Origin of the sequence: Rhodococcus sp. 05-2255-3B1 (assembly GCF_002258545.1) — a bacterium.
In the GTDB taxonomy this organism is placed as follows: Bacteria; Actinomycetota; Actinomycetes; order Mycobacteriales; family Mycobacteriaceae; genus Rhodococcoides.
Genome location: NZ_NOZC01000035.1, coordinates 112849 through 170519 on the forward strand (window position 1 = coordinate 112849; position 57671 = coordinate 170519).

At 63.2% G+C, this 57671-nt stretch carries 52 protein-coding genes, 1 tRNA gene and 1 pseudogene (2 of these 54 only partly in view); 27 read left to right on the top strand and 27 right to left on the bottom strand.

Annotated features, from left to right (window positions below; all coding sequences use genetic code 11):
* Both CH249_RS19905 and treS read right to left on the bottom strand, forming a co-directional pair.
* Positions 1 to 500: the 5' portion of a hypothetical protein gene (locus CH249_RS19905; protein ID WP_094683588.1), read on the bottom strand. It extends 49 nt beyond the left edge of the window; 500 of the gene's 549 nt are visible here — the first part of the coding sequence; its start codon is at positions 498 to 500; its stop codon lies off the left edge, out of view.
* Between the two features lie 39 nt (positions 501 to 539).
* Positions 540 to 2720, bottom strand: a complete 2181-nt coding sequence (gene treS / locus CH249_RS19910) for a maltose alpha-D-glucosyltransferase (protein WP_094683589.1) — start codon at positions 2718 to 2720, stop codon at positions 540 to 542.
* A gap of 297 nt (positions 2721 to 3017) precedes the next feature.
* Between treS and CH249_RS19915 the strand changes: the two genes are divergently transcribed.
* From CH249_RS19915 to CH249_RS19940, 6 genes are all read left to right on the top strand, one after another.
* Complete coding sequence (locus tag CH249_RS19915) at positions 3018 to 3518, top strand: hypothetical protein (protein ID WP_045196877.1); 501 nt, start codon at positions 3018 to 3020, stop codon at positions 3516 to 3518.
* Positions 3519 to 3822: 304 nt separating this feature from the next.
* Positions 3823 to 5667, top strand: a complete 1845-nt coding sequence (gene dnaK, locus CH249_RS19920; RefSeq protein ID WP_032376212.1) for a molecular chaperone DnaK — start codon at positions 3823 to 3825, stop codon at positions 5665 to 5667.
* Positions 5664 to 6296: a nucleotide exchange factor GrpE gene (gene grpE, locus CH249_RS19925; RefSeq protein ID WP_032396072.1), complete on the top strand. Its 633-nt coding sequence runs from the start codon at positions 5664 to 5666 to the stop codon at positions 6294 to 6296. The genes dnaK and grpE overlap by 4 nt, the downstream gene beginning before the upstream one ends.
* A gap of 30 nt (positions 6297 to 6326) precedes the next feature.
* Complete coding sequence (gene dnaJ / locus CH249_RS19930) at positions 6327 to 7502, top strand: molecular chaperone DnaJ (RefSeq protein WP_045196873.1); 1176 nt, start codon at positions 6327 to 6329, stop codon at positions 7500 to 7502.
* Positions 7502 to 7918 carry a heat shock protein transcriptional repressor HspR gene (locus CH249_RS19935; protein WP_045196872.1) on the top strand — a complete coding sequence of 139 codons (417 nt, stop codon included), beginning with the start codon at positions 7502 to 7504 and terminating at the stop codon, positions 7916 to 7918. Before dnaJ ends, CH249_RS19935 begins: the two co-directional genes overlap by 1 nt.
* Positions 7919 to 8367: 449 nt before the next feature.
* Positions 8368 to 9129 (top strand): FAD-binding oxidoreductase, encoded by a 762-nt coding sequence (locus tag CH249_RS19940; protein ID WP_094648523.1) that lies wholly within the window; start codon positions 8368 to 8370, stop codon positions 9127 to 9129.
* A gap of 3 nt (positions 9130 to 9132) precedes the next feature.
* On the opposite strand, the gene CH249_RS19945 is transcribed toward CH249_RS19940, so the two are convergent.
* Both CH249_RS19945 and CH249_RS19950 read right to left on the bottom strand, forming a co-directional pair.
* A complete protein-coding gene (locus CH249_RS19945) occupies positions 9133 to 9534 on the bottom strand; it encodes a MarR family winged helix-turn-helix transcriptional regulator (protein WP_179272995.1) in 402 nt (133 codons plus the stop codon).
* Positions 9531 to 10946, bottom strand: coding sequence for an MFS transporter (locus CH249_RS19950; protein ID WP_094648530.1), 1416 nt, complete (start codon positions 10944 to 10946; stop codon positions 9531 to 9533). Before CH249_RS19950 ends, CH249_RS19945 begins: the two co-directional genes overlap by 4 nt.
* Before the next feature lie 154 nt (positions 10947 to 11100).
* On the opposite strand from CH249_RS19950, the gene CH249_RS19955 reads away from it, so the two are divergent.
* A complete protein-coding gene (locus CH249_RS19955) occupies positions 11101 to 11331 on the top strand; it encodes a hypothetical protein (protein ID WP_032396068.1) in 231 nt (76 codons plus the stop codon).
* Between the two features lies 1 nt (position 11332).
* On the opposite strand, the gene rsgA is transcribed toward CH249_RS19955, so the two are convergent.
* The 3 genes from rsgA to CH249_RS28045 form a co-directional block, all read right to left on the bottom strand.
* On the bottom strand, positions 11333 to 12349 hold the full coding sequence (gene rsgA / locus CH249_RS19960) for a ribosome small subunit-dependent GTPase A (protein WP_094683590.1): 1017 nt from the start codon (positions 12347 to 12349) through the stop codon (positions 11333 to 11335).
* A gap of 148 nt (positions 12350 to 12497) precedes the next feature.
* Positions 12498 to 13946, bottom strand: coding sequence for a trehalose-6-phosphate synthase (locus CH249_RS19965; protein WP_032396066.1), 1449 nt, complete (start codon positions 13944 to 13946; stop codon positions 12498 to 12500).
* Positions 13947 to 13997: 51 nt separating this feature from the next.
* Entirely contained in the window at positions 13998 to 14171 is a 174-nt protein-coding gene (locus tag CH249_RS28045) for a hypothetical protein (RefSeq protein ID WP_008710019.1), read from the bottom strand.
* A 105-nt stretch (positions 14172 to 14276) separates the two neighbouring features.
* Between CH249_RS28045 and CH249_RS19970 the strand changes: the two genes are divergently transcribed.
* From CH249_RS19970 to CH249_RS19985, 4 genes are all read left to right on the top strand, one after another.
* A complete protein-coding gene (locus CH249_RS19970) occupies positions 14277 to 16025 on the top strand; it encodes an ABC transporter ATP-binding protein (protein ID WP_179273046.1) in 1749 nt (582 codons plus the stop codon).
* A complete protein-coding gene (locus tag CH249_RS19975; RefSeq protein WP_094683591.1) occupies positions 16022 to 17770 on the top strand; it encodes an ABC transporter ATP-binding protein in 1749 nt (582 codons plus the stop codon). Before CH249_RS19970 ends, CH249_RS19975 begins: the two co-directional genes overlap by 4 nt.
* 69 nt (positions 17771 to 17839) lie before the next feature.
* Entirely contained in the window at positions 17840 to 18406 is a 567-nt protein-coding gene (locus CH249_RS19980) for a TetR/AcrR family transcriptional regulator (protein ID WP_094683592.1), read from the top strand.
* Between the two features lies 1 nt (position 18407).
* Complete coding sequence (locus CH249_RS19985; RefSeq protein WP_094683593.1) at positions 18408 to 18896, top strand: FBP domain-containing protein; 489 nt, start codon at positions 18408 to 18410, stop codon at positions 18894 to 18896.
* A gap of 143 nt (positions 18897 to 19039) precedes the next feature.
* On the opposite strand, the gene CH249_RS19990 is transcribed toward CH249_RS19985, so the two are convergent.
* Both CH249_RS19990 and CH249_RS19995 read right to left on the bottom strand, forming a co-directional pair.
* Complete coding sequence (locus tag CH249_RS19990) at positions 19040 to 19693, bottom strand: hypothetical protein (RefSeq protein ID WP_094683594.1); 654 nt, start codon at positions 19691 to 19693, stop codon at positions 19040 to 19042.
* Positions 19694 to 19723: 30 nt separating this feature from the next.
* Positions 19724 to 20251 (bottom strand): hypothetical protein, encoded by a 528-nt coding sequence (locus CH249_RS19995; RefSeq protein WP_045196860.1) that lies wholly within the window; start codon positions 20249 to 20251, stop codon positions 19724 to 19726.
* 92 nt (positions 20252 to 20343) lie between these two features.
* Here CH249_RS19995 and CH249_RS20000 point away from each other — a divergent pair, with 92 nt between their 5' ends.
* Both CH249_RS20000 and CH249_RS20005 read left to right on the top strand, forming a co-directional pair.
* Complete coding sequence (locus tag CH249_RS20000) at positions 20344 to 21153, top strand: alpha/beta fold hydrolase (RefSeq protein WP_094648515.1); 810 nt, start codon at positions 20344 to 20346, stop codon at positions 21151 to 21153.
* A 90-nt stretch (positions 21154 to 21243) separates the two neighbouring features.
* Positions 21244 to 21504 (top strand): MbtH family protein, encoded by a 261-nt coding sequence (locus CH249_RS20005; protein WP_008710007.1) that lies wholly within the window; start codon positions 21244 to 21246, stop codon positions 21502 to 21504.
* A 10-nt stretch (positions 21505 to 21514) separates the two neighbouring features.
* Here the strand turns inward: CH249_RS20005 and CH249_RS20010 are convergent, their stop codons facing one another.
* On the bottom strand, positions 21515 to 22978 hold the full coding sequence (locus tag CH249_RS20010) for a threonine/serine exporter ThrE family protein (RefSeq protein ID WP_032396059.1): 1464 nt from the start codon (positions 22976 to 22978) through the stop codon (positions 21515 to 21517).
* Positions 22979 to 23070: 92 nt separating this feature from the next.
* On the opposite strand from CH249_RS20010, the gene CH249_RS20015 reads away from it, so the two are divergent.
* Positions 23071 to 23142, top strand: a tRNA-Thr gene (locus CH249_RS20015).
* A gap of 183 nt (positions 23143 to 23325) precedes the next feature.
* Here the strand turns inward: CH249_RS20015 and CH249_RS28535 are convergent.
* Both CH249_RS28535 and CH249_RS20025 read right to left on the bottom strand, forming a co-directional pair.
* Positions 23326 to 23571 (bottom strand): transposase, encoded by a 246-nt coding sequence (locus tag CH249_RS28535; RefSeq protein ID WP_143545432.1) that lies wholly within the window; start codon positions 23569 to 23571, stop codon positions 23326 to 23328.
* Between the two features lie 343 nt (positions 23572 to 23914).
* Positions 23915 to 24736 (bottom strand): CoA ester lyase, encoded by an 822-nt coding sequence (locus CH249_RS20025; RefSeq protein WP_094648514.1) that lies wholly within the window; start codon positions 24734 to 24736, stop codon positions 23915 to 23917.
* A gap of 165 nt (positions 24737 to 24901) precedes the next feature.
* On the opposite strand from CH249_RS20025, the gene CH249_RS20030 reads away from it, so the two are divergent.
* On the top strand, positions 24902 to 25705 hold the full coding sequence (locus CH249_RS20030) for a hypothetical protein (RefSeq protein ID WP_143545164.1): 804 nt from the start codon (positions 24902 to 24904) through the stop codon (positions 25703 to 25705).
* Positions 25706 to 25760: 55 nt separating this feature from the next.
* Here CH249_RS20030 and CH249_RS20035 read toward each other — a convergent pair whose 3' ends face one another.
* Entirely contained in the window at positions 25761 to 26918 is a 1158-nt protein-coding gene (locus CH249_RS20035; protein ID WP_094648512.1) for an acyl-CoA dehydrogenase family protein, read from the bottom strand.
* A gap of 177 nt (positions 26919 to 27095) precedes the next feature.
* Between CH249_RS20035 and CH249_RS20040 the strand changes: the two genes are divergently transcribed.
* Positions 27096 to 27479 carry a YciI family protein gene (locus CH249_RS20040; RefSeq protein WP_179273047.1) on the top strand — a complete coding sequence of 128 codons (384 nt, stop codon included), beginning with the start codon at positions 27096 to 27098 and terminating at the stop codon, positions 27477 to 27479.
* 51 nt (positions 27480 to 27530) lie between these two features.
* The gene (locus CH249_RS20045; protein ID WP_179272991.1) at positions 27531 to 31043 is read left to right on the top strand and encodes an indolepyruvate ferredoxin oxidoreductase family protein; all 3513 of its coding nucleotides are present in this window, start codon (positions 27531 to 27533) and stop codon (positions 31041 to 31043) included.
* Between the two features lie 68 nt (positions 31044 to 31111).
* Here CH249_RS20045 and CH249_RS20050 read toward each other — a convergent pair whose 3' ends face one another.
* Both CH249_RS20050 and CH249_RS20055 read right to left on the bottom strand, forming a co-directional pair.
* Positions 31112 to 32503, bottom strand: coding sequence for an FAD-binding oxidoreductase (locus tag CH249_RS20050; protein WP_094683597.1), 1392 nt, complete (start codon positions 32501 to 32503; stop codon positions 31112 to 31114).
* Entirely contained in the window at positions 32500 to 34743 is a 2244-nt protein-coding gene (locus CH249_RS20055; RefSeq protein ID WP_094648509.1) for a CoA transferase, read from the bottom strand. The genes CH249_RS20050 and CH249_RS20055 overlap by 4 nt, the downstream gene beginning before the upstream one ends.
* Before the next feature lie 244 nt (positions 34744 to 34987).
* Between CH249_RS20055 and CH249_RS20060 the strand changes: the two genes are divergently transcribed.
* Positions 34988 to 36466 (top strand): aldehyde dehydrogenase, encoded by a 1479-nt coding sequence (locus CH249_RS20060; protein WP_094683598.1) that lies wholly within the window; start codon positions 34988 to 34990, stop codon positions 36464 to 36466.
* A 48-nt stretch (positions 36467 to 36514) separates the two neighbouring features.
* The gene (locus CH249_RS20065; protein ID WP_094683599.1) at positions 36515 to 37627 is read left to right on the top strand and encodes a CaiB/BaiF CoA-transferase family protein; all 1113 of its coding nucleotides are present in this window, start codon (positions 36515 to 36517) and stop codon (positions 37625 to 37627) included.
* Positions 37628 to 37707: 80 nt separating this feature from the next.
* Here CH249_RS20065 and CH249_RS20070 read toward each other — a convergent pair whose 3' ends face one another.
* Both CH249_RS20070 and CH249_RS20075 read right to left on the bottom strand, forming a co-directional pair.
* Positions 37708 to 38718 (bottom strand): alcohol dehydrogenase catalytic domain-containing protein, encoded by a 1011-nt coding sequence (locus CH249_RS20070; RefSeq protein WP_179272990.1) that lies wholly within the window; start codon positions 38716 to 38718, stop codon positions 37708 to 37710.
* Between the two features lie 54 nt (positions 38719 to 38772).
* Positions 38773 to 40509: a class I adenylate-forming enzyme family protein gene (locus tag CH249_RS20075; protein ID WP_256981297.1), complete on the bottom strand. Its 1737-nt coding sequence runs from the start codon at positions 40507 to 40509 to the stop codon at positions 38773 to 38775.
* A 217-nt stretch (positions 40510 to 40726) separates the two neighbouring features.
* Between CH249_RS20075 and CH249_RS20085 the strand changes: the two genes are divergently transcribed.
* The 3 genes from CH249_RS20085 to CH249_RS20095 are packed head-to-tail and all read left to right on the top strand — an operon-like array spanning position 40727 to position 44249.
* A complete protein-coding gene (locus tag CH249_RS20085) occupies positions 40727 to 42106 on the top strand; it encodes an MFS transporter (protein ID WP_094648503.1) in 1380 nt (459 codons plus the stop codon).
* Complete coding sequence (locus CH249_RS20090; RefSeq protein ID WP_179272989.1) at positions 42103 to 43368, top strand: MFS transporter; 1266 nt, start codon at positions 42103 to 42105, stop codon at positions 43366 to 43368. Before CH249_RS20085 ends, CH249_RS20090 begins: the two co-directional genes overlap by 4 nt.
* Positions 43365 to 44249, top strand: a complete 885-nt coding sequence (locus CH249_RS20095; protein WP_094648501.1) for an SMP-30/gluconolactonase/LRE family protein — start codon at positions 43365 to 43367, stop codon at positions 44247 to 44249. The genes CH249_RS20090 and CH249_RS20095 overlap by 4 nt, the downstream gene beginning before the upstream one ends.
* A 2-nt stretch (positions 44250 to 44251) precedes the next feature.
* On the opposite strand, the gene CH249_RS20100 is transcribed toward CH249_RS20095, so the two are convergent.
* Positions 44252 to 44938 carry a GntR family transcriptional regulator gene (locus CH249_RS20100; RefSeq protein WP_256981296.1) on the bottom strand — a complete coding sequence of 229 codons (687 nt, stop codon included), beginning with the start codon at positions 44936 to 44938 and terminating at the stop codon, positions 44252 to 44254.
* A gap of 219 nt (positions 44939 to 45157) precedes the next feature.
* Here CH249_RS20100 and CH249_RS20105 point away from each other — a divergent pair, with 219 nt between their 5' ends.
* From CH249_RS20105 to CH249_RS20115, 3 genes are read left to right on the top strand one after another with little or no spacing between them, the layout of a single operon-like run.
* Complete coding sequence (locus CH249_RS20105; protein ID WP_094683600.1) at positions 45158 to 46303, top strand: thiolase family protein; 1146 nt, start codon at positions 45158 to 45160, stop codon at positions 46301 to 46303.
* 1 nt (position 46304) lies between these two features.
* Positions 46305 to 46745, top strand: coding sequence for a Zn-ribbon domain-containing OB-fold protein (locus CH249_RS20110; RefSeq protein ID WP_256988386.1), 441 nt, complete (start codon positions 46305 to 46307; stop codon positions 46743 to 46745).
* Positions 46742 to 47632: an SMP-30/gluconolactonase/LRE family protein gene (locus CH249_RS20115; RefSeq protein WP_094648499.1), complete on the top strand. Its 891-nt coding sequence runs from the start codon at positions 46742 to 46744 to the stop codon at positions 47630 to 47632. The genes CH249_RS20110 and CH249_RS20115 overlap by 4 nt, the downstream gene beginning before the upstream one ends.
* On the opposite strand, the gene CH249_RS28540 is transcribed toward CH249_RS20115, so the two are convergent.
* Positions 47596 to 47934 (bottom strand): hypothetical protein, encoded by a 339-nt coding sequence (locus CH249_RS28540; RefSeq protein ID WP_256988387.1) that lies wholly within the window; start codon positions 47932 to 47934, stop codon positions 47596 to 47598. The two genes, CH249_RS20115 and CH249_RS28540, sit on opposite strands and share 37 nt — an antisense overlap.
* Here CH249_RS28540 and CH249_RS28545 point away from each other — a divergent pair.
* On the top strand, positions 47920 to 48372 hold the full coding sequence (locus tag CH249_RS28545; protein ID WP_256988388.1) for a carboxymuconolactone decarboxylase family protein: 453 nt from the start codon (positions 47920 to 47922) through the stop codon (positions 48370 to 48372). The two genes, CH249_RS28540 and CH249_RS28545, sit on opposite strands and share 15 nt — an antisense overlap.
* 105 nt (positions 48373 to 48477) lie before the next feature.
* On the opposite strand, the pseudogene CH249_RS20125 reads toward CH249_RS28545, so the two are convergent.
* From CH249_RS20125 to CH249_RS20135, 3 genes and pseudogenes are all read right to left on the bottom strand, one after another.
* Positions 48478 to 48627, bottom strand: a pseudogene (locus CH249_RS20125) (MerR family transcriptional regulator); the annotation flags it as partial.
* A 429-nt stretch (positions 48628 to 49056) separates the two neighbouring features.
* Positions 49057 to 50037 (bottom strand): DUF368 domain-containing protein, encoded by a 981-nt coding sequence (locus tag CH249_RS20130; protein WP_094683601.1) that lies wholly within the window; start codon positions 50035 to 50037, stop codon positions 49057 to 49059.
* A gap of 273 nt (positions 50038 to 50310) precedes the next feature.
* Positions 50311 to 51225 (bottom strand): aldo/keto reductase, encoded by a 915-nt coding sequence (locus CH249_RS20135; RefSeq protein ID WP_094648495.1) that lies wholly within the window; start codon positions 51223 to 51225, stop codon positions 50311 to 50313.
* Positions 51226 to 51391: 166 nt separating this feature from the next.
* On the opposite strand from CH249_RS20135, the gene cynS reads away from it, so the two are divergent.
* Positions 51392 to 51844 (top strand): cyanase, encoded by a 453-nt coding sequence (gene cynS, locus CH249_RS20140; protein WP_371828373.1) that lies wholly within the window; start codon positions 51392 to 51394, stop codon positions 51842 to 51844.
* Between the two features lie 14 nt (positions 51845 to 51858).
* Here the strand turns inward: cynS and CH249_RS20145 are convergent, their stop codons facing one another.
* The 5 genes from CH249_RS20145 to clpB form a co-directional block, all read right to left on the bottom strand.
* Positions 51859 to 53136 (bottom strand): triacylglycerol lipase, encoded by a 1278-nt coding sequence (locus CH249_RS20145; RefSeq protein WP_143544563.1) that lies wholly within the window; start codon positions 53134 to 53136, stop codon positions 51859 to 51861.
* A 63-nt stretch (positions 53137 to 53199) separates the two neighbouring features.
* Positions 53200 to 54900, bottom strand: coding sequence for an FAD-dependent oxidoreductase (locus CH249_RS20150; protein WP_032396041.1), 1701 nt, complete (start codon positions 54898 to 54900; stop codon positions 53200 to 53202).
* Positions 54878 to 55144 (bottom strand): ubiquitin carboxyl-terminal hydrolase 14, encoded by a 267-nt coding sequence (locus tag CH249_RS20155; RefSeq protein WP_082898839.1) that lies wholly within the window; start codon positions 55142 to 55144, stop codon positions 54878 to 54880. The genes CH249_RS20150 and CH249_RS20155 overlap by 23 nt, the downstream gene beginning before the upstream one ends.
* Complete coding sequence (gene trxA / locus CH249_RS20160) at positions 55141 to 55593, bottom strand: thioredoxin (RefSeq protein WP_045196849.1); 453 nt, start codon at positions 55591 to 55593, stop codon at positions 55141 to 55143. The genes CH249_RS20155 and trxA overlap by 4 nt, the downstream gene beginning before the upstream one ends.
* A 14-nt stretch (positions 55594 to 55607) precedes the next feature.
* Positions 55608 to 57671: the 3' portion of an ATP-dependent chaperone ClpB gene (gene clpB, locus CH249_RS20165; protein ID WP_094648490.1), read on the bottom strand. Its footprint extends 570 nt past the window's final position; the window shows 2064 of its 2634 coding nt (coding positions 571–2634); its start codon lies off the right edge, out of view; it ends in the stop codon at positions 55608 to 55610.

Below are 57671 nucleotides of genomic sequence, written 5' to 3' on the forward strand. Positions count from 1 at the left end.
GCGACGACGAACGGCCCCCAGTGCAGGACGCCACCGAGCAACGCGGGAGCGTCGGAGACGAACGTCGAGAACGTGATCGATGCACCGACGGTCAGGATTCCGACCGCGCCCATCAGGACCTTCGACGACGTCGCTGCATTGCGCAGTAGATTCAGTGCGACGAAACCGAGCAGCACGAGCACAGCCGCGGCGGCCCCGCTGGACAGCAGCGTGGCCGAGGCAGTGTTGCGGACGTCGGCCGCACTTGCTGTCGAATCTTGTTGCGCTACTGCATTTTCGACGCCGGAGAGCACAGGCTCCCAGTTCAGGGCGGCCGCGGCGGCCAACGCGAGAATCAGTGCCGCTGTCAGTGCCCACAGCGCATTCGCGACCTTCGGCAGTGCCGAGGAAGTGGGCTCCTGCCGTGGCCGCAGCGGTTCGACGGCGACATCGGGCCGCGGTGGTTGCGGACGGGGAGGGCGGGGCCTCCGCGATGTCGGGTCGTTCTGTTCTTCGGCCACGCGCAGGAGTCTATCCGTCGGCGGTGACGGGCTGCTGTCTCAGCGCAGCACCACCGGCACACCCTCGTACGGACGCAGGGTCATCGGGAAGCTGTTCAGCTCGTCCACGGTGGCGATCTCGTTGTCGTCGAAGACATCGACGGCGCATGTACCGGGCACCAGGTGCTTGGACTGGATGGTGGCACTGATCTCCTCGGACGAGAAGTTGAGTACCGTCGCTTGGATGGTTCCCTGGCTGAGCTCGTGCACCATGACCAGCAGGCCCTTGTGCGAGACCGTCGGAATGTCGATCTGCTGAGCGGTTGCGATTCCGAACCGCTTGCGCAACTCGATGATTCGCGCCAACTGGCGGGCGAACGACTGTGGGTCGGCCAGCTGCTCGGGGAGCGAGCCGTACAGGCTGCGCCCGCGGGGAATCCCCGACTCCGAGCGCACGGCCTCGGGGAAGTACCCCATCAGATCGTGTGCACCACGGTTGAGCCACCGAGTGTCACCTTCGCGGATGAGGTCGTCGACCTCGTCGGCGTCGATGGGCAGAATGCCGAGCAGATCCCAGCCCGACAGGGCGAACACGCCCGGCTGCAACGCGTTGTACATCGCCAACAGCAGGTGAGCCCGCTTGACGGTGTCGATGTCTCGCTCGTCCATGCGGTCCAGATCGCGGATGCCCAGCGATGCGGTGATCACGCTCGCTGTGGTGCAGGCGATTCCGTTGGTGGTGAACGTTCGGTTGTACGGTGCCCACCGTCCGGTGAGTCGATCGGTCAGCTCACCGCGAATACGGTCGCCCAGATCGCTGCCCTTGACCGCCTCGCCGCCGTAGGTGAACTCGTCCTCGGCGTGCAGGGTGGCGAAATGGATGAGCTCGAATGTCATCTCGTCGTGGTTCTGCAACGCGTGCACCAGAGACGCCGTGTCGACGCCGTGATCGCGGGCCAAAGTCATGGTGAGCCTGAGGAATTCGGTGTTCCCCATGACGAGGGCATGCTGATATGCCGGGCGGTTGATGAAGTCGTACGACAGATCGGCTCCGTTGGCACCCATGGCCTTGATGTCGTCGATGGTCAGGTTCAGCTCCTGGAAGGTGAACCCGCCCATCTTGCGCACCACGCTGGCGATCAGGTGGTTCGCTGCCTCGGACAGTGGATGGCCCTCGGACCAGCCCGGTCCCTCGGCTCGACGCTCCACACCGAGAAAACCGTTGGCGTCCAACCGCAATGCGCCTGCACCCAGATCGGCGATGGAATGGCATGCGTCGCCGATCACCAGTCGCATTCCGGCGAAGGAGGGATCGAGCCAGTTGATCGACGGCTGACCGGCCTTGAAGTAGTGCAGGTACACCCAGCGACGTTCTACGCCGTCGATACCGACGACGGGAGGTGTTGCGCTCCAGTTGGTTTCCTTCACGCCGAGCTCGTAGAAGATGACACGCTGCAGCTGACCGATGATGTATCCGGCGCGGGCGAGATTGGCCTCGGCCTCGGCGTCGATGTTCTGAGAGTCGGCACCGGCCCGCACTCGCGGCAGCAGATGCCAGTCCTGCGGTTCGATCTCGACCATGTGGTAGATGCCGGGGTAGTCGGCTACGGCCATCTCGGCAAGTCTGAAGTCCGCGCCCTTGCCGGTATGGCCGGGAACGATGTCGTCGATCACGATGCCGTCGTACGCCGAGGCCACCACGCACAGGCGTCGGAACTCTTCTTCCGATCCGAATGCGGGGTCGATCTGCATGCCGATCCGGTCGAAGTGTCCGTCGACCGAGGGGGTCGGACGCCAACCGTGGATACCGCCTGCCACCTTCACCGGGCCGGTATGCACTGCGGTGACACCGATTTCGGAGAACGCCTGCCACAGCTTCTCGTCGCCGAGAGTGCTCAGGAAACTCGTCTGTGGGGCGTTGATCACCGAGATGGGATACGCGGTGAACCACACCGGTGCGCGCTCGACGGCGGCGCGCGGATCGGGGTCGGCATACGGGTTCTGCCACATGCTGCCCTTGCCCGAGAGTTGCTCGGCGATCAACTTGGCATCGCGCAGCATCGACTGTTCGGTGAGCCAGTCCACGTACTCGGGGTTCGACGCCACCGGTTCGCTGTCGGGAGTGGGGCTGTTGCTTCGGTTGGCGCGACGCACCGAGGGTCGAAGTGGTTTCGGCCGAGCCGGATAGAACTTCTCGTCGTAGGTGATCTCGCTCGGTTCGTGCTGCACTTCGGGATCCATGTGCCTCCGTAGCCTCGCTTTTCCTCAACCCTACGTAGGGCGCGGCCGATCCGCAGGGTTGTGGTTCCCCTGATCGGTGAGCGGTGAAACCTGGCTCGCCGACCGGTGAAACCTACGCCGAACTACACGGATGTGATTCGTCAGGGGCCCTTTCCTTCGATATGCGAACGTCATCGAATCGAGACCGCCTGGTGTGGAATGTCTGATTCGGATAGGCCATAGTGAGTCAGGTACCAACTGACCCATCAGTCACATCAGACTCATGAGTCACATCCCCCTCAGCTACAGGAGTTGTTCATGCGACGTCTTGCCCGCACATCGATCCTGGCCTCGACGGCCGCTCTGGCCGCCGCCATCGGTGCGGTCGCCCTCGCACCGGCAGCATCGGCCGAACCGGCACCCGAACCCGTCGGCCCGCTCGGCTCGGTGGTGCTCGAAAGCCCGGACCTGGTGGTGACCATGGCCGCCGTCTGCGACACCACGGTCGAGGACGCACCCGAGGGCGGTGTCGTTGCACTGCAGGTCAAGGTCGACAACGTCGGCGCGGACGACGCCTCGAACGTCAACGTCAACTACGGCGCACTGCCGGGCGTGCAGGGTCAGAACACCGAGGCGACCATCGAGGCGGGCGAAGCGGCCACGTACACCGTGCCCTCGGTCGATCGTGAATGGATCGCTCGTCCCGCCGGTGCCGCGGCATTCGCCAGTGCACTCGATGCGAACTTCCTCGACAACATCACCGGTGGCCTGCTCAGCCACAGCTGCATTCCCGCACCGGCCGAGGAGCCTGCCGAGTAATTCCTTCCGCAACAGCTTTCTCCCCGCTGCGCCGCGACGATCCTTGCTGATCGTCGCGGCGTACTGCTGTGGAGGGGCTTCGCCCCATGTGAGTAGAAGTTCGTAGTAGGCACCGAATTTCCATGCACGTGCGGCGCAGCCGCTCCCTCGGGAACAAATTCGCCACACCCTCCGTTGTGCAGGTCAGCAGCCTTGAGTGGATGAGGCTCAAGTTGGAAGTTGACGCGACAGATCGCGTTATGCAAACTTGAGCGGAGTTCGCTCACCCAGGGACTGAATCCACGCAACAACAGGAGGAAACATTATGGCTCGTGCGGTCGGTATCGACCTCGGGACCACCAACTCGGTCGTGTCCGTCCTCGAGGGCGGCGAACCGGTTGTCGTCGCCAACTCCGAGGGATCACGCACCACCCCGTCGATCGTCGCTTTCGCCAAGAACGGTGAAGTGCTGGTCGGCCAGCCCGCGAAGAACCAGGCGGTCACCAACGTCGATCGCACGATTCGTTCCGTGAAGCGCCACGTCGGCACGGACTGGACCGTGGAGATCGACGGCAAGAAGTACACCCCTCAGGAGATCTCCGCGCGCACGCTGCAGAAGCTCAAGCGCGACGCCGAGGCATACCTGGGTGAGGAAATCACCGACGCGGTCATCACCGTTCCCGCGTACTTCGAGGACGCACAGCGTCAGGCCACGAAGGAAGCCGGCCAGATCGCCGGCCTCAACGTTCTGCGCATCGTCAACGAGCCCACCGCGGCAGCTCTCGCATACGGCCTGGACAAGGGCGACAGCGAGCAGACCATTCTCGTGTTCGACCTCGGTGGCGGCACGTTCGACGTCTCGCTCCTGGAAATCGGCGACGGCGTCGTCGAGGTCCGTGCGACGTCCGGCGACAACCACCTCGGTGGCGACGACTGGGACGAGCGCATCGTGACCTGGCTCGTCGACAAGTTCAAGGCTCAGAACGGCATCGATCTGACCAAGGACAAGATGGCGCTGCAGCGTCTGCGTGAGGCCGCCGAGAAGGCGAAGATCGAACTGTCCTCCGGGCAGAGCACCTCGATCAACCTCCCGTACATCACGGTCGACGGCGACAAGAACCCGCTGTTCCTCGACGAGCAGCTCAGCCGCTCGGAGTTCCAGAAGATCACCTCCGACCTGCTCGACCGCACCCGCGCGCCGTTCCAGGCAGTGGTCAAGGACTCCGGCATCGCCGTCAAGGACATCGACCACGTCGTGCTCGTCGGTGGTTCGACGCGTATGCCCGCAGTCTCCGAGCTGGTCAAGGAACTCTCCGGTGGACGCGAGCCCAACAAGGGCGTCAACCCGGACGAGGTCGTGGCCGTCGGTGCTGCACTGCAGGCCGGTGTGCTCAAGGGTGAGGTCAAGGACGTTCTGCTCCTCGACGTCACGCCGCTGTCCCTCGGTATCGAAACCAAGGGTGGCGTCATGACCAAGCTCATCGAGCGCAACACCACCATCCCGACGAAGCGTTCCGAGACCTTCACCACCGCTGACGACAATCAGCCCTCGGTGCAGATCCAGGTCTTCCAGGGTGAGCGCGAGATCGCCTCGCACAACAAGCTCCTCGGCTCCTTCGAGCTGACCGAGCTGCCCCCGGCTCCTCGCGGCGTCCCGCAGATCGAGGTCACGTTCGACATCGACGCCAACGGCATCGTGCACGTCACGGCCAAGGACAAGGGCACCGGCAAGGAGAACACGATCAAGATCCAGGACGGCTCCGGCCTGTCCAAGGAAGAGATCGACCGCATGGTCGCCGACGCGGAAGCTCACGCAGACGAGGACAAGGCTCGTCGCGAAGAGGCCGAGGTCCGCAACCAGGCCGAGTCCCTCGTCCACCAGACGGAGAAGTTCGTCAAGGACAACGAGGACAAGGTCGACGCCGAGCTCAAGGGACGCGTCGAAACCGCCATCGCCGACGCCAAGACAGCTCTCGCGGGCAGCGACATCTCGGCAGTCAAGACCGCCGTGGAGAAGCTCTCGACCGAGTCGCAGGCTCTCGGCACCGCCATCTACGAGGCTCAGGCCAAGGAGCAGGGCGGCGCAGAGGGTGGCGCGCAGGCCGCTGACGACGGTGTCGTCGACGCAGAGGTTGTCGACGAGCCCGCCGACGACACGGACAAGAAGTGACGTCGGAGAACACCGAGCAAGAACCGGTCACTTTCGTGGACAAGCGAAAGATCGATCCCGAGACCGGTGAAGTACGGGAAGGTGACGCAGTTCCGGAGCCCCTGGTGGGCACCGGGGCTGCGCCCCAGCCCGACTCGGTGGACGAAGGGACCGTCGACGGTGACGTCGTGGAAGACCCGCGTGACACTCAGGTCGCAGAACTCACCGCAGATCTGCAGCGCGTCTCGGCGGAGTACGCCAACTACCGGCGTCGCACCGACCGCGAGAAGCAGACCGGAGCGGAGAACGCCAAGGCGTCCGTCGTCTCGCAGCTTCTTCCGGTTCTCGACGACCTCGAGCGAGCTCGTCAGCACGGCGATCTCGAAACCGGACCGCTCAAGGCAGTGGCAGACAAGTTGGCAGGGGTGTTCTCGAACATCGGCCTGACCACTTTCGGAGCCGAGGGCGACGCCTTCGACCCGGCCATCCACGAGGCCGTCTCCCACGAGGGCGACGGCAGCAGTCCGGTCGTCGGGACGCTGATGCGTCCGGGCTACAAGCTCGGCGAGCGCGTCCTGCGGACCGCGATGGTCGGCGTCGTGGACAGTGCAGCGCAAGAATCGGATGCACCTGCGTCCGACGAGCAGTAGACAGAAAACAGCGAGAGGAGGAAACGCCCGGTGAGCCAGCGGGAGTGGATCGAGAAGGACTTCTACAAGGAGCTGGGCGTTTCCTCCAGCGCGACTGCAGAAGAGATCAAGAAGGCGTACCGAAAGTTGGCCAGGGACAATCATCCCGACGCCAATCCCGGCAACGCCTCGGCCGAGAACAAGTTCAAGGCGGTCAGCGAGGCGCATGCCGTCCTCGCCGACCCGGCCAAGCGCAAGGAATACGACGAAGCACGACGACTGTTCGCCTCGGGCGGATTCGGTAGCCGCGGTGGCGGTGGATTCTCGCCCGGTGCAGGCGGATTCGGCGGTGGAGGCCAGACCTTCGACGTCGGCGACATCTTCGGTCAGGGCGGCGGCGACGGCGGAATCGGCGACCTGTTCGGCGGCCTGTTCAATCGCGGCGGCGCGCAGCAGCGCACCCAGAGCAACCGGCCCCGACGCGGCAGCGACGTCGAGACCGAGACCTCGCTGCAGTTCCGTGAAGCGGCTCAGGGCGTCACGGTCCCTTTGAAGCTGACCAGCCCGTCCTCGTGCACCACCTGCCACGGCAGCGGCGCGAAGCCCGGAACCAGCCCGCGGGTGTGCCCCCGATGCAACGGCCAAGGCGTCGTCAACAGAAACCAAGGCGCGTTCGGCTTCAGTGAGCCGTGCGACGACTGCCGCGGAAGCGGATCCATCATCGACGACCCGTGCGCCGACTGCCGCGGAACCGGAGTGCAGAACCGCACCCGGACCATCACCGTGCGCGTCCCGGCCGGCATCAGTGACGGCCAGAAGGTGCGACTCGCCGGTCAGGGCGAAGCAGGCCTGCGCGGCGCGCCGTCGGGCGACCTGTTCGTGACCGTACGGGTCAAGCCCGACAAGGTGTTCGGCCGCACGGGCGACGACCTGACGGTGACCGTTCCGGTGAGCTACGGCGAACTGGTGCTGGGTACCACGTTGTCGGTGCCCACCCTCGACGGTCGCGTGGGAGTGAAGGTTCCACCAGGCACCGTCGACGGCCGAGTGCTGCGCGTGCGCGGTCGCGGTGTGCCGAAGAAGTCCGGTACCGGCGATCTGATGGTGACCGTCAAAGTTGCCGTCCCGCAAAAACTGGACGATGCTGCCACCGACGCTCTGAAGACTTATCTGGAAGCCGAGAAGGCCAGCGGATTCGACCCGCGGGCCGGGTGGGCAGGTGTGTGATGTCGGTCCCTCCCGAGGGTGGATCCGCGAAAGCCGGTGGCGGTCAAGCTGATCCCGACGCCCAGGTCTTCGTGATCTCGGTGGCGGCACAGCTGGCCGGCATGCACGCGCAGACGCTGCGCACCTACGATCGACTCGGTTTGGTCACCCCCCACCGCACCACCGGCGGTGGGCGCCGCTACTCGCCGCGTGATGTCGCGCTGCTCCGTGAAGTACAGCGACTCTCGCAGGACGAAGGCGTCAACCTCGCCGGTATCAAGCGCATCATCGAGCTGACCAATCAGGTCGAGGCATTGCAGGCACGGGTTTCGGAGTTGGCTCAGGATTTGGCCAACGTGCACGCCAGTTATCGCCGCGACCTGGTGCCGATCCAGCGCAACGCCCTCGTGGTCTGGAAGCCGCGCCACCAGCGTTAGATTCGCTTCACGTTTCTCCCGCGTCTGTTCGCAAAAGCGCGCGCCTTTGTCAGGTGCGCGCAGTTTCGGCCCCGTCTGTCCGCAAACGCGCGCGCTTTTGTCAGGTGCGCGCATTTTCGGCCCCGTTGGTCAGCAAACGCGCGCGCTTTTGTCGGGTGCGCGCAGTTTTGCCGGTGATTCGGTTGCCATTTCGCGCGCGTTCAGCGAGTGCGCGCGCGTTTGCGGTGGCGAGTGGTGCTGAGGGAGCGAACCTGGGCGGGGCTGGGCTGTGCGGGTCGGGCTCGGTTCACGGGGCTGCGTTGGGTGTCTCGGGCGCACCTCCTCGCAAACGCGCGCGCCTTTGTCGGGTGCGCGCATTTTCGTCGGTGATGTGGTCGCCATTTCGCGCGCGTTCAGCGAATGCGCGCGCGTTTGCGAGACCCCCGGCGTCGACCCCTATTCTGGTCGGCATGCAGGCGTGGAGTTCGACGGTCGTTCAGTATCACCGTCTTCGGAACGATCTCGCCGTGATCAGACTCGAGGGCGACGCGGTGCCGTTTCGGGCGGGCCAGTCGGTGTCGGTCACGGTTCCTCAGAACACTGCTCTGACGCGGCGGTACTCACCTGCGTTGCCGCCTTCTCGAGACGGCAAGCTGGAATTCCATATTCGAGCCGTGCCTGCCGGTTGGGTGAGCGGATCGATCGTCAACGAGACGCGGCCCGGTCATGTCTGGCAGATCAGCGATCCGCAGGGTGGTCTCCATGTCGATGATTCGGGGCGCGATGTGGTCATGATCGCGGGTGGCACCGGTCTCGCTCCGTTGCGGGCTATTCTGCTCGACCTCACACGTCGCGAGCAGCCGCCGAACGTGACGCTCTTCGTCGGCGGTAAGTCGCCTCGTGATCTGTATGCGGGCGACATGCTGTGGCTGATGGCGGCGGAGTTCCGGTGGTTGACGGTGGTACCCGTGGTCGATCAGTTGCACGAGCCGTGGGCGTCGGATCGATGGAACGACCGCATTCATGCCGAAATCGGTTCCAGCGCCTCGTTTTTCGAGCCGGAGCATTGCTGGGAGGGCAGTGTGGCCGACGTCGTCGCGACGCAGGGGCCGTTCCCGGATCGCCAGATCCTGGTTTGCGGCTCACCGGGTATGGAAGCAGCGACCGTGCGCGCGCTCGTCGAAATCGGCACCCCACTCGACACCATCCGCCGCTCGAGCACTGTCCTCTGAAAATCAGGGCAGTCGCAGAATCCGACGCAGATGCGCCAGGTCTTCGGCAGAGACTGTCGTGAATTCCGGCGGCGGAGCGTCGGCGATCGCTCGGGCCTTCTCGGCGAGGAGACGTCCGGTGTCGGTGAGTCCGATGATGCGGCGTCGGCGATCCTCGGGATCTTCGGTACGCAGAACCAGCTCGCGCTTCTCGAGTTCGCGGACGTTGAGCGAGACATACGGCGCGTCGGAGGCGAGGATCTCGGCCAGCTCGGTGATCGTCCGATCGCCGGTGAGCAACTTGGTCAGCAGCTTTGCTCGCAGGAAACTCATCCCGGTGGCGTCGGCGACGGCTCGTCGGGTGTCGTGCTTCTCGAGCATCAGTGCGCGCATCTCGCGCCAGACGTGTGCTGCATCGCCGGTCATACGAGCACCGGTTGGTCGATTCGATCGGCGGTTGCGCGTGCCCATCGGCCGGTTGTGACCACTGCGAGCGCGGTGACGATCACGCCTGCGCCTGCGATGACGAACCAGGCAGGGACCGCGGCGGCGGTGAAGCCGTCGGAGATCTCCCCGACGATGCTCGCCGTGACGATGGATCCGACGACGGCCACGCCCAGCGACTGGCCCACCTGCCTGCTCGTCGATGCGATGGCGGACGCCACTCCGGCCTGGCTGCGCGGCATTCCGGACACCGCGGTGTTGGTGATCGGGGCGTTGACCATGCCGAAGGATATTCCGAAGATCACGTACGCGACGGCCAGCCATGCGAACGACGTCGTCGGAGTCAGTCGGGTGAGCATCAGTGCCGAGGCCACGAAGCCGACTCCGGCGACGAGCAGCGGAATGCGCGCTCCGAGGGTGCCGACGATGCGACCGGAGATCGGCGCGAAGATCAAGGTCATCAACGCCATCGGCAGGGTGTAGAGACCGGCGTGCAGTGGTGAGTATCCGCGCACGTCCTGCAGGTAGAGGGTGTTGAGGAACAGGAATCCGCCGAGGGATGCGAACGCGCACACGGCGATCACCGTCGCTCCGCTGAAGGGTGCGCTCCTGAAGAACTTCAGTTGGATGAGCGGTTCCTCGATCCGCGACTCGACCAGCAGTAGTCCGACGAGAGAGCCGACGGCGACGGCGCCGGTGAACACGATCAGCGGGGATCCCCAACCCTTCGCGGGACCTTCGATGATGGTGAACACGAGGGACGCGAGGAACGCGAAGATGAGGAACTGGCCTGCAGGGTCGAATTTGCGTGAGTGTTCGGCTTTGGATTCCGGGACGAACTTCAGTGTCATCGCCAGCGCGAAGATTCCGATCGGAACGTTGATCCAGAAGATCGACTGCCAACCGGCACCGGTGACGAGGACTCCGCCGAGGGCGGGGCCGGCCGACATCGAGATGCCGACGACGGCACCCCACATGCCGATCGCTCCTGCGCGTTCTTTCGGATCGGTGAAGGTGTTGGTGATGATCGACATCGCGACGGGGTTCATCATCGAGCCACCGATTGCCTGGAGCATGCGGAAGGCGACGAGCCAGCCGAGCGACGGTGCGATGCTGCACAGCAGGGAGCCGAGGACGAACGTTCCGGTGCCGATCAGGAAGAAGCGCTTGCGGCCGTACTTGTCGGCCATCGAGCCGCCGAGCATCAACAGTGATGCCACGACCAGCGTGTATGCGTCGATGATCCATTGCAGACCCGAGACCGATGCGTTCAGATCCGCGCGCATCGACGGCAGCGCGACGTTGACGATCGTGTTGTCGGTGCTGACGAGGAACAGGCTCAGGCAGCAGATGCCGAGCACGAGATACCGGTGTCGTCGAGTCAACTCGGCCACGTTCACCTCCGCGATAATGCTTGTATATCTACAACTATTACATGAGTACTCCTAAATTGTTCGACGAGCAAGTGAGATGCGGGCCGGGCAGGCCCGATAGGGTGTGTGTCACAGACTTGCTCGAACCCGATTGCTCGCTGAATGGAGAACAACAGTGGCTTCCGAGATCGCACCAGGCGACCTGGTTCAGGCGTCCGGGCATGCCGGCCCGTGGAAGGTGCTCGAGATCCGTCAGGGTCTGGCGTTGCTCGAGCATCACGACGGTCATCGGTTGTCGGTACGCACTACCACGGTCGAGGTGGTGCGGAAGGCGTCGAACAGTGAAGGTTCGGCTCGGCAGGCCGAGACGGAGACCGACAGCCCCTCACTGTTCGACGAGAGCTGACCTACCGCCCTCTACCGTCGGCGGCGTACTTCTGGCGCAGCGACTTCGAGATCTGCTTGTACTCGCGTAGCTTCTCGCTGCGTGCTCGTGCATCGTGCCTGGAGGTGGCCCAGGCGTTCTCTCGCAACAGTTTTCGGTAGTTGCTTAACCGTCTCTCGGTGAGCTCGCCCGCGTCGACGGCGGCGAGTACCGCGCACCCGGGTTCGCGTTCGTGCGCGCAGTCAGCGAATCGACACGACGCGGCGAGTTCGTCGATGTCGGAGAAGGCGCTCGCCACAGCGTCTTCCGATCCTTGGACGCCCACCGAACGTAGTCCAGGCGTGTCGAGCAGCACCAGTTCTCTCTCCGGGATGGGCACCAATTCCCGATGCACCGTCGTGTGCCTGCCTTTGCTGTCGCCCTCGCGGGTCGCCCCGGTGGCGAGAACCGCACCGCCCAACAGAGCGTTGCCGAGTGTCGACTTGCCCGATCCCGACGGCCCGATCAGGGCGACCGTGCCGCGCAGATGTGCTGCCAGCGAATCGATTCCGCCGTCCGAGACTGCACTGGTGCTGCACACGGTGACGCCCGGCGCGGCGGACGACAACACTTCTTCGGCGACGCTTCCGCTGTCGGTCTTGGTTATCGCGAGGACGGGAACAGCGCCGCTGCCCCAGGCGAGGGTGATGTAGCGCTCGACGCGACCGAGGTCGAGGTCGGTGTCCGACGCGACCGTGACGACGACGGTATCGACGTTGGCTGCGAGAACCTGTGTGTCGGATGTGGTTCCGGCGGAGGCGCGTTCGACGGCCGTGCGGCGGGGCAGGATGGCGATCAGCCGGAACGATTCTCCGTCGAGTGCCACCCAATCCCCGGTGCAGACGGCACCGCCCGTACATCGAGCGATTCCGTTCTCGGTGGCGGCGTCGAATCCGCCGCGGTCGACGCGAACTACGCGGGCGAGAACTGCGTCCTGAGAATGCTTTTCGAACTCATCGAGCCAGTGCCGATCGAGGCCGTAGTGAAGAAGAGAGGACATGCGAGGGTTCCTTCGGAGAGGAGTGACGTGGGCTCGGGTGTGCGCTCGTCCAGGTGGCCACGATGCCCACCTCCTCACTGTTGGAATACATGGAAAGAAACCGTCGACGGCAAAGTTACAGCCGTCGACGGTTCGAAGGAAAGCGAATTTATCGGGTGAGGTTGGTGCCCTCCGCCGGCGCTGCGAGCGCGGTGAGGAACGAGCGCGCCCAGCGATCGACGTCGTGGGCGAGAACCTGCCTGCGCATGGCGCGCATGTGACGCTTCCCCGACTCCGGGTCCTGCTCGAGGGCTCCGATGATCGCGTCCTTCACGCTGTCGAGGTCGTGCGGGTTGCACAGGTATGCCTGTCGCAATTCGGCTGCGGCACCGGTGAATTCACTGAGCACCAGTGCGCCACCGAGATCGCTGCGGCAGGCCACGTACTCCTTGGCGACCAGGTTCATGCCGTCGCGCAGTGGAGTGACCAGCATGACGTCGGCGGCGACGAAGTAGGCCAGCAGGTCGTCGCGGGGGATGGGCCGGTGCAGGTAGTGCACCACGGGATGGCCCACCTGGCCGTACTCGCCGTTGATGCGGCCCACCTGCTGCTCGATCTCACCGCGCATGGCGACGTAGCTCTCGACGCGCTCACGGCTGGGCGTCGCCAACTGCACGATGACGTTCTCGGCCGGATCGACGCGGCCCTCTTCGAGCAGTTCGCGGAACGCGTTGAGCCGAACGTCGATTCCCTTGGTGTAGTCGAGGCGATCGACGCCGAGCATGATGCGCTTGGGGTTGCCCAGGTCCTTGCGCAGTTGCTTGGCCCGATCACGGACGGCCTTGGAGCGAGACTTGGTGTCGAGGTCACCGGAATCGATGGAGATCGGAAACGCGCCGACTCGCACGGTCCGGAAGCCGACCTGCACGACGCCCAACTTCGACCGCACTCCGACGGTTCCGCGGGACGTGGTTCCCCCGGCGAGGCGTCGGGCAAGGTAGAGGAAGTTCTGGGCACCGCCGGACAGGTGGAACCCGATGAGGTCCGCACCGAGCAGTCCTTCGACGATCTCGGTGCGCCACGGCATCTGCATGAACAGCTCGATCGGCGGGAACGGGATGTGCAGAAAGAATCCGATGGTCAGGTCGGGGCGCAGCATCCGCAGCATCTTCGGGACGAGCTGGAGCTGGTAGTCCTGAATCCAGACCGTCGCGCCCTGTGCCGCGGCCTCGGATGTCTTCTCGGCGAAGCGACGGTTCACCTCGACGTAGGCGTTCCACCAGTCGCGGTCGTACTCCGGCTTGACGATGACGTCGTGGTAGAGCGGCCACAGTGTCGCGTTGGAGAAGCCCTCGTAGTACTGGGTGTACTCCTTCTCGCTGATCGGCACCGGCCGCAGCTGCAGGTCGTCCTCGACGAACGGCTCGACGTCGACGTCCGAGACGCCGACCCACCCCACCCACGCGCCCTTGTTGGCACGCAGAATCGGTTCGAGAGCGGTGACCAACCCGCCAGGGCTTCGCTTCCATCGTGTGCTCCCGTCCGGGAGCTTTTCCAGATCGACCGGCAACCGGTTGGCTACGACGACAAAATCCGAACCCTGCGAGGCGTCAGCCACAACTGTCCAATCCGCTTGTAGATCCTTGGGTAAACAGTCCTGCGAAGAGCGTCAGTCGGTCTTCGCTACGGGATCTATACCCAACATCGACAGCAACATGCGGCACTCGTCGGCATCGGTCGCGTAGGCCGCGACGACGCGCTGAGCCTGGCTGGCCGTCTCGTATTCGAGTGGGACGATGTCTTCGTCGGCGATGTCGTTGTCGGTGGAGGTCTTGGCAGGCATGGTGTTCTCCGTACTCTCTGCTGGGCTTACATGGTGTTCGTTGGTCCCGACTCTATGTAAATGTGGCACCCCATCGCCAGTTCCCGATGCCCTAGGCTGCAGCAAATGACCGTTTCTGTGCCGCTCCGCCGTGCTCGGACAGTGGTGGAGGTGCCCTCTCCGGCCACCGGCTCCGCAATTCTGCGTCGCACCGTTCGACGGCATCGCACCCGCCTGATCGTCTCGTCGCTGCTGTTCGGGGTACATCAACTGTGCGAAACGATGGTCCCGGTGGCGATCGGACTGATCGTCTCGCGGGCCATCGACACCGGTGATGTGACCGCGATGGTGCTCTCGTTGGTCGGTCTGGCGGCCTTGTTCGTCACCCTGTCGTACGCGTGGCGGATCGGTGCCCGCATCATCGTGGTCGCCATCGAGCGGGAGGCGCACCTGGTGCGCGTGGAGGTCGCCGGTCGCGTCCTCGATCCGCGGGGTGTGCGTACCGAGTTGTCGGCGGGCGAGTTGCTGACGGTCTCGACGTCCGACGCCGAGAAGGAGTCCTGGATTCTCGATCTGATCGCACGGGTCTTCGCGTCCGCGGTGGCGGTCGTCGCGTCCGCCGTCGCGCTGATCGTGATCGACGTTCCGCTCGGTCTCGCCGTCGTCATCGGGACACCGGTCATCCTCATCGCGCTGCAGCGTCTCGCCCCGTTGCTCACCCGTGCGGCCACCGCGCAGCAGGCCGAGATCGCCGGGGTATCGGGGATGGCCACCGATCTGGTGAGCGGAGTGCGACCCCTGCGCGGGATCGGGGCCGAGAACGCCGCGACCGAGCGATTCGTGACGTCGAGCCGAACGGCATTGGCCGCAACGCTGAAGCTGGCCCGCGCCAACAACGTCTATCAGGGCCTCTCTGCGGCGGTCAACGCGCTACTGGCCGTCGGAATCGCCGGAACCGCAGGCTGGTTTGCGCTGCAGGGCCGGATTTCGGTCGGCGAGCTGATCACCGTCATCGGCTTGTCCCAGTTCGTCATCGAACCTCTCACCGGATTGTCGAAGATCCCCGGAGTGGTGGCGATGGTGCGCGGATCCGCTGATCGTCTTGCCCTCGTTCTCGGTGCGGAACACGTTCTACCGCAATCGGAGTCAACGGTTCCGGTAGGCACCGATCTTGCCGTCGACGACGTTCGGTTCCGATCGCTCGACGGCCTCGCCTTCCGGGCCGCACCTGGTGAGATGCTCGGAGTGGTCGCCTACCGGCCGCAGGACGGCGAAGCACTCGCCGTACTGCTGTCCGGCCAGATCTCCGAGTCCGATTACACCGGCTCTGTTCGAGTCGGCGGAATCCGGACGGGAGAGATCGACCTCCGACGCGCCCGCGAGACGGTCCTCGTCGAGCCGCACCTGACCGACCTGTTCGCAGGCACCGTCCGCAGCAACGTCACCGCGGGGCGCGAGCGGCCCGAGGCCGAACTCGACCGAGTATTGCAGGCATCCGCGGCCACCGACGTCGTGGAATTGCACGAGGCCGGACTGGACCACGCCGTCACCGACCGTGGAGCGAGCCTGTCCGGCGGCCAACGTCAGCGGGTCGCCTTGGCCCGGGCGCTGTCGGTCGACGCGCCGGTCCTGGTGTTGCACGACCCGACCACGGCTGTCGACGCCGTCACCGAACACGCCATCGCTCGCGGTATCGCCGAACTCCGGCACACCGAAAGTGCTTCGCAGACAACCATCCTCATCACCACCAGCCCTGCGCTGCTGTCGGTGACCCATCGCGTTCTCGTCGTCGACGGCGGACGCGTCGTCGCCGAGGGAACGCACCACGATCTCGCGTTCTCGGATGCGCAATACAAGGAGACGGTGCTGCGATGACCACCCCCGAACTCCTTCCGATCGCCACCGGAGCACGGTCCGGGAAGTGGCTGCTCGAACAGCTGAAACTACGACGGGCGCGTACTGCGGTGACGCTGCTCCTCGGTGCAATCGCCGCGGCGATGTCGCTGGTGCCGGTCTATGTCCTGGGGGTCTTGGTCGACCGCGTCCGCGATGGTGCCGACACCTCGACGATCATCGGGGTCGTTGTGGTGATCTCGGTGGCGGCAGTGATCGGTGGCATCGTCACCGGCTTCAGCGGCTACCTCATCAGTACCCTCGGTGAGGGAATCCTGGCCTCGTTGCGTGAAGCCGTCGTCCGTCGCGCCCTGCATCTGCCGGTGGCGACGTTGGAACGAGTGGGCAAGGGCGACTTGCTCTCTCGGGTAGGTGACGACATCGCGGTGATGGCGAAGTCGATCGGTGAAGTGATCCCGCAGCTCGTCGGGGCATTCCTGCTCGTCTGCCTGAGCATGATCACGATGCTCGGCATCGACTGGCGTCTCGGCCTCGCAGGCTTGGTCGCCTTGCCGATGTACATCCTTGCGCTGCGGTGGTACCTGCCGCGTTCGGCCCCCAAGTACGCGGCCGAACGCGTGGCGATGGGCGAACGTGCACAGTCGTTCGTCAGCAGCATGCAGGGCGCGAAAACCGTTCGCGCGTACGGACTCGAGTCGGCGCATCTGAAAGAGATCGATCGGGCGTCGGCAAAGGCACGAGACATCGGCGTCGACGTGTTTCGCCTGTTCACCCGGTTCGGATCGCGGAGCAATCGCGCCGAATGCGTCGGACTGTCGGTGATCCTGCTGGCCGGATTTCTGCTCGTGCGAGGCGATTACGTCACCGTCGGTGAGACGACCGCCGCGGCCTTGCTGTTCCACCGTCTGTTCAATCCGATCGGCACGTTGCTGTTCACGTTCGACGACATTCAGTCTGCCGGCGCGTCGTTGGCCCGCCTGGTCGGGGTCGTCGACATTCCCGACGAACGACCCGTCGGCGACGGTTCCGTGCCGTCCGACGCCACCTTGGACGTCACCGATCTGCGGCACGAGTACGAGACCGGCCACGAGGTGTTGCACGGCGTGAATCTGCGGGTCGACGCCGGCGAGACCGTCGCCCTCGTCGGATCCACCGGTGCCGGCAAGTCGACGATCGCAGCTATTGCAGCCGGTTCCATGGCATCGACGTCGGGGGCGGTCCGCGTCGGCGGCGCGACGCTGGACGCGCTGGGCAGCGAGGGCTTACGGCGACATGTCGCAATCGTGAGCCAGGAAGTGCATGTCTTCGCAGGCCGGTTGATCGACGACGTGCTGTTGGCCGCGCCGGATGCGGAACGCGCCGACGTCGAAGCCGCGTTGCGGACCGTCGGGGCGTGGGGGTGGGTCGAGGCGCTCGAGAACGGGCTGGACACCGCGGTCGGTGAGGGCGGGCACCAGTTGACCGCAGCACAATCGCAGCAATTGGCCTTGGCGCGTCTGGTTCTCGCTGACCCGGCCGTCGCCGTGCTGGACGAGGCCACCGCGGAAGCGGGCAGTTCCGGGGCTCGCGATCTCGAAGCTGCGGCCGAAGCCGCTACGAAGGGACGCAGCACGTTGATCGTCGCGCATCGTCTGACGCAGGCCGCAGCGGCCGACCGCGTGGTGGTTCTCGAACACGGAAAAATCTTGGAGCAGGGTCCGCATCACGAGCTGGTCGCTGCGGGTGGCCGCTACGCACAGCTGTGGGAGGCTTGGCAGGGCCGGTGATGGCTTTAGCCATTTGCCTATAGGTATTAGTTTCGGCTACGGTCTTCTCGTACAGAGGAGGAGGCCGGCATGGCCCGCGCAGGATTGACCGCGCAGCGCATCGTGGCAGCAGGAGCCGATCTGGCCGACGAGGTCGGCTTCGATCGCGTGACTGCCAGCGAGCTGGCGCGACGCTTCGACGTCAAGGTGGCGAGTCTGTATTCGCACCTGAAGAACTCGCACGAGTTGAACGTCGGTATCGCATTGCTGGCGTTGGAGGAACTGGCCGATCGGGTCTCGGAGGCTCTCGCGGGCCGAGCGGGCAAGGATGCTCTGGTTGCCGTCGCGAACGCATATCTCGACTACTCGCGGGAGCATCCCGGTCGCTATGCGGCGACGCAGTTTCCGCTCGATCACGAGACCGCGATCAACAGTGCCGGGATGCGTCATTCGGCGATGATGAAGGCGATCCTGCGGGGGTACGACCTGGGCGAAGAGGATCAGGTCCACGCAGTTCGATTGCTCGGCAGTGTCTTTCACGGCTATGCCAGCCTCGACGCGGCCGGCTCGTTCGCTCACAGTGCACCCGACTCGCAACAGTCGTGGACACGCATCCTCGACGGAATCGACACACTTCTACAGCACTGGAGGCAGTGACATGGAACGGATCTCCGAACGCGACATCAGGTCGTCGTTCGTCAACTCGTCCAAGGGCGACGCAGGAAGGCTCACCCTTCCCGAGATGTTCGACGCTGTGCCGTGGGACGATCTCGACTTCCTCGGCTGGACCGACCCCAAAATGGCAGGGCGCTGTTACATCGTTGTCCCGCAGAGTGATCGCCTCCGTGGAATTGCGTTGCGCTACAAGCCGGGCGGTCCCCGTACTGCCCAGATGTGCAGCATTTGCCTCACCACACATGCCAACGGCGGAGTGTCGCTGATGGCCGCAGCGAAGGCAGGCGAATCCGGCAGGCGCGGCAACACGGTGGGCACCTACATCTGCTCGGACCTCGCCTGCTCGCTCTACGCGCGCAAGAAGAAGACCCCGGCGCTGGGCCGTCAGTTCAAAGAGGACTTCGACGTCCCGACACGAACCGCGGCAGTCGAAGACAACATCGCCGCGTTTCTCGCTCGCGTCCTCAATTGATCAACTGAGGGTGGGACCGCGCGCCCCGATCGACGACTGCGCGCCCATACTCTGATGTGAGTAGGGGCGCGCAGTCGGCAAAAAGGGTGTGAGGTCCTGTCGGAGATAGGACCGGTCGACGTCATTCGCCGACAAGACCGAAGTCAGTCCTTGTTCTTCTCCGCGATGAACAGCTTCTCGATGCGCTCCGCCTCGTCCTTCTTTGCAGCGGCTTCGTCGGAACGCTCGGCGGCCTCGGCCAATTCGGCCTCGGACGGCGCTGCGGCCAGCTTCTCCTGCTTGTCGACCTGGGCCTGCTGAGCCTTCTTGCGATCCTCGGCGGCCTTCGCGGTGGCCGCGGCCTGCTCGTCGGCCTTCTTCTTTTCCGCAGCGGCCTTGCGCTCGGCTTCCTCTGCGGCTTCGCGTTTGCGTTGCTCGGCCTCTTGGCGGGCGTCACGTGCGGCTTCCTGGGCAGCGGCGTCGGCTACGCGGCGATCCTTCTCGGCGGTCTCGCGAGCCACCTTCAGTTCGTCGTCGGCCGCGGTCTTCTTGGCCCGAGCCTCGGCGTCGAGACGTGCTGCCTCGGCGCGGTTCTCGGTGCTGTCGACGAGGGTCTCGCCGCGGTCGGCGAGGCTCTTGTCTCCCAACAGGTTTCCGACGGCGCGGTCCAGCGATCCGAGCGTGTGCTCGTACACCAGACGCGCGGGTGCTTCTGCGTTCATCTTCTCGACGACGTTGGTCTCGATGAGCTGCAACGGAATTCGGGCGATCTTGTACTGGATGCGAAGGATGGTCAGTGGTATGGCTAAAACGCTCATGAAGCGAAACTCCTGGTTCGAGGTAGTGGTTCAGGCCTGGTTGCGGAGCTCTTCGGCCTTCTTGCGATCGGCTTCGGCCTGACGAAGTGCTTCCTGGTGCTTCTGTGCGGCCACCATCTCGTCGGAATCGGCTGCGGCCTGCTCGATGCGACGGTCCTCGTCGGCTTCGATCTGTTCGGCGGTCGCGTCGACCTCGGCTGCAGCGCGCTCCTGCGCCACTGCCTCACGCTTCTCCTGTTCGGCGGCGGCGAGCTGAGTCTGGCGAACCCGATCGGCGTTGGCTTCGGTGACCGCGGCGTTCTCTTCTGCGGCTTCCCGACGGCTCTCCGCTGCAGTGCGCACATCGGCCAGCTCCTCGGCGGCCTCGGTGGCCTGCGCCTCGGCGACCCGCTCCGTGGCATTGGCCTCCTTGCGCTCGCGGGCCTGCGCGGCCTGCAACTGGCCCTCGGCTGTCAACGAGTCGTTGCCGGTCACCGCACCCGCGACCTCTTTGGCCTTGCCCTTGATTCCGTCGAGCAGTCCCTTGCGTGCTTCGCCCGCTACGTTCTCGTCAGTCATGTAACACCAGGTACCCACTGGCTGTTCGAGTAACCCCACGTCGGTATCGGACGATACGATCCCCGACGGACGAATCAGCAGTAAGGAGACGTATGCCAATCGCCAAGATCAACGGCATCGACATCAATTACCAGGTCAAAGGCAGTGGAGACCTGGTCGTTCTCGTCATGGGCACCGGCAGCCCCGGTCGTGTGTGGGAGCTGCATCAGGTGCCGGCGCTCACAGCAGCGGGTTACCGGGTGTGCACGTTCGACAATCGCGGCATCGCTCCCTCGTCGGAGAGCACACACGGCATCACCATGAAGGACATGGTCGCCGACACCGCCGGTCTGATCGAGCTCGTCCGCAATGGTGACGAGAAGGCCTACGTCGTCGGAACGTCGATGGGGTCACGCGTCGCGCAGGAGCTCGCGCTGAGCCGGCCCGACCTGGTTCGCAAAGCGGTGTTCCTCGCCGGCCACGCGCGGGTCGACGAGTTCCAGAAAACACTTGCACAGGGTGAACGAGCCCTCTACGACAAGCGCGTGGAGCTTCCCGGCACCTACTCGGCCGCGGTGACCGCGGTGATGAACCTGTCGCCTGCGACGTTGCGCGATTCTCGCGGGGCGCGTGACTGGCTGGACCTGTTCGAGTTCTCTGCCTCCTCACCGTCCGCCGGAGTGCGCGCTCAGCTGGGAATGGACGACGATTTCGATCGAACTGCCGCCTATCGCGGGGTGGCAGTGCCGTGTCTGTCGGTCGGATTCGCCGACGATCGGATGATCCCGCCCTACTTGGGCAAGGAGTTGGCCGACGCCATCCCCGGTGCCCGGTACGTGGAGATCGCGGACGCCGGGCACTACGGATATCTCGAGCGTCCCGAGGCCGTCAACGCCGAACTGCTCGGCTTCTTGAAGGCCTGACGGCACCACGGCCCGACCTGCGTTGCTAGGGTCGTGTGGCACCTCACGGTGCAGACTTACCAACCAAACGTTCGCGACGAGTGAGGCGAGATGAGTACCAACCCGTTCGATGACGAAGACGGACGCTTCTTCGTGCTGGTCAACGACGAAGACCAGCATTCGCTGTGGCCGACGTTCTCCGAGGTCCCTCAGGGATGGCGTGTCGTCTTCGGTGAAGACACCCGCGCCGCGTGCCTGGAGTACGTCGAGAAGAACTGGACCGACATGCGTCCGCGCAGCCTGCGTGAGGCCATGGAGGCCGACGCTGCTGCACGCGCATCCGCTGAGGGAACCCCTAGCACCGAGGCCTGAGTTCCGCCTTCTACGAAGGACTCGTACCGCGCCGCCGACGAACTGTCGGTCGGCGCGGTTCTTCTGTGCGGCGAAGCGTCGGGCGCAGTAGTTCCTCGGTGCGCGCGAGAATGCGTGGTCGACGCAGGGTTCGGGCACCCCACTCACCGAGTGTCACACCCGCGGCCAAACCGCAGCCGACGCCGAACGCTGCGAACAACGAGCTGATGCCGAGCAGTAGCTGGTCGTTGAGGATCGCGTACAGACCGCGATACAACGCCAGGCCGGGGAGCAGTGGAGTGATGCCCGCGACGGCGACGATCAGCGGCGGAATCAGCGCACGACGTGCCAACAGACCACCTGCGAATCCGACGACGGTAGCGGCGATGGCCGAGGCGATGATCGGTCCCACGTTGAGAGTCTGCGAGAGCAGATACACCAGCGAGCCCGCGAAGCCGCCCATGAATGCAGCCGTCAGCGCACGACGTTCGGCGTAGCAGGCCAATGCATAGAACAGTGACGCTGCCGCGCCGGCGATCACCTTGGTGGGGACCTGCAGGATGTCCGGTGGGGCCAGATTGCTGATCTGCGGTAGATCGCTGCCGATCAGCGCAGCCAACCGCAGAGATGTCGCGACGCCGGCGATGATGCCGCCGGTCATCATCAGTACCTCGAAGAATCTGGACACCGCGGTGATCGGGGCGCCGGTGATCGCGTCCTGCACCGAGCCGACGAGCGAGAGACCCGAGAGCAGCACGATCACACCGGCCGCGATGATCTGCGACGGCGAGATGTCGATGTTCAGTTGGTCCTGGAAGTTGTAGAGGGTGATCGCCGGTGTCGCAGCCACGAAGCCTCCGACGACCTGCTGGAAGAAGAACGGCAGGCCCGCGCGGTTGAGTACGCGTCCGATGCGGTCGATCACCATCGTCGTCAGGAAGCTGACCACAGCAACCAGCGCGCCACCGCCGAGCAGCACACTGATGGCCGCGGCCATCCCAGACCACGCCAGAGTCGCAATCCACCGGTTGTACGGGTGCGGAGCCTTGGTGATCTCGTCGAGCCGCTCGAGCGCCGCACTAGGCGGCACCATCTTCACGCGCACGGCGCGGATGAGACGGTCGACCTCGGCCAGCCGCGTGAAATCCATCGACCGGTAATGCACGATGCGCATCGTCGACGCCGGGGGACGCGTCGGGCCGCGGTGCGCACTGAGGGTGATCGAGTTGTACGTGACGTCCACATCGCACCGAGCGAGGCCGTACGTCGCGGCGATGAACTGCACCTGAGTCGCCGTATCCATCGCTGCCGTGCCCGAGGCCAACAGAACTTCGCCGACGCGAACCGCGAGATCGAGGACCTCCGCAACCGACGCATCGTCGGTCAGATCGATCGGACGAAGGGGCGACGGTGCTGCGGTCGGTGTATCGATGGTGGCCCGACGCTCACCGGTGAGACGGCTCAGCGAAGCCGTCAGGTCTTGCAGGAAAGTCATGACCGTCTTTACACGTTGCTGGGGTGATCCACCGACAAGGTACCTGTTGACACTGAGCGTCCGATGAACGGATATGATTGCCTCGCTTCACTGCCTCCTTAGCTCAGCGGTAGAGCACTCGCCTTGTAAGCGAGCGGTCAACGGTTCAATCCCGTTAGGAGGCTCTTTCGGACGGCTCTGACCAGCGAAAACGGTTGGGGCCGTCTCTTTTTGGCCTGTTGTGGCCGCTCGTTTCTTGTGCGAGCTCGGTTCGTCCACCTGGGTTTATGTGTCGCTTGTGACCTGGGGATTTGCCGGGTCGTGGGCAGGATATGTTGCTCGATGTCACAAGCTGTCACAACTCGTTGCTAACTCATCGGTGAGCATTCGTGTGGACGCAGGTGGATGCGCTCGGACTGGGCGGGTGATGGCCGGGCTGAGAGTGAAGCTTCGTTAGTGCCCAGTTCACGGGCGACCTCGGCGATGGTGTGGCCGGAATCGATCACTCTACGGGCGGACTCGACCGTGCACTCGGTCGTGAACGACCTGCGTGTGCGGGACATGAGGCATCCTTCCAACGGAACCCTCGGTTTCGCTATCTCGGAGTCCACCATCCGGGGGAACCTCGGACGGATTGGGTGGGCCTCAGTGCTGTCTGAACGTCTCGAGCGAGGAAAGTAAGCCGGGATATTGCAGGAGGCAGGTAGCGGACGAGGCACTCCGTGTGCGCCGGTCAGGAGGATGGCTGCGCAGCGCTGGGGCGTCGGAGACGCCCACGACGTCGCTCACGATGGTGACAAACTGGTCGCACATGCGGTTTACGGCTACGGCCCTGGCGGATGAATCCGATGTGAGAGTCCGAAACATCAACGCGTACAATCACGGTCGCCGCCGCCGACTGAGAGTGATGCCAGCGCAGTCGTCTGCTGGATCTCACAGGTCATGGCGATGTTTTGGTCATCGTGTTCTTCCTGCTCGTGCGGCGATCGCTCGTGCGCGGTCCATCACCGGTTTGTCGACCATGCATCCATCCACGGTGAACACCGATCCGTTGCTCGGGTCGGCCGCTTCGCCGAGTATTCGACGTGCCCATGCCACCTCGGCATCGGTCGGAGCCATAGCGGAATGGGTCGCCTCGATTTGGCGTGGGTGGATGCACAGCTTGCCCGTGAATCCGAATTCCTGCGCGCGCGCGATGTCATGATCGAGGGCTGCATCGTCGCCGATGGAGGGTGTGACACCGTCGATCGGGCCTGGGAGTCCCGCGGCGGCGGAGGCGTATGCGAGGTCGCTTCGCGCTCGGTCGATCAGCGGTGATCGGTTCGGATCGACGCCGAGTTCGGCAGCGAGGTCGATAGCACCGAGTGCGAGTCGAGCGACGCCGGCTGTCTCGGCGATGGCACCCGCGTCCAGGACGCCTCGGGCGGTCTCGATCAGGGCAATGACCCGGTGTGTCGGAAGCGCTTTCGTCAGGGTGGTCACCGACTCGGCGGTCGACTTGGCCAAAACAACGGTGCACTCGAGCGCCATGACAGCGTCCATGTCGTCGCGAAAGTGCGGAGTCGACGCGTCGTTGATTCGAATAGCCACGTGGATCCCACCGGACGAGTAGCGGACGGTGTTGACTCTGGCCGACGCTTTGTCGGTGGATCCCACTGCATCTTCGAGGTCGAGAACGGTCAGATCCGCACCCGAGTGGACGGCCTTGTCGAAACGCTCCGGTTTGTCGCCGGGTACGAACAGGAGGGTGCGTGCGTCACTGATTGTCGAGTCGTTCATGCGTGGGGTCGGTTCCTCAGTCGGCGGTCACGGTTGATCCTATTCTATATACTATATTTTTATCAGTGGTAGGTGCCTAACCAACGAGGGATTGTGAACATGACGACGAGTGAAGCCCCGTCGGTTTTTCGGAAAGTGGTCGGTTCCTGGGAGCCGAAACCAGTCGTGATCGATGGCGTCCTCGGTCCCTGGCCGGCGGTGGCACTGGCGGCACTCCTGGGGTCTCCTTCGGTAGGAGAGGGCGACGTCCTCCCGCCGTTGTGGCACGAGGTCTATTTGCGACCGGCACTCACTGCCGCGGAACTCGGTCCCGACGGCCACCCTGCTCAGGACATGTTGGTTCCCGATATCGCCAATCGCCGCAGGATGTTCGGCGGCGGGCGCATCGCCGTGACAGGTTCGATCAGGATCGGCGACAGCGTTCGTCGCGTCAGCGAGATCGACTCGATGAAGATCCGCGAGGGGCGCTCCGGCTGGATGCTTCTGGTGACGGAACGGCATCAGCTGTTTGTCGACGGACAGCTGTGCGTGACCGACGAACGCGACATCGTGTACCGGTTGCCTGCCGGCGTCGAAGCAGGCACTGCCACTGTCCCGCGCAGCGTTCCTGCGCCGGAGGCGTCGATAGGTTTGTTGCCCGACGAGCGGTTGCTGTTCATGTTCAGCGCGCTCACCTACAACGTCCACCGCATTCATTACGACCGGACCTACACGACCGAGGTGGAAGGGCATCCCGAACTTGTAGTTCACGGTCCGCTGATCGCTCTGATGGGATTGGAAGTTGCCCGTCGCGACAGTGGAAGTCATGTCGTCTTCAGCAGCTATCGGCTCCTCGCGCCCGCATACTGCGGTCAGCGGATCGACTTCCAGATCGACGGACGCGAGGCCGGTTCCGTTACCGTCACGGCGTCCCAAGGTGGGCGGAAGTGTCTGTCCCTGAAAGTATTCGAGCACGAACCGCGTCCGTGACCCCCCACTTCTGCCGATCGTCGGCAGTCGTGGGGGGGGGGGGGTGAGGACGTGATCAGATCGCGAGTCCGCCACGCCTGACGAGCTGCTTTGCGATGACACCCTGCTGAATCTCGTTGGTTCCCTCTCCGACGATCATCAACGGCGCGTCCCGAAAGTATCGTTCGACGTCGTACTCGGTCGAGTAGCCGTATCCACCGTGAACGCGAACGGCGCCGAGCGCAATCTCCATGGCGGTTTCGGACGCGAACAGCTTGGCCATGCCGGCTTCCATGTCGCAGCGCTCGCCGGAGTCCACACGTTCGGCGGCATCGAAGAGGAGGCTGCGTGCGGCATACAATTTGGTTCCCATATCGGCCAAAAGGTTTCCGACCGACTGATGCTGCCAGATGGGCTTTCCGAAGCTTTCGCGTTCCTGCGCATATCGAAGCGCATCCTCGAACGCTGCGCGTGCCACGCCGGTTGCACGCGCTGCTACCTGCATCCGGCCAACCTCGAGACCTTTCATCATCTGGGCGAAGCCCTTGCCTTCTTCGCTGCCGAGGAGCGCGTCGGCAGGCACCCTGCAGTCGGTGAAGTTCACCTCGCAGCTCTCCACGCCCTTGTAGCCCAGCTTGGGAAGGTCCTTGGAGACGGTCAAGCCGGGAACCTTCTCGACCAGCAGAATGGAAACTCCTCGGTGCGCCGGTTCGGCCGACGGATCGGTCTTGCACAACAGGGCGATCAAGCCGGCGCGACGGGCATTGGTGATCCATGTCTTGCTTCCGTTGACGACGTAGCCGTCACCCTCGGGTCTGGCGACGGTACGCATCGCCTGCAGGTCCGATCCTCCGCTCGGCTCGGTGAGCGCCATCGTGGCTCGCAATTCCCCAGTTGCCATGCGCGGCAGATACTTCTGCTTCTGTTCCTCGGTCCCGAACTGCACGATCAGCTTGGCCACAACAGTGTGTCCACCCATTGCGCCCGCCAGGCTCATCCACCCTCTGGCGAGTTCCTCGGTGACCTGCACGTAGCAGGGCATCGACACTGTGCCGTAGCCGTACGGTTCGGGGATCGCGAGACCGAAGATACCGATCGCCTTCATCGTGTCGATGAGTTCTTCCGGGTACTCGTTGGCGTGCTCCAGGTCATGCGCAGTGGGCTTGACCTGCTTCTCGACGAAGTCCTTGACGGTCTTGACCAAGGCGGATTCCTCGGCATTCAACGTGAACATTGGTGACCCTTTCAACAGAAAATATAATTTGCTCAGACATCGAGACCCGCTGTCTGGCTGTGGTTCGACGGTCATTTGGACGGAGGAGGCGACTCATCTGCCTTGAAACCTCAGTACGATTCTATACAATGTCGTACAGTACCGTTGCGTTCTCGAGTCGACCAGAAGGAGATTTCCTTGACGCTGTTCATAGTCACGTACGCGCACCCCGACCCAGAGGGCTGGCGACAACATCTCGCTCCACATCTGGAGTGGATAGCCGAACAAGTCAGCGAGGGAACTCTTCTGGCGTCGGGGCCGACACCGCCGGACGATGATTCGTCCCGCACTGCCGCGTTGCTGTTTCGCAGCGAGGACGAAGAAGCCCTCGATCGATTGCTTCGGACCGACCCGTACGTGATACGCGGACAGGTGGCGAATTTGACGGTAGTGCCTTGGGATCCCATCTTCGGCGTCTTCAACGACCTGTCGACCAGGGCAGGAGAATCTGCGAACGCGATCATCGAAAGCGTCGTCGATCAGTTCGGTCCTGAACATACGACTCGACCCGGGTCGAAGTAACTTGCCCAGCGCTCTCGCGCTCCGACCCATACAAGATCAGGAACTTTGACAATGCCTACCGACACCATGCGCCAGTTCTCCCTCGACGATCGCTATCTTCGCCAGGAAGGAGGTATCTACCTCACCGGAATCCAAGCTCTCGTACGCACACTTCGCGACCGTGCACTACTCGACAGTCGGCGCGGCCTGGTGTCCTCGAGCTTCGTTTCCGGGTACGAGGGCTCACCTCTGGCCGGATACGACCTCGAGATCATGCGACGACAGAAGTTCCTCGCCGACTCGCGAGTGGTGCATCGACCGGCCGTGAACGAAGAGCTGGCGGCGACATCCGTCGCCGGAAGCCAACTTGCACGACAAGCCGGTACGTTGAAAGTCGACTCCGTCACCGGATATTGGTACGGGAAAGCGCCCGGGCTCGATCGCGCCAGCGATGCCATTCGCCACGCGAACTTGATCGGGACCGATTCGAAAGGCGGCGTGGTCGCGCTCGTCGGCGACGATCCGGCAGCGAAGTCGTCCACCTATCCCTGCTCGTCCGAATCTGCTCTTGCGGATCTGTACATCCCTACGCTGTATGCGGCTGATTCCCAGGACATGCTGGACCTCGCCGTGCACTCGGTGTTTCTCTCTCGGTTCACCGGCCTGTGGTCGGCGCTGAAAGTTGCCACTGCGGTGGCAGACGGTGCCAGTACTGCAGATGTACATCCGCTTCGACTCGACCCCACCTTCGGCGAACTCGGTGCGAGCACCCATGTCCCATCGGCCAAGCTCATGGGCACAAACCTCGCGGCTCTGGAAGAGAGTCAGATCTCGACCAGATTGCCCCGAGCAGTCGAGTACGCGCGTCTGAACGACCTCAATCGTGTCGTCGTGAAAGGTGCCTCGGACCGAATCGGCATCATTGCCAGCGGCAAAACGTACCTCGATGTGCGCGATGCACTGACAATACTCGGTCTCGACGATGGGGCTCTGAACAAGTTCGGTATTCGCATTCTAAAATTGGGCATGATCTACCCACTCGATCCTCGAGTGGTCAGCGAGTTCGCCGACGGTCTCGACGAAATAATCGTGGTGGAGGAGAAGCGGTCCTTCATCGAAACGGGCGTCAAAGAGATTCTCTACGGTCGCGTGAACGCGCCCGCCATCACCGGCAAGATCGATTCCTCCGGTCTCACCCTCTTCCCTGCCAATGGTGAACTCGATGTCGACTCGGTGACCACCGGACTCGCCCGAAGGCTCGGCAAACAGTACGAGATCGAGCCGGTATCGAAGTGGCGGGACAGACCACGGAACCGCAGGATCATGCTGCCGATCATGAACCGGACGCCGTACTTCTGTTCGGGGTGCCCACACAACTCGTCGACCAAAGTCAATGAAAACACCATTGTCGGTGGCGGAATCGGTTGTCATGCAATGGTTCTGGTCATGGACGAGAGCCAGGCGGGCGACGTTCTCGGAGTCACCCAGATGGGTGGCGAGGGTGCCCAATGGATAGGGATGGCACCCTTCCTGGAAGAGGATCACTTCGTTCAGAACGTCGGTGACGGTACCTTCATGCACTCGGGAAGCCTTGCGCTTCGCGCCGCTGTCGCATCCGGAGTGAATGTCACCTACAAGATTCTGTTCAACGCCACCGTCGCCATGACCGGAGGTCAGGACCCCACCGGTGGTATGCCGCTGGATCGTTTGGTCCAGTTGCTGAAGGCCGAGGGCGTGTCGAAAATCGTCGTGACAACCGAAGATCGACGCCGAGTGAAATCCTTCAAGCTACCCAAGGACGTCGGTGTTCGCGATCGAGACGATCTCGCCGAGGTCCAACGCGAATTGGCGACGGTCAGCGGTGTGTCCGTACTTATTCACGATCAGGAATGCGCTGCTGAAAAGCGCCGTAAGCGTAAGCGTGGGACCATCGACACCCCGGCGGAACGCGTCGTCATCAACGAACGGATCTGCGAGGGCTGCGGCGACTGCGGCGCGAAGTCCAACTGCCTGTCCGTTCGACCGATTGCCACCGAGTTCGGCCGCAAGACCGAGATTCACCAGTCGTCCTGCAATCTCGACTTCTCCTGCTTGGACGGTGATTGCCCATCGTTCGTCACCGTCGTTCCGGGTGTGGCCGAACAGAAAGCACCGGTGGCCGACCTCGATGCAGGCCACCTTCCTTCACCCGAGCGCAAAGAGAAAATCGACGAATTCGACATGCGCATTATGGGCGTCGGTGGAACGGGCGTCATCACCGTGGCCCAGATTCTGGCCACTGCAGCCGTGCTGGACGGGCTCGATGTGCGGAGCCTCGATCAGACGGGTTTGGCGCAGAAAGGTGGTGCGGTGATCTCGGACATCAAGATGTCGGCGACGGCGCACGAACGCTCCAACAAAGTCGGTGCGGAATCGTGCGACCTGTATCTGGTGTGCGATTCTCTTGTCGGAACCGAACCGGGAAATCTCAAAGTGGCGTCGCGGCTGCGAACATCGGCCGTGGTCTCCACCACCGAGATCCCCACCGGTAAGATGATCGTAGACACGTTGGTGTCGTTTCCGGAGCAGTCGACCATTCGGTCGACAATCGAGAATGCCTGTGCGCGAACGTTCTACCTCGATCCAGGCACACTCGCAATCGAGCTCTTCGACGACGAGCAGTACTCCAACATGATTGCTGTCGGTGCAGCATTTCAAGCAAGCACGATGCCGTTGAGCACCGAGGCCGTGGAACAGGCGATCACCCTCAACGGTGCATCGGTCGCGGTCAATCTGCAGGCGTTTCGGCGGGGACGGCAAGCCGTTGCCGATCCGGATGCTCTGCGCCGTGATCTCGATGCTCGCACGCACAGCGCGGCTTCGAGCATCCCGATGGCGTTGTCGAATTTCGCCCTCGAGGCGATCGGCTCGATCACGCAGGAACGAACGGGTCCACTGGTCGATCTTCTGGAGGCCCGTGTCGATGATCTCGTGGCATTCCAGAACCATGACTACGCAACTCGTTACTGCACAACGATTGCGCAGGTACGCACCCTGGAGAACGCGGCCGTGTCTGGCTCGGAAGATCTGACCCGGGCCGTCGCCCGCTACCTGTACAAGCTGATGGCGTACAAGGACGAGTACGAGGTGGCGCGCCTGGCACTGGATCCACAGTTCGATGCCGAGCTTGCTGCCGGTTTCGGGCGTGGCAACAAGGCCGCCATCAGGCTGCACCCGCCCGTTCTTCGTGCCCTGGGAATGAAGAACAAACTCTCTCTCGGACGCAACTTCCGCCCGGCACTGCGAACGCTCGTCGCACTGCGACGCGTCAGAGGAACCAAGCTCGATGTGTTCGGCTACGCACACGTTCGGCGGCTCGAACGTGAACTCGTTGTCGAGTACACCGACACCGTGCTCGAGCTTGCTCGTCATCTCACCCCAGAATCGTTGGCCACTGCGGTCGCGATCGCCGAGTTGCCGGACATGGTGCGCGGATATGAAAGCATCAAGACCGACAATGTCGCGCGTTACCGAAGCGCCCGCGCAGAACTGCTCACGTCGCTCTCAACTTCCGTCCCTGCTCTGGCCGCTCTCGCCGCCGGCTGAGATGTACTTTCCGGCATCGAGCCCGCTCGCTGTGAGCAGCAAGCGGGCTCGATGCCGAAGAGATCGGATCAGAAGACTTTGCCCGGATTGAAAAGTCCGAGGGGATCCATGGCGGTTTTGATCGCGCGATGAATGTCCATCACTGGGCCGGGCAGCTCCTGCGCCAAACCGTCCTTCTTCAACAGCCCGACGCCGTGTTCACCGGTTACGGTACCCCCGAGCTCGAGCGCTTCGGTGATGATGTCGGAGAACGCGGCTTCGGCGCGGGTCCTCCCGTGTTCGTCACCGTGCCGAACCAACAGCATCGGATGAAGGTTTCCGTCGCCCGCATGGGCGACGTTCGCGATGACGGTGTCATGTCGCTGTGCGATCGCTTCGATCCTCGCCAACATGTCGGGCAACGCCATTTTCGGGACGCACACATCCTCGGTCATCACACGCCCCAACCGTTCCATCGCTGGGTACGCGAGCCGCCGCGCCTCGAACAGCGCCTCGGCTTCGTTGGGATCGGTGGACACCGCTGCCCAGGTCGCACCGGACTTCTCGAAGCACTCGAGTATCGCCTGTGCCTCCTGGTCTCCTTCGACTCCGGGAGTGTCGCTGCGGCCCAACAGGATAGCGTTTGCCTCGGTGGACAATCCCATCTTCTTCCACTCGTCGACGGCGACCAGGCATTGGCGGTCGATCAGTTCGAGCGCCGCCGGCGTCAGCCCTGAAGTCGCAATGGCAGCGACTGCGCGTCCTGCGTCGACCAGTGAATCGAAGTACCCCGCAACGGTGCGAGAGGGAGGAGGAGCCGGCAACAGCCGGACCGTCACCTCGGTGATGATGCCGAGCGTCCCCTCCGACCCCACCAGCAAACCCACCAGGTCGTACCCGGCAACGCCTTTCGCTGTTCGTCTACCGACGCTGACCACATCACCTGTACCTGTGACCATTCGAAGACTGAGAACGTAGTCACGGGTGACTCCGTATTTGACGCAGCAGATCCCGCCGGCGTTGGTCGCGACATTACCGCCGATGTTCGACCAGGCGGCACTCGCCGGGTCCGGCGGGTACCACAGACCTTGCTCGAGACATGCTCGACGTAGATCGTTGTTGATGACTCCGGGACCCACTACGGCCAGTCGCTCGTCGACGTTGATCTCTTTGATGTCGTCGAGTTTGTCCAGGACCAGCACGATGCATCCCGGTGTGGCGTTCGCGCCACCGGACAAACCCGTTCCTCCCCCACGCGGCACGATGGAAATCGAGTACTGCAGACACACTTTCACCGCCTGCTGTACTTCGAGTTCGGTGTGCGGGCGAACCACTGCCAACGGTGTCACGAACGGTGCCCACTGTGCTTCGTCGTGCGCGTAGGCGTTCATCACGTCGGCATCGTCGATGACGCGGCCGGCCGGCAGGGTTGCCGTCAGCGCATCGATCGCTTCTACGTCTCGAGCAACGTCGACGCTCATCGAAGGACACCGACTGTGTCTTCGTCAGTCTCATATGCCTGCGGTGGTGGTGGCACCGGGCAACCGAACGCAGCGAAGGCCCACGGTGAGGCTCCGACGAACAGTGGATCGTGCCCATCTCCTCGGGTAGAGGTGATCAGGCTGATGTCACCCGCCTCGGCGCGGCAGAGGTTCTCCGCATCGCGGATGTACGCCGCACCCGGTACTCCGGATCGATGGAACATCAGTGTCCATGCACGAGTGGGGAGACGACGTGTGCGATCCTCGATCCATCGTCGCAGTAAATCCCGATTCGCCGTTCGTTCGGCATTGGTGACGAATTCGATGGGGGCCGCCGAGTTCCCGTGAGGTTCCAGCACGGATTGCAGTGCGGCCCACTCGTGATCGTTCCGCACGTCGAGCGCCACCCACCCATCCTTGGTCCGGTATGCCCCTGCGGGGGCGTACTCGGCTCGCTCGCTGAGATTCGTCGGTTCCTCGGCACCCGCGAGCGCCGAGGCCATGGCGACCTGCTCGGCGAACAGTGCGGTACCGAGCATGGTGTTGGACACCGTGGTGCCATTGCCGGTGCGGGCGCTGTGAACCAATCCCGCGATCATTGCCACCGCGTTCATCGTTGACGTCAATAGATCGAGAAAGCCGTTGTAGCGCAGCACTTCCGGCGTGGATCCGCGTCCGTTCGCCGCTGCGAATCCGCTGAGCGCTTGAATGTGGCCGTCCGTTGCCCGCCGCTCGGTGAATGGTCCCTCGGTGCCGTAGCCGGTAGAGCTGAAGGTGACGATCCGAGGATTCAAGGCCACGATGTCGGCCGGGGTCAGACCGAACCTCGCCATGACACCTGGCCTGAAATTCTCGGTGATGACATCGGATTCCCTTATGGCGCTTTCGAGTGCCGCCAGGCCGTCGGCCGTCTTGAGGTCGAGAACTCGTACTCGTTTGCCGAGATTGAGCGCAGCGTAGGTGGTGCGGCGCCCGTTTTGGTCGGGTTCGACCTGCTGAATCATGTCACCGGACGGGGACTCGATCTTGACCACATCTGCACCCAGGTACGCGAGCAGCGTGGCACCCCAAGGGCCCACGCCCGCAATGCCGAGATCGATGACCTTCACGCCGGCAAGAGGCCCCCCGGCCCCCGCCGAATCGAGTGGCTCGGAACTCGTGTGTCTGCCGGATTCAACCGGTGCCGTCGCGCAAGCGCTGCGAATCGGCGTCTTGACGGCCACGCCCACTGAGTCGGTCGTTGTGTGAAAAGGCTTCAGGCACTGTACTTGCGCAACATCGGGAATGTGAGAGAGCTGGGTATACGGAACCGAGATACCCCTTGCCCGCTGGACCGCCAGACCCACGTCGTGTGCACTCATCGTCCCTATGGCAGCGTTGATCGCGTCCCGGTATCGAGTTGCATCGTCACCGAAGCCGGCAATGTCCGACGGTGTCAGATCGGTCATGTCGATGTCGAGCCCAAGCTCGCCTTCGAGCAGATCGTAGGCGGGCATCGACACGGCGCCCAGATCGAACGAGATCGGACCATCAGCGGCTCGATACGGAACTTGCACCGGTCCCGTCTCTGCGTTGCAGTGAAATCCGGTCCACGCGTCGGGACAATGTTGTGCTGCCCACGTCAACGATTTGATCGACGCGATCGATCGGGTAGCGGACACGTCGACGACGGTTCTGACTCCGGTCCGCTCTCGCGCGAACAGCGCGGCGAGGATGGCCTGGGCGGCGAACGACGCCACCGCCAGCGAGGCGACATCTGCACGTACGCTGCGGGGGGAGTCCTCCACCGAACCCAAGTACCCGCACAGGCCGGTTGTCGCCTGTATTCCGTTCTCTCCCAGTCTCGTCGTTTCCCCGAATGCGCCATCGTGGATGTCGCACAGCACCAGATCCTCACGGCTGCGAAGCCACGCGAGCGATGTCGGATCCTGATGGGACTGCGGATGGTCGAACACAGCATCCGCAGTGGCCGTTGCCGCTGTGACAGCATTCTGGTACTCGACTTCCGACCGCGTCGTCACGATCTCCTTGCCCATCGAGCAGTGGCGGTGGGCCAATGACACATCTTCGTGACGTGGCTCGAATCGGCGAAGCCAATCTCCCTGCGGAGGTTCGATCTTCACCACTCTCGCTCCTAGATCCACCAGTATTCGACCGCAGAGCGAACTTGCGAGCCCCTCTCCGAGCTCGATGATTTCGAGCCCTTCCAGCAGGCAATTGTCGGCGTGCAATTCGTTCATTTATCGGCCCGGCCTTCCATCAGCGGCGTCCACGCGGAAACGGCATGTGCCAGTCGTGTGACCCGTACCGACAAATCGGTCCGTGAAGTCAACGACGGCACTGTGTCTTGAATCACTACTAGAATGATACAATCATATAGAATCTAGCCCTCGCAACCCTGGAAGTGCCAGCTCTAACCCCGCAGAGGGTGAGCGTGTTGTCTAGTTTCTATACAACTCCCGAAAATCCCACACAGGAGGAACCATGTCCGCAACGTTCGACTCGACTGTCGAGACGGATCGCACCGCATTCTTCATCGACGGCCAGTGGGCCTCGCCGGCGTCGGACCGGTCGCACGTCGCTATCGAGGCCGCTACCGGCGATGCCTTGGGAACGGCAAGTCTCGGAACAGAATCCGATATGGACGCAGCCGTCGGCGCGGCGCGAGCAGCCTTGGACAACGGTCCATGGGGTAGAACCAGCGCTGCAGAGCGGGCCGCTGCGATGAATCGATTTGCAGACGCACTCGATGCACGTGCCGATCAGATCAGCGCCCTCGTCAGCCGCGAGAATGGAATGCCGATCGCACTGTCCTCGGCGTTCAATGGCGCAGCGCCCGCGGGACTTCTGCGGATGTACGCCGGTTGGATCACCGACTTTCCGCTCGAGGAAGTTCGGGTGAGTGCAGCCGGTTCGACGATCGTCCGGCGTGAACCTGTTGGCGTCGTCGCCGCGATCACACCGTGGAATTATCCTCAGATCCTGGCCATGACAAAGATTGCCCCCGCGCTGGCAGCCGGCTGCACGGTCGTCCTGAAGCCTTCCCCGGAAACAGCACTGGACTCCTACCTCCTTGCCGACGCCGCAGTCGAAGCGGAGCTGCCACCCGGCGTTCTGAACATCGTGCTGGCAGGCAGAGAAGTCGGAAGCTATTTGGTATCGCATCCGGGAGTCGACAAGGTCGCCTTCACCGGCTCGACTGCCGCAGGCCGAGTCATCGGAGCTGAGTGCGGTCGGCTGATCCGCCGTGTGACGCTGGAACTCGGCGGTAAGTCGGCATCCATCGTCCTCGATGACGCCGACCTCGGCACCTTCGTGCAGGGCTTGGATGGTGCGTCGTTCATGAACAACAGCCAGACATGCACCACGCAGTCCAGAATCCTCGCTCCCCGATCCCGCTACGAAGAGGTCGTCGATGCCGTCGCCGGCTACGCGTCTGCAATGACCGTCGGCAACCCCCTCGACCCCGCTGTCACCTGTGGGCCGATGGCGAGTGAGTCGCAATTGGCTCGCGTGCGGCACTTCATCGACGTGGGAATCGCCAGCGACGCTCGTCTGATCACCGGTGGCGGGACACCTCGCGGCGATGGCCGCGGTTGGTTCGTGGAGCCGACCGTGTTCGCAGACGTGCAGAACTCCGACGAGCTGGCTCGGGAGGAAGTGTTCGGTCCTGTGCTGGCGATCATTCCCTACGATGGCGACGACGAGGCGGTGAAGATCGCCAACGACAGCAACTACGGGCTTGCGGGCTCGGTGTGGACCACGGACGAAAGCCGTGGCCTCGACGTGGCCCGACGAGTACGTACCGGAACGATCGGAATCAACTACTACAGCCTCGATCTGGGTGCTCCGTTCGGGGGAATGAAAGACAGCGGTATCGGACGGGAGCTCGGTCCCGAAGCGCTGAGCAACTACCTCGAATACAAGTCGATCTTCGCCAGTTCGGCGATGGTCGGTCAGTGATGACCGACTCGACGACAATCGGACAAAACGGATGAACGGACAACGCTGATGGGCACGCTCGATGGTGTGAAGATCGTGGAGTTGGCGGGCCTCGGCCCGGTTCCCTTCGCGGCCATGATGATGGCCGACATGGGCGCGGACATCGTCAGAATCGATCCCCCGACCCAACCTCCGTCGGGGGACACCGAGGACATCGCGTGGATGGGAGACAAAGAAACCCCAATCTGGCGCGGTAGATCGGCTGTTCAACTCGACCTCAAGACCACTGGCGATCGAGAGCGCGCGATGGAACTCATAGCGAACGCCGACGTGATCCTCGAAGGATTTCGTCCGGGCGTCATGGAACGGCTGGGTATAGGACCGGACGACTGCCATGCTCGCAACGAAGGCCTGATCTACGCCCGCATGACAGGCTGGGGACAGACAGGACCGATGAAGGATGCTGCAGGCCATGACGTGAACTACTTGGCCCTCAGCGGGGTTCTCCGGTACATCGCTCGCGAGGGCGAGCGTCCGCTCCCACCACTCAACCTATTGGCCGATTTCGGGGGCGGCGGAATGCTGTTGACCGTCGGGGTGCTGTCCGCGCTGATCGAACGAAACCGATCGGGCATGGGACAAACGATCGACGCCGCGATGCTGGACGGGTCGGCACTGCTGATGACCTCGATCATGGGGTGGATGAATCGCGGTTCATGGGTCGAACCACCCGGCACCAACGTCATCGATACAGGGGCACCGTTCTACGAGGTGTACACCACCAAGGACAACCGCCACATGGCCTTCGGTTCGGTCGAGCCCAAGTTCTATCGGGAATTGGTGCAAGTGTTGGACATAGACCCCGAGGTGCTCTCACCTCAATTCGATCGATCGCGTTGGCCCGCAATGAAGCTCGTTTTTGCCAATGCGGTTGCACAACGAACCCTCGAAGAATGGACCGAAGCCTTTCAAGGGCACCAGGCCTGTGCGACAGGAGTGTTCGACATGAAAGAAGCTGCGGCACATCCGCACAACGTCGCTCGTGGTACTTTCCTCGAGATCGACGGTGTACTGCAACCGGCACCCGCTCCCCGGTTCGATCGAACGCCGAGCACGGTACAGCCGCCACGAACCGATGAAACAGTGGACACGGTGCTGTCACGGTGGTCCGAACACCGATAACGCTTCGGTGCGGGTTGCTCCGGCGAAGCAACCCGCACCGAAGCGCTTACCGTGGGAAGTGCGCCTCGATACGACCGAGGTCAGAACGGAACGAGAACAGCGCGACCGACAACGTCGGAATTCCCGATTGCTCTGTGCGCCCCGTCGGTCTGCGCCAGTGCGAACGTTCGGGTCACAGGCCGCACCGCCCCGGCGGCTACCAGATCCAGTGCCCGACGGAAGCTCGCCGTAGTGGTAGATGCGGACCCCGTGACAACCGCTTCCTTGAAGAACACAAACGCGGGATACAGCGAAATCTTCTCTCGTTCCAGTTGCCCGGTGAACACATACCGACCACGCCGGCGCAATGACCTGAAGCAGCCGTCGAAAACGTTCGCGAGTCCGACGTTGTCCAGAACCACCTCGGCACCCGCACCGCCGGTGAGTTCGAGCACCTGTTCTGCGATACCGGCAGACGCGACCACCACGTCGTCGGCACCGTATGCCGTGAGTAGGTCGGATTTGGCGGGGGAGGAGGTCACTGCAATCACCCGGGCACCGAGATGCCGTGCGATCTGCATGGCGTGCAGGCCCAGTCCACCCCCCGCGCCGGTGATCACGACTGTTTCACCCGGCTGCACACGGGCGACGTCCTCGAGCGCCTGGACACAACTTCCGACCGCGCAGGCCGAGACCGCAGCCGCAGCCATATCGACGCCGTCCGGGACCTTCATCAGGACGTCCTGTTCCAGCGCGACGTATTCGGCGTACCCGCCGTAGACGAAATTTGCTTCGGAGCAGGCCAATTCGTCTCCGGAGCGGCATTCCCGACAGGTGCGGCACGTATGATGCTGCTTGCCGGCCACGAGATCACCGGCAGTGAAACCACGGACAGCGGCGCCGGTTGCAACCACCTCTCCCGCAATTTCGTGACCGAGAACTACTCCCGCGCCCACTTTCGTCAAGCCGGCGCGGTCGGCCACGTCATGGCCGCAGACTCCGCAGGCCAACACGCGCACGACCACCTGACCGGGCGTGGGAGTCGGGTCGGCCACCGTGCGATAACTCAGCACATCCGGACCACCGTTACCGGTCATGACGACAGCATGCATGTCATCTCTCCCTTCATTTCTTCTTGGAGGCATGTTCTCGCTGGGAGGCAGATGTCAGCGCGACTGGTCGGCGGTCTGTCGACTGTCGACATGGCGCTCTCCGATCAACCGTTTGCTCACCTTGCCGGTCGCCGTCAACGGCACCTCGCCGGGTGCCATCACCACGAAGAGCCCTGGCACCTTGTAGGACGAAACGCGTTCGCGCAACCAAGACCGCAACATCGATTCTGCGCCCTCCGAGTCTCCAGCTTTCCCGCTCAGAACGACTGCGCAGCAGAGGGTTTGTTCGCTGTCCGACTCCAGGGTCCAGCCGAACGCGTAGGCTTCGTCGACCCATGGGTGGCTCTCGACGAACCCCTCCACCTCGGCGGGGGAAATGGTGATCCCGTTGATCTTGAGGACTTCTTTCAGTCTCCCGGCGAAGTGCAGGCGACCATCGTTGTCGATCCAACCCAGATCACCGGTTCTGAACCACCCGTCCGCCGAGAACGACGAAGAATTGGCGACGTCGTCGTCGAGGTAGCCTGGCGTGACACATCCTGACAGTTGGATCTCGCCCAGTAGCTGCGAGTCACCCGGCACCACCTCCATGTCGGTCACGGGATCGATGCAGCGAATCTTGTGTGTGGAGTTGATCGTGCCCTGAGTGTGCAGAACGACATCCAGAGGATCGCCGGGCTCGGTGACGTTGCAGTTCCCGTACGACTCTGTGAGTCCGTACACGCTGGAAGCGCCTGTGACGCCCAGAGTTTCGACTGCAAGGCGCTTGTCCTCCGCACTGAACCCCACCGGCCCGGTCCGCAACGAAGAGATATCGAATTTGTTGTGAGCGTCCGCGGCGACGAGGGCCCTGGTCATCGGCCCCAGCCCGTAGTACACGGTACATTTGTGGTCTTCGATGAACTGTGCCGATGCCGCGGCATCGAACCGCTCCTCCAGACACAACGGCACTCCGTGTGTCAGCGCCACCGGCAGTGCATTGACACATCCGAACCCGAAGAACATCGGAGCCGCGAACCAGATCTTGTCTTCGGGCGTCAACGTCCACCGGCGGCCCATCTGATACGGATTGGCAACCAGGCCGTCATGATTGACGACGACAACTTTCGGCTCAGCACTGCTGCCGCTGGTGAACACGTACATCGATACATCACCGGGTGACACCAGCGTCGAATGTTCCGGAGTCAGGCGCGGGAGCTGCTCGAACCCGTCGGGCAACTCACCCTTCGTCCAGAAGAATGTTCCGAGCCAGCCGTGGGAAACATCGGCTTCGAGTAGGTCGGCATCGGCCAACATCCCGCGATAGTCGGTGCCGTAGAACTCGGGTGACGCCACGATCGCCGTCAACTTCGCCTTCCGACGCGCTGTCGCGAGCTCCGCGGTTTTGTACCAGGTGTTCAGTGGCGCAGCAACGAGCCCTGCATAATTCAAGGCCAGCATCGCCGCCGTCATCTTCCAGCCGTTGGGCATCAAGATGCCCACCGCCGAACCCCTCGGCAATCCCAAAGCGTGGAACGACGCGGCCAGGCTGCGGACGCTCTCGGCGAATTCGGCAGCGGTCATGGTTCGGTCCTTGGTCACCAACAGTGTGCGACCGGGGTACGCCCCCGCATACGCGTCAAGCACTGCAGGAAGGGTCGCCGACCTCGTGAGCTCGTACGGAGTCAGCGCCTCGCTGACGTGTCCGGTGTTCATAGTCGTCATCTTTCTGAAGAGATCGGTCAACGGATCACGCGCGGGAGGCGTCGTGCCGGGCCATCGGAAATCTGCGGGAAACTTCTTGGCTCCCATACTCAGCGATTCTATATAATAAAACCAGTTGCGAGGTCATTTTGGACATAAACCTCATCCAGTCCCGCTCAAAGCAGTGCTTGACAAGCATAGTGATACACACCACTATATAGAATCGTAGCTCCGAAGCGGCATTCACCTCCGGACCGCTGCCCTCCTCGACCTCGGCCAGCCGAGCATCATCTGCCACGAACCATCCTGCTCAAGGGGACCTCCTATGGGATCACAGCCACCGAATCCGCCCGCCACGACAGCAGACCGACGTCGACTGGTCGTAGCCGGGTTAGCAACAAGTACGATCGAGTTCTACGACTTCATGCTGTACGGAACCATGGCCGCGCTCGTGTTCAACCAGGTCTTCTTTCCGTCTTACAGCCCCGCGACAGGCACGCTCGCGGCATTCGCAACCTTCGCGGTCGGCTTTGTTGCGCGTCCGATCGGCAGCATTGTGCTCGGCCGGATCGGGGACCGTGTGGGCCGAAAGAAGACCGTCATGCTCACACTCCTGATGATGGGCGGTGCCACCGTCGCCATCGGTCTGATACCCAGTTTCGAGAGCATCGGCATCGCTGCACCACTGATCCTGGTGACGCTGCGGTTCATTCAGGGTTTTGCTCTCGGTGGCGAAGTGGCAGGTGTTGCTTTGCTTCTCGTCGAGCATTCGGGCAAGTCCACGCGCAACCTTCTTGGAAGCATCGTCCACATGGGCGCTCTCGGGCTCATCCTGTCATCGGTTGCAACCTCGTTCTTCTCCCACATATCCGGCGATGCATTTCTCGACTGGGGATGGCGCATACCGTTTCTTCTCAGTGCCGTTCTGTTCGGTCTGTCGTTCTGGCTCCGCCGGTCCATCAGCGACAGCCCACAGTTCATCGCGTCCAACACCGATTCGGTACAGCAGCCCCGCCTGAGCCTCTCCGCCACCTTCGTTCGATATTGGCAGCCAATACTGTTGGCCACAGGGATCACCGGAGCCGGTGGTGTCGTCTATTACACCGTCTTCACCTACAGCGTGGGATACGCAACGGGCTCACTGGGTTACGACAGAAACTCGATTCTCAATGCCCTGATCGTGGCTGCTCTGCTCTATACGATCGCCGTTCCCTTTGCGGGCTGGCTGGCCGACAGATCCAGCGCCCGCACTGTTGTCCTGTTCGGCCTGACGTTCTCGATCGTCTTCGTGTATCCATTCTTCCTGCTGTTCGAGGCCGGCCCGATCGGCGTGTTCGTCGCGATGTCGGTGTACCTCTGCTTCACTATGGCACCGGTCAATGCACCACAGTTCGCGTTGTATGCGGGACAGTTCCCAGCACTGTCGCGATACACCGGAACTGCGCTGTCTCAGGCTATTCCAGCCGCTGCTATCGCTGGAACCGCCCCATTCGTGGCGCAGTATTTGCTCGGAGTAACCGGATCGAATACCTCGGTTGCCTGGTACATCGCGTTTTTGTCGGTGATCGCCCTCGGATGCATATCGGTACTCGGGGGCCGCCCCTCGCATTTGGACGACGACCTCACCGCGTCGCCGGTGTCCGCGGCACGGGCAAACTCCAGGCGTGTTCGGATCGAATCCGGCGAAGCGGACGGTATCGCATGACGAATCGTGGACAACGGCAGACAATACTGGCGATCTGCTTTCTAGGGCTCGCGTTCGAGGGTTACGACCTGGTCGTGTACGGAACGGTCCTACCCCAGCTGATTGCATCCGACGAATGGAACATCGGCCCGACACAGGCCGGACTGATCGGCACCATGACCGTGATCGGGATGCTGATCGGATCCATCATCTCGGGCACTCTGTCCGACATGCTCGGGCGACGCAGGCTCACCATCGTCTCCTGCGTGTGGTTTTCGATCTGGATGCTTGCATCGTCCATCGCACCGAATGCGCAGGTCCTCGGCGGAATGCGATTCTTCGTAGGACTCGGAGTAGGGGCGTTCGTACCGTTGGTTGCCGCACTGGCCGTGCAGTGCGCGCCTGTAGGAAAAGGTAACCGCTACAGTGCGATCGCGTGGTCCGGCTACCCTGTCGGCGGTGTCATCGCCGCACTGATCGGCTATTTCGTTCTCGAACCCCTCGGTGCCCGATTCCTGTTCGCACTCGGAGGGTTGCCGTTGCTGACGATCGTTCCGCTGATGATTGCTCGCCTACCGAAAGGTGACGTAGCTCTCGGCGTGAGTCGCGAATTCGACTCCGGCGCAACCAAGCCCATATCGACGGTGGTGTCAGGCTTGTTCACCCGTACCGTCCGACTGCGTACCGCCTTGTTCGGCGCGGTCAGTGCAGCGGGTCTGATCCTGACCTATGGACTGAACACCTGGCTTCCGCAACTGATGCGCGCCAACGGGTACGAACTCGGTTCCGCCCTCACCTTTCTCATCGCACTGAACCTCGGCGCAGCGGTGATGCCACCCCTGCTCGCAAAACGTGCCGACATCTCCGGCCCGGGCATCGTGATAATCAGTGTTTTTCTGGCCGCGTCGGCCAGCATTCTGGCGTTGTCGATTCCCATGCCCATTCTGATCGTGTATTGCTTGGTGTTCATCGCTGGCGCGGGAACCCTTGGTGCACAACTCCTGTTGCCAGGATTCGTTGCCACCGACTACCCGCACTCCACACGCGTCGCAGCATTGTCCTGGATCTCGATCGCAGGCAGAATCGGCGCGTTGGGCGGTCCGACACTGATCGGATTTCTGATCGCCAGCGGCAGCAGCACATCCACGAGCTTCTTCGTATTCGCCGCGTTCGGAGTCGTGGGTGCATTCCTCACCGCCCTGCTGAGCCGCCGCAGGCAGCCCGCTGCCCGACAGGTCTCGGCAGTACCGGCGACAACCGACAAAAGGAGTAGCGCACAGTGAACACACCGACAACATCCACCACCGTCGTGAGCGGGTTCGCCTTCACCGAGTGTCCACGATGGCACGAAGACCGACTCTGGTTCGTCGACATGCATCTCGAACAAATCGTTGTCGCGGACGTGCGAACTGGTGTCCACACGGTCATCGAGGTGCCCGGATCACCCGGTGGGATCGACTGGCTCCCGGACGGTCGACTTCTGGTGGTGATGATGGAGCAACGGCAGATCCTTCGGCGCGAGAACGACGGCTGGGCTATCCACGCGGACCTGTCGGCCACCGTGCCGACCACGCTGAACGATATGGTGGTCGACGCTTCCGGACGCTGCTACGTCGGCGAAACAGGATTCGATCCCCACGACCATCTCTCCGGCCCCGACGACATCGCACGGGTATCGGCAGGCACCTTCGAATGTCCAGTCCTCAGTCGAGTGTTCGTGGTGGACCTGGACGGGAGCTACCGAGAAGCGGCGTCCGGAATCGCATTCTCGAACGGAATCGTCATCGATGATCGAACCCGACAGCTGTTCGTCGCCGAGTCGTTCGGTTCGCAACTGAGCAGGTTCGATATTGCGCCCGACGGGACTTTGATCGATAGGGTGCGTCTTCCGCTCGGGTTCGCTCCCGACGGCATCGGCCTGGACGGGTGGGGGTGTATCTGGGTGTCCGATGTCTTCGGCAATGCAGCCCAACGCGTCACCGCGGCCGGAACGTTACTCGAACGTGTTCCGACTCAACAGCTCTGCCTTGCTTGTGTGGTGGGCGGACCGAGCGGCAACGACTTGCTGTTGTGTAGTTCACCGACGCTCGACCGCACCGAATGCCTTGAGAAGCTCGAGTCACATATCGAGTCGACAACCATCGGGCCGCCCGAGACGGCATGAAGTCAGCTGCCGAGAATTCCCTTGTCGTCCAGAAATTTCTGGAGAACCACGCCCGAGCGCTCGATGTGGACGCGCATCGCGGCCGCTGCCCGCTCGGGGTCCCTGGTCTTCATCGCCTCGAGGATTTCGGTCCGCTCGTCGGTCGGTGGGTACAGTCCGGTCGTCTCGTAGAACCTGTTGGGGACGTAGGACAGAGCGACAGCGAGCAGCATGGCGATCTTCGGCGAGTCGGCACTGTGGTTGATGAGGCGATGGAAGTCGCTGTTGAGCCGTTGCACTGCGACCCCGTCGCTAGCGTCGACGGCGACCACGAGCTCGTCGTGTACCCGCGCGAGTTCGTTCACCTGCTCCCAGCTCAGACGCGTCGCGGCACGCCTGGCGAGCTCGGCGGCGAGATCCGCTTGCACGCCGAAGATGTCGTCGATGTCGGACCGGCGCAGCTCCAATACCCTGAAGCCCTTCCGTGGTTCGAGGCGAAGGAAACCTTGACCTCGCAGCGCCTGCAGCCCTTCTCTGACCGGCGTTTGACTGACACCCAAGTGCGCCGCCAGAGTCTCCGTTCGAATGTACCGGCCGGCCTCGAATTTCCCGGTCATGATCTCCTCGCGCACGAAGGCCTCGACCTCGGCGGAGAGTTGCTTCCTCCCACCCACCTGCGCTGCGGCGGGCGACACTTTCTCGCTGTTCACACTCGGCCTCCTCGGCGCTCCGGCGACACATTCTTCGGGCTTGCGCCATCGAAAGCGCGCTCAGGAGGCATTCTATACAAAAGGAGGGATCATCGCTCAAAGCTTCGCCGCAGGCTTCGAAAGGTTACGCTCCTGGGGATTATTATATATAATATTTTTACTGAGCTCCGTGATCACTTGGTCGGTCCGGTCGACTACGAGAGAAGAGATGCGAGAAAAATGACATCAGCCAACGGACCGAAGGGAACAAGCGCCATCGTTGGCGTCGGCACCACGCCCTTCGGCAAACTACCCGGATACTCCGCCGACGACCTCGGCAGCTGGGCTCTGTACGAAGCGCTCAGTGATGCAGCGTTGACGGTCAAGGACATCGATGGACTCATAGTGAACCGCGTGAGTTCATACGAGGCTGTCGCCGCCAATCTCGGCATCCAGCCCAGCTGGATGGCTCAACTCCCATCCGAGGGAAGGATGTCCGGCACGTCGATCGAGATGGCAGCCATGGCGATTTCTACCGGTCTGTGCAGGCGTGTTGCGTTGGTGTACGGCAACAACGGGCGGTCGGCAGGTGCCACCTACGGAGGCGTTGTCGGCGAAGCTTACGGAACGTCTGCGGATCTGACTGCCCCGTACGGCTTCACATCCCCCGGCGCGTTCTACTCCATGATGTACCAGCGTCACAAATACTTGTACGGCACCACCGACGATCAGCTGGCGACAGTGGCGATGACATTCCGTCACAATGCCTCACTGAACGAGAATGCCGTCATGCGGAGGCCGCTCAGTCTCGACGAGTACCACAATTCCCGCTATATCGTCGAACCCCTGCACGTCATGGACTATTGCCTCATCAACGACGGCGGCGTGGCCTTGATCATGTGCGCCGCAGACGAAGCCGCCGACTACCCGAACCCACCCGCTTATGTCCTGGGTTATGGACAGCAAGGGCAGCTGATCAATTCCGACTTCCCTCCCGGGGACAATTGGTGTGATGCCACCCGAGCCGTCGGGGAGCGCACCTACCGCATGGCGGATGTGAAGCGCACCGACGTGGATGCATTGATGGTGTACGACAACTTCAGCCCCAATGTGTTGTTCGCGCTCGAAGGGCTTGGATTCTGCGAACAGGGCGAAGGTGGCGATTACATCCAGGGCGGCCGAATCGGTATCGGAGGCGAGCTACCTCTCAACACCAGCGGCGGCCATCTCTCCGAAAGTTATATGCAGGGATGGGGACTCACGGTCGAGGCAGTGCGTCAAATACGGCGGACGTGCGGTGCGCGTCAATTGGAACGGACCTCGATCATCCAGTACGTCTGCCCCTCGCCGGTCGTTTCCTCGATAATCTACGGATCGGATTATTAGAATGAATTCTCCAACAGTGCCTTTCACTCCGGCATCCAAACTGCTGAAACCGTACTTCGAGGCTCTCGATCGGCACGAACTGATGACCACTCGTTGCTTCGGGTGCGGGGTGACCCAGTTTCCCCCTCGGGCGGCCTGTAGCAGTTGCGGGGCTTTCGGTTCATTCGAGTGGATCGAATCGACAGGGAGAGGAGCGATCTGGACTTTCGGTGTATTTCACAAAATGTACTTTCCGAATTTCGGTCCGCTGCCGTACAACGTGGCCGTGGTCGAGCTCGACGAAGGAACCAAACTCATCACCAACATCGTCGGATTGGACAACACGGAACTGACGATAGGCATGCATGTCCGCGCTGCATTCGTGGACATAGACGGCCACACGGCCGTCCGGTTCGAGCGCGACCAGGTTGGCACCGACCCCAAGGAAAGTAGGACCCGATGACGATGCAGGAAGCGCCAGCGTCGCTCGAACTTCCCGACGGCGCGATTGTGCTCGCAAGCGGTGTCGGATTCACCGAAGGACCGGTCAAGATCGACGACACCTCGATTGCGGTGACCAGCATCAATCGCGGTCACGTCTATCAGGTTCCCTTGGATGGATCCGGGCCCACACTGTTGTGCGAAACCGGAGGTGGTCCGAACGGACTCGCCCTTGGCCCCAGCGGTGAATTGTGGATCACCCAGAACGGCGGAACTGCGATGCCTTCGCGCTCGAAACTCCCGGCCGCGCCTTCGCTGCAGCGATGGGCAAACGGCACTCTGAGCGTCGAACTGTCGGGAACGGTGTCTGCGCCCAGCGACTGCGTTATCGGTCCTGATGGTCGACTGTGGTTCACCGACACCGCCGAGCATGCAATCGGCGAGGTCAAGCCCGGGCGGCTGCACGCATACGATCCGAAGACCGGCGATCTCGAAACGCAGTTCGATGGACTCATGTTTCCCAATGGCCTGGCTTTCGACAGCACCCGTGGCAAGTTGTACGTCGCCGAAACGGCAACCGACTCCGTTCGCCGTTACGACGTCACCGAGAAAGGATGCACGCCGGACGGATGGGCCGTTACCCTTGAGCGAGGCCGCCCGGACGGCATGGCAGTCGATTCCGCCGGTTGGCTCTGGATCGCCGGCAGCTCCGGCGACAACGTTGTGGCCGTTGATGATCAAGGCGAGATCTGTCATGAAATTCTGTTCGGCAACCGCGTGCTCGTGACCAGCGTGTGCTTCGCAGGCGCAGCGCTCGACCAGATGATCGTGACCATCGCAAAAGGCGGAACCGTCGTATCGATCCCTGCCATTCACACCGGCCTTCCGCTCCCGGTCACTGCACTGTGAGCGCCGACGATGTCCGCGGCAAAGTCGAACGGGTGTACGGGAGCGTCAGTCGGCAATGGGAACTGCTGATCGAACTGGACCTCGTATTCGCCGAGGCCTATGCCGAGTACCTGGACGCTGCGTTCTCGGCCGCTGAGCTCGATCCTCACATTCGCGAGCTTCTGCTGCTGGCCCACGACGCATCGATGACAGTGCTTGACCAGCACGGGGTCGACGAGCGAATTCGGAGAGCACTCCAACTCGGAGCGAGTCGACGCGAGATACTCGATGTCCTCGAGCTTCTTTCGATGATTTCCACGCACAGCCTCGCTATCGGCTTACCGCTCGCCTTCGACCCAGAGGACTACGGTGTTCCAGAATCGACGAGCGGAGGGTATTGGGACGCATTCGAGGCCCCATTTCCCGGTGTACACGGGATGATGAGCACGCACACTCCACGCCTGTTTTCTGCCTATCGCTCGATGGGAAAGGTGCTGTGGCGAAAGGACGGGCTCGCACCGAAGTGGCGCGAATTGACGTTGGTGGTTGCCGATCTCTCGACCACCCACTTGTACGGTGCCGGTGCGAAGCTTCACATCGACAATGCCCGACGCTATGGCGCTACAGATTCGGAAATCGTTGCTGCAGTTGCCCTTACCATTCCTTTTTCGGCCAACACCATCGAATTGGGTCTGCGCGCGCTGAGCAACGTCGAGAGCGCGGCTGCATCCGTGTCGAGCGTCGGTCCTGAGGATTGGTAACGCCGGAAAACGACGCTGAGGATCGTCCGAAGCCGCCACAGAAGTGTTCTGGGCAGTCTGCGACTCGCCATTTCCTGAGGTCGGTGCCGGGGTGTCGATGAGTTCGCGAATTTTCTTTACCCGGTCTATCAAACACTCGTCGTATTCTCGGTACCCGTTGTCGAGTCGACGCGGGCTGATCAGGCCCTGTTCTTGGTAGTAGCGAAGAATTCTCGGCGGGACGCCTGTCGTGCTCGCCAGCTCTCCGATGCGCATTGCTCCTCCTGACGATTTGACCTTCGCACTAATGGCACGTTGACGATGGGTGAGTCGGTAGTTGCGTGCGGGGTGGGGTCGCTGATGCCTTGCTCTTCGGTGTCACGAGCGTGTCACATGTCGGTACGAACGGACCTGGATTCGGGTGGTGCTGCCTGGACGATTGACACAGGTCAGAGCCTCTGTGGTGGTTCCATGCGGACGTATCCGGTTGTCTCGCAACATACTTGTGAGCGAGCGGTCAACGGTTCGATCCCGTTGGGAGGCTCCACTGCTCCGATCCCGCTGCTGGGGTCGGAGTTTTTGTCTGTGGTGGCCGGTGCGGACGGCTCGCGCGCACATACGCCCCTCGTGGGAATTCACGGTGCCTGTAGGAGGTGCGGATTCCGACGAAATGCGTGGATGGCCGGCAATGCCTGCCGGTTTCGGTCAGGGCGTACGCGTGGTTGCCAGTCGATGCTGAATGATGGCGACCACAGCCACGACCGCAACTCCGACGGCGAAGAGGCCCACGGCGGCGAGCCATTCGTCGCCGACGGCCAGTAGTTCTCTGTTCTCGCCCTGCCACGGCCACAGTGCACGCAACGACCCCAGCAGCAGGCCGGCAGCGGCGACCATCGCCAGGTCGTGGTAGTTCGCCAGCAACCGTTCGAGCACTCGAACGAAGCTGACCAACCCCACCAGAGCACCCAGGGCGAACACGGCCAGGTACGTCAGGTTCCGCTCGTCGACGGCCGTGAGCGTCGGCGCATACAGGCCGATGACCAGCAGAAAGAACGACCCCGATTCGCCTGGCAGCACGAGCGCACATATTGCGATCGTCGCGGCGAAGAACACCAGAATCAACGACGGATTCGACGCCTCGACCCCGGGTAGCGACGTGAGAACGACGACCGCGACAGCGAGAACGACGAACAGAACCACGGCGGACAGTCGGGACCTGATGGTGGGGAAAGCTCCACGACTGATCTCCATGAACGGGATCGCCACCGACATCGCGATCATGCCCATGAACAGTGCCTTCGAGTAGACGGGCTGATCCGTGACGAAATCCGCCATGATCCCCGCCACCGAGAACACCATCAACAGCATGCCGACGCCGACCGTGACGAGCAGCCACCAATCGACCTGGCGGACCGCGGCACGCACGTCGGACCGCGTGAGCACGGCCTTGGGGATGTCCGTCAGATGCTTCGCCGACGCGATAGCCCTGGTGTAGATCCCGGTGACCAGGGCGACCGTGCCGCCGGAGACCCCGGGAACCGTTTCCGCCAGACCGATCAGACCGCCGCGAACGACGTTGGCCGCCAATTCCGTCGCCGGCGGCCGCCCCCTGACAACGTCATCGAGTCCGGGTCGATCCTGCTCCTTGTCACCATGTTCGGAGGGCGTCTGCCGGTTCGTCGTCATGCCCGAATCGTCCCAAACGCCGCAATGCTGCTCGACACCGGCTCGACAAGCTCGGGTGTGATCGCACCCGCTTGCGAGCGTTCGACGGTTCGATCCGCCCTACCCATTCAGCTGCCACGAATCAGCTCCCCGTTCTTGTGAACCCGACGCCGATCGGAGTCGGGTATCCGAAACGGAGGAGCCGATCCGAGGTGGTCGGTCGCAGAGACGGCCTCCGCGAACATCGGCGTGGATCCGAGTATTCAGCGGACGATCAGCTCGTGCCAGAACCGATCACGTCCAGTCCAGTCGAGAGCGGTTGTCCCAGTACATCTCTGGCGATTCTGCAAGATCCGGATCGCTCGCTGCGATCAGTTCGCGGTCGATCGACAGAGCAGCGACATTCTGCTCGAGTTGTGCCGCTGTGGCCGCGCCGGAGAGCACGACATCGGCCCAGGGTTGGGCGAGTGCACGTGCCAGCGCCAGTGCGTCGCGGCCGATTCCGGCGGAGTCCGCGACGCGGGCGAGTGCAGAATCTTCGGCCACCAGTCGGCCGTTGGCCATGGCCTCTTTGACGACGACGAACCAGCCGGCTTCGTGTGCTCGTGCCAACGCCGGGCCGACGGACGGCTCGAGGGGGTTCCACGTCGACTGCACCGAGCTGAACACCCCGATCTCCAGCGCTGCATGCACCACGTCGGCTTGATGTGGCCCGCTGGTGCTGATGCCGATTCGGGTACCACTCTCGGCTAGGGCACGTAGGTCGTCGAGCAGGGCAGTGTCGCTCAGGGCTGGACTGTCCGGGGTGACGCTGTGGATCAGGTAGTGGTCCGGTGCACCGCCGAGGTCGCGCAGAGTCTGCGGCCACTGCTCGGCCAAGCGGGCAACCGAGTGCTCTTTCACTTCGTGCACCTCGGCACCCCGCTGGAAATCGGCGACGTACGCGTATCCCCATTTGGAGCCGATCACCAGCTCGTCTCGCCGAGAAGGGTGTCGCGACAACCAGCTGCCGAGGAAGCGCTCGGCAAAGCCGTAGGAGCGCGCGACGTCGAAGTGTCTGATTCCGCTGTCCCATGCGGCGTCGAGTACTGCGTGGCACAGCTGCTCGAGGGCTGCCGGATCGAATCGCCCGTCGACGGCATCGGAGTGCCCGACCGTCAGGTACTCGGGGCGTCCGAGGGCGGCAAGGCCGAGACCGAGTTGGGTCATGTCGTCAGTACTTTCGTTGTGCCGTGGCGGAAACAACCACCATATCTGCGATCGGACCGCGCTCGCGTGATCGATACCAGATGTTGCGAGGCAGGATCATCGAGCTGAGACTGTGAACTCGGGGCGCACTCGGTGTGCGCCTGCAGTACGGCCACGAAGGAGAGAGCTGTTGACCGATTTTTCAGGTAAGCCATTGATCGGCGAGATTCGGCTTGCACGAGCTCGAGCCGGATTGAGTTGGGCCGCTGTGGCCGAGGCCATCGACATGCCGGTGGCATGGACGGTGTCGGCACTCTACGGACAGCATCCCCTCAGCCTCGCCCAGGCCGACCTCCTTGCCGAAAAACTGGGCATGCCCGACGGTTCGTTGTTCGAGCTGACCCTGGCTCCCTATCGTGGGTCGCTGGACATCTCCTCGGACCCCACGGTCTACCGATTCCACGAGGCGCTGCAGGTGTACGGCCCTGCGCTCAAAGAACTGATCGCCGAGGAATTCGGCGACGGCATCATGAGCGCCATCAACTTCACGATGAACATCGAACGACGACCGCACGATGACGGAGATCGGGTCGTGGTGACGTTCGACGGTAAGTTCCTCGACTATCGATGGACCGAGTAGGCCGAAATCGACAGTCAGGGGGCCGATTCGGAAGGCGGGCCGACCAGTGCGCGTCGCATCCATTCGTACACTCTCTCGTCGTTGAGGAGGGTGAAGTGGTGTGCGGTGTTGATCGCCAGACCGTCGTCCGGACGAAGTCCTATGTCACGCAGCTTGTTCCGCCCTCCGGCGCTGTCGGTACGGACCAGGCCGTCGCCCACGAAGATTCCGATCGGGTGTCGCGGGTTTCCTGTGATGACGGCGGACGCGTGATGATGCCGCACCCCCTCCGGAACCGAGATGTCCGCGGCCGCTCCGACGTCGAATCCGTCGGCGTAGCTGGCATGTCCCTCGTCCTCGGTGATCGATCCGTGAATCAGGTCGCGGACTCCGGCGCTTCGACGCGCCAACAGGTTCGCGAACGGACGGGTCTCGGGCGCTATTGCCAGCGCTGCCGTGGCGACGTGAACGCCGCGCGCAAGCGGCGCACCCAGATGTGGTGTGCCCAGGGTGAATACGTCCGTCAACAGCTCCACCCATCGGCGGCCGTTCTCCGCAGAGTGGTGTGCGGCGCTGCGCGAGACCAGCCCGCCCATGGAATGACCGACCAGGGTGATGCGGTGAACCCTGACGGGCCAGGCCGGCACGAGCTGTTCCAACAGGTCCGACAGGTCGGCACCGTTGGTGGCAATTCGACGACCGGTGTTGTAGCGCAGAAAGATCGAGGTCGTTCCGGATTCTGAGTCCAGGCGCTCCCCGTACGTGGGTCGCCCACCGAGCCGCCATGCCGATTCGGTCTCCACGAGCCCGTGCAGGAACACCACGAGGTGCGCTCCCGCGTCGGGAAACGCCGTGGCCAGGGCGCGGTACTTGGTAACTACCGGGCGTCCGTCGACACGTATCGACATCGGGTAGGCGAGGACCCGGGAACTGCGCTCCATGTCGTCGCCGATGAGACCGTGCAGGACGGCGATGGTCTGAGCGCCGCGGGTGGTGTGCGACGGTGACGGCCGCGCATCGTCCTCGGTGACCTCGTCGCCGGTCACGTCGGAACTGCCGGTCAGTGCACCGACTGCTGTGGCTGCGCCGGTGCAGGCGGCTGTGATGGTCGCGTAGGTTCCGGCGGCGATCGCGTCGTGCATCAGCTGCGTCGGCACGGCGGCCGGCCCGACGCCGAGTTTCACGGCGGCAAATGTGCGTCGTGCAATGGCCGAGTGAACTGCGCGAACACCACCCGTGGCCGATGCCAGCTCGCGAAGCGCGATTTCTGCGAGTTCACCCAACTCCTGTGTGCGCTGAGTTCTCTTCCCCACTCGATTCAGTGTACGTGTGTCCACTGGATCCGTCAGGGCTGCGATGGTTGCGGTTGTCCCACGTCACCGTCGCTCGAAATACTCGTGGACCTGGCGTACCGACATCGCTCCTTCACCGACTGCGGATGCGACTCGCTTCACCGATCCGCTGCGGACGTCGCCCGCGGCGAACAGGCCGGGTCGGCTCGTTTCGAGCGTCCCGCACAGCGCTGCTCCGATCTGTAGGGCGCCGTCTCCACGAGCGAGAGCTGCGTCCGTACCGGTGACGACGAACCCGTGTTCGTCGAGTGCGATGGCGTCGGCAAGCCACCCCGTGTAAGGCGTCGCTCCGATGAACACGAACAGGGCGTGCGCTCTGATCGTGGCCTGTTCGCCCGTGCGGTTGTTCTCGACCACGACTTCGTCGAGGTACTTCTTGCCGCGGACCTCGCGAACCTCGGTGTGGCGGTGCACGGTCACGTGCGGGTGGTGCTCGATCTGGTCGACCAGGTAACGGGACATGCTCTTTCCGAGATCGTCATTGCGGATGAGCAAGTGGACGTCCGAAACATGTTCGGCGAGAAACACTGTCGCCTGGCCTGCGGAGTTACCGCCGCCGACGATGGCCACCGGGTCGGTCCCGCACATGCGGGCTTCCTGATGAGTGGCGGCGTAGTACACACTCGTGCCTTCCAGTTCCGCGATACCGGGAACGGTCAACTTGCGGTAGCGCGCACCGGTGGCGAGCACGATGGACCGGCCGCGAACCGTGCCGCCGTCAGAGAGCCGGAGCACGTGGTACCCGGCTTCGGACGTCAATCCGGTCACCTCTGCCGAGACCAGGATGCGGGCACCGAACTTGTCGGCCTGGATCACAGCCCGCTCGGCCAATTCGGATCCGGAGATTCCGGCCGGGAATCCCAGATAGTTCTCGATTCGGGAGGAGGTGCTGGCCTGTCCCCCTGCGGCGATCGTCTCCAGTGTCACCGTGTTCAACCCGTCCGACGCTCCGTATACGGATGCGGCCAGTCCGGCCGGTCCTGCACCCACGACGACGAGATCGAACACGTCCTGGGCAGCGTTCGGCACGGAAAGTCCGACGATGCGGGCGAGCTCTGTGTTCGTCGGATTGCGCAGTACCTTCTCGCCGTGCCAGATGACGACGGGAACGTCCTCGGGGGCGATGTCCAGGCTGCGCAACAGCTGCTCCGCCCGCTCGTCCCGCTCCAGATCGATCCATTTGTGAGGCAATCGATTTCGCATTGCGAATTCTCGAAGCCGCAACGTGTCCGGTGAATAGCAGGACCCGATGATCCGGAACCCCGAGCCGAGCCCGATCAGCAGGTGTCGACGCAGCAGGTAAGCCCGCAGGATCAGATCGCTCAGCACTGGATCGTGGGCAACCAGTTCGCGCACCCGTTCGGCGGGAGTGACGAGCAGCTCGCCGTCTTCGATCGCTTCGGCGGTGTAGAACGCCACCTGACCTTCGAGCAGTCCGAGCTCACCCAAGAAGCGGCCGGGTCCGTGCACGCGAAGTATTCGACGTTCACCGTCCCGGTCACCCTCGTCGAGAACGGCGACCTTGCCGGACAGAACGACGAAGAAGTCATTGCTGGGCGCACCCTCGCGTATCAGCACTTCTCCGGTACGAACCGATCGACGTGTGCCACCGACCTCGAGCACTGCGACCTGATCGTCCGTCAGCCGCGGGAACGCGCCGTGCTCGTCCGTGGTCTCGTCGACGACCGCTGGTCCGGCGTCCTCAGACGAAATTTCGGTCGACATAACACCACCTCCAATCTTCTCCGGGTTCCATCGACCGAACGATCGGATGACCGACGACATGTGCGTGCGCGCTCGCGTGTCTGCCCGGCGAGGAGTCGCAACACCCGACGTGCCCGCATGTCAGGCACAGCCTCAGGTGCACCCACGGGGTGCCGAGACGGAGGCATTCTTCGCAGCCCTGCGGAGTTCTGGGCACCACGGACCGGATTGCATCGACGTGCGGGTCCACTGGCACGAACGTCATGATGTCGCCTCCTTGCCTGCATTCTCCGAAAGCGCTCGATCGAGCCATGCGCGTAGCTGGGGTACCGGGGCTGCACCGGCCTGCCGAGCGAGGACCTCACCTCGATCCATCACCAGCAGGGTCGGCACGGCCCTGACGGTGAATCGTTCGGACGTCAGGGGTGCGGCATCCACGTCGACCTTGACCAGCTTGATCCGGCCCGCGCGTTCTCCGGCGAGCTGTTCGAGCGCCGGGCTGACCATGCGGCACGGTCCGCACCAGGTCGCCCAGAGATCGACGAGTACGGGCACCGAGGGGTGTTCGGCGATCTCCGCGAAGTCCTCGTCCCGTGCTGCGGCGATCCACGGCAGCGGCTCGTGGCAGTTCCCGCACCGGGGTGTCCCGTCCGCTGCGGCAGGCACCCTGTTGACCTTGCCGCAGTGCGCGCACTTCACCTTGTCCGATTCCATGGCGACATCTCCTCTCAGGCCGCCGCGACGGCGGGTTCCGCATACGCGACGACGAGTTCTCCGTCGACCACCGTGACGGTGATGGTGCCGCCTGGTTCGATGTCCCCTCGCAGTAGCGCGCGACCGATCTTGGTCTCGACCTCGTGGGCGATGTACCGACGCAATGGCCGTGCACCGTAGACCGGGTCGAATCCGCGTTCGGCGACGAGCCTGCGCGCGTCCGGGGTGATGTCCAGATCGATCCTGCGCTCCGACAACCGGTTTCGAAGATCGGTGAGCTGCAACCCGACGATGTGCTCGATCTGGGGCAGGGTGAGTGGGGTGAACAGCACGATGTCGTCGACCCGGTTGAGGAACTCGGGACGGAAATGCCCACGCAGTTCCGCGAGAACCCGCTCGCGGGCGTTCGGCTCGATCTCGCCGTCGGGTGTGACTCCTTCGAGGAGATGCTGGGAACCGATGTTGGAGGTCATGATGATCACCGTGTTCCTGAAATCGACCTGCCTGCCTTGTGAATCGGTGATCCGGCCGTCGTCGAGCACCTGTAGCAGGGTATTGAACACATCTGCGTGCGCCTTCTCGATCTCGTCGAAAAGCACAACCGAGTACGGCTTTCGGCGCACCGCCTCGGTGAGCTGTCCGCCCTCGTCGTACCCCACGTATCCGGGAGGTGCCCCGATGAGCCGGCTCACCGTGTGCCGCTCCTGGTACTCGCTCATGTCCAGGCGCACCATGTTGTCTTCGCTGTCGAAGAGAGCGCCGGCCAATGTTTTTGCGAGCTCGGTCTTTCCCACGCCCGTCGGGCCCAGAAAGATGAACGACCCGATCGGCCGGCGTGGATCACGGATGCCGGACCTCGCCCGGATCACCGCGTCCGCGACCAGCTGCACCGCCTCGTCCTGACCCACGACCCTCTCGTGCAGAATCTCGTCGAGCTGCAACAACTTCTGTCGCTCGCCTTCCTGCAGCCGAGCGACCGGGATCGAAGTCCACGCAGCCACGATTTCGGCGATCTCGTCCTCGGTGACCACTTCGCGCAACAACGGGCTCCGGCCTTGTCTGGTGACCAGCTGCTCCTCTGCCGACTCGAGCCTGCGTTCGAGCTCGACGATCTCGCCGTAGCGCAACTCGGCGGCCCGATTGAGGTCGTAGGCGCGCTCCGCCTCCTCGGCCTCGTGGCGCAAGCGCTCGAGCTCACTCCGTAGCTCTTGCACCCGGCGGATCGCCTGTCGCTCCGCCTCCCACTGAGCGTGCCGGGCATCGGCCTCGGCCCGCAGATCGGCCAGCTCCTTGCGCAGCTCGTCGAGACGTGCCTTGCTCGCTCCGTCGGTCTCCTTGGACAGCGCGGCATCTTCGATCTCGAGCCGGGTCACCTTCCGGGTGAGTTCGTCGAGTTCGGCCGGCATCGAATCGATTTCGGTGCGCAACCGAGCGCACGCCTCGTCGACCAGATCGATGGCCTTGTCCGGGAGAAAGCGGTCGGTGATGTAGCGGTGCGAGAGGGTGACGGCAGCGACGAGAGCGCCGTCCTGAATCTTCACGCCGTGAAACACCTCGAGGCGTTCGCGGAGTCCGCGCAGGATCGAGATGGCATCCTCGGCGCTCGGCTCGTCGACGAGGACGGTCTGGAACCGTCGCTCCAGTGCCGCATCGGATTCGATGTGCTTGCGATACTCGTCGAGCGTGGTGGCACCGATCATGTGCAGCTCGCCTCGGGCGAGCATCGGCTTGAGCATGTTGCCGGCGTCGAGAGACCCCTCACCGCCCACTGATCCCGCACCGACCACGGTATGCAACTCGTCGACGAACAACAGAATCCGCCCGTCGGCTGCCTTCACCTCGGCCAGCACCGCCTGCAGACGCTCCTCGAATTCCCCGCGGTACTTCGCGCCGGCCACCAGGGAACCCATGTCGAGTGAGAAGATCGTTCTGTCGCGCAGGCCTTCCGGAACGTCGCCGCGGACGATCCGCTGGGCAAGGCCCTCGACGATCGCGGTCTTCCCGACGCCGGGGTCGCCGATCAGAACCGGATTGTTCTTGGTCTTGCGGCTCAGGATCTGCGTGACCCTGCGGATTTC

Excerpts from the sequence above, each read along its gene's own strand:
- treS (WP_094683589.1), bottom strand. The coding sequence starts at position 2,720 with ATGGATCCCGAAGTGCAGCACGAACCGAGCGAGATCACCTACGACGAG.
- CH249_RS19915 (WP_045196877.1), top strand. The coding sequence starts at position 3,018 with ATGCGACGTCTTGCCCGCACATCGATCCTGGCCTCGACGGCCGCTCTG.
- dnaK (WP_032376212.1), top strand. The coding sequence starts at position 3,823 with ATGGCTCGTGCGGTCGGTATCGACCTCGGGACCACCAACTCGGTCGTG.
- CH249_RS19935 (WP_045196872.1), top strand. The coding sequence starts at position 7,502 with ATGTCGGTCCCTCCCGAGGGTGGATCCGCGAAAGCCGGTGGCGGTCAA.
- CH249_RS19940 (WP_094648523.1), top strand. The coding sequence starts at position 8,368 with ATGCAGGCGTGGAGTTCGACGGTCGTTCAGTATCACCGTCTTCGGAAC.
- CH249_RS19945 (WP_179272995.1), bottom strand. The coding sequence starts at position 9,534 with ATGACCGGCGATGCAGCACACGTCTGGCGCGAGATGCGCGCACTGATG.
- rsgA (WP_094683590.1), bottom strand. The coding sequence starts at position 12,349 with ATGTCCTCTCTTCTTCACTACGGCCTCGATCGGCACTGGCTCGATGAG.
- CH249_RS28045 (WP_008710019.1), bottom strand. The coding sequence starts at position 14,171 with ATGCCTGCCAAGACCTCCACCGACAACGACATCGCCGACGAAGACATC.
- CH249_RS19970 (WP_179273046.1), top strand. The coding sequence starts at position 14,277 with ATGACCGTTTCTGTGCCGCTCCGCCGTGCTCGGACAGTGGTGGAGGTG.
- CH249_RS19975 (WP_094683591.1), top strand. The coding sequence starts at position 16,022 with ATGACCACCCCCGAACTCCTTCCGATCGCCACCGGAGCACGGTCCGGG.
- CH249_RS19980 (WP_094683592.1), top strand. The coding sequence starts at position 17,840 with ATGGCCCGCGCAGGATTGACCGCGCAGCGCATCGTGGCAGCAGGAGCC.
- CH249_RS19985 (WP_094683593.1), top strand. The coding sequence starts at position 18,408 with ATGGAACGGATCTCCGAACGCGACATCAGGTCGTCGTTCGTCAACTCG.
- CH249_RS19990 (WP_094683594.1), bottom strand. The coding sequence starts at position 19,693 with ATGAGCGTTTTAGCCATACCACTGACCATCCTTCGCATCCAGTACAAG.
- CH249_RS19995 (WP_045196860.1), bottom strand. The coding sequence starts at position 20,251 with ATGACTGACGAGAACGTAGCGGGCGAAGCACGCAAGGGACTGCTCGAC.
- CH249_RS20000 (WP_094648515.1), top strand. The coding sequence starts at position 20,344 with ATGCCAATCGCCAAGATCAACGGCATCGACATCAATTACCAGGTCAAA.
- CH249_RS20005 (WP_008710007.1), top strand. The coding sequence starts at position 21,244 with ATGAGTACCAACCCGTTCGATGACGAAGACGGACGCTTCTTCGTGCTG.
- CH249_RS20010 (WP_032396059.1), bottom strand. The coding sequence starts at position 22,978 with ATGACTTTCCTGCAAGACCTGACGGCTTCGCTGAGCCGTCTCACCGGT.
- CH249_RS28535 (WP_143545432.1), bottom strand. The coding sequence starts at position 23,571 with ATGGTGGACTCCGAGATAGCGAAACCGAGGGTTCCGTTGGAAGGATGC.
- CH249_RS20025 (WP_094648514.1), bottom strand. The coding sequence starts at position 24,736 with ATGAACGACTCGACAATCAGTGACGCACGCACCCTCCTGTTCGTACCC.
- CH249_RS20035 (WP_094648512.1), bottom strand. The coding sequence starts at position 26,918 with ATGTTCACGTTGAATGCCGAGGAATCCGCCTTGGTCAAGACCGTCAAG.
- CH249_RS20045 (WP_179272991.1), top strand. The coding sequence starts at position 27,531 with ATGCCTACCGACACCATGCGCCAGTTCTCCCTCGACGATCGCTATCTT.
- CH249_RS20050 (WP_094683597.1), bottom strand. The coding sequence starts at position 32,503 with ATGAGCGTCGACGTTGCTCGAGACGTAGAAGCGATCGATGCGCTGACG.
- CH249_RS20055 (WP_094648509.1), bottom strand. The coding sequence starts at position 34,743 with ATGAACGAATTGCACGCCGACAATTGCCTGCTGGAAGGGCTCGAAATC.
- CH249_RS20060 (WP_094683598.1), top strand. The coding sequence starts at position 34,988 with ATGTCCGCAACGTTCGACTCGACTGTCGAGACGGATCGCACCGCATTC.
- CH249_RS20065 (WP_094683599.1), top strand. The coding sequence starts at position 36,515 with ATGGGCACGCTCGATGGTGTGAAGATCGTGGAGTTGGCGGGCCTCGGC.
- CH249_RS20070 (WP_179272990.1), bottom strand. The coding sequence starts at position 38,718 with ATGCATGCTGTCGTCATGACCGGTAACGGTGGTCCGGATGTGCTGAGT.
- CH249_RS20075 (WP_256981297.1), bottom strand. The coding sequence starts at position 40,509 with ATGGGAGCCAAGAAGTTTCCCGCAGATTTCCGATGGCCCGGCACGACG.
- CH249_RS20085 (WP_094648503.1), top strand. The coding sequence starts at position 40,727 with ATGGGATCACAGCCACCGAATCCGCCCGCCACGACAGCAGACCGACGT.
- CH249_RS20090 (WP_179272989.1), top strand. The coding sequence starts at position 42,103 with ATGACGAATCGTGGACAACGGCAGACAATACTGGCGATCTGCTTTCTA.
- CH249_RS20105 (WP_094683600.1), top strand. The coding sequence starts at position 45,158 with ATGACATCAGCCAACGGACCGAAGGGAACAAGCGCCATCGTTGGCGTC.
- CH249_RS20110 (WP_256988386.1), top strand. The coding sequence starts at position 46,305 with ATGAATTCTCCAACAGTGCCTTTCACTCCGGCATCCAAACTGCTGAAA.
- CH249_RS20115 (WP_094648499.1), top strand. The coding sequence starts at position 46,742 with ATGACGATGCAGGAAGCGCCAGCGTCGCTCGAACTTCCCGACGGCGCG.
- CH249_RS28545 (WP_256988388.1), top strand. The coding sequence starts at position 47,920 with ATGATTTCCACGCACAGCCTCGCTATCGGCTTACCGCTCGCCTTCGAC.
- CH249_RS20130 (WP_094683601.1), bottom strand. The coding sequence starts at position 50,037 with ATGACGACGAACCGGCAGACGCCCTCCGAACATGGTGACAAGGAGCAG.
- CH249_RS20135 (WP_094648495.1), bottom strand. The coding sequence starts at position 51,225 with ATGACCCAACTCGGTCTCGGCCTTGCCGCCCTCGGACGCCCCGAGTAC.
- CH249_RS20150 (WP_032396041.1), bottom strand. The coding sequence starts at position 54,900 with ATGTCGACCGAAATTTCGTCTGAGGACGCCGGACCAGCGGTCGTCGAC.
- CH249_RS20155 (WP_082898839.1), bottom strand. The coding sequence starts at position 55,144 with ATGACGTTCGTGCCAGTGGACCCGCACGTCGATGCAATCCGGTCCGTG.
- trxA (WP_045196849.1), bottom strand. The coding sequence starts at position 55,593 with ATGGAATCGGACAAGGTGAAGTGCGCGCACTGCGGCAAGGTCAACAGG.